53 protein-coding genes, 5 pseudogenes and 1 other annotated feature (2 of these 59 running past the window's edge) are annotated in these 57,671 nt (G+C 37.9%); of the genes and pseudogenes, 33 read left to right on the top strand and 25 right to left on the bottom strand.

What is annotated here, in order from left to right; genetic code table 11:
* From ADM90_RS17065 to ADM90_RS17045, 5 genes are all read right to left on the bottom strand, one after another.
* Positions 1 to 438: the 5' portion of a helix-turn-helix transcriptional regulator gene (locus ADM90_RS17065; protein WP_053996126.1), read on the bottom strand. The gene continues 12 nt to the left of window position 1, outside the view; 438 of the gene's 450 nt are visible here — the first part of the coding sequence; its start codon is at positions 436 to 438; the stop codon falls past the left edge of the window.
* Positions 439 to 573: 135 nt separating this feature from the next.
* Complete coding sequence (locus ADM90_RS17060) at positions 574 to 978, bottom strand: hypothetical protein (RefSeq protein WP_053996125.1); 405 nt, start codon at positions 976 to 978, stop codon at positions 574 to 576.
* Between the two features lie 115 nt (positions 979 to 1,093).
* Entirely contained in the window at positions 1,094 to 2,428 is a 1,335-nt protein-coding gene (locus tag ADM90_RS17055) for a hemolysin family protein (protein WP_053996124.1), read from the bottom strand.
* A 32-nt stretch (positions 2,429 to 2,460) separates the two neighbouring features.
* Complete coding sequence (locus ADM90_RS17050) at positions 2,461 to 2,802, bottom strand: MerR family transcriptional regulator (protein WP_235473719.1); 342 nt, start codon at positions 2,800 to 2,802, stop codon at positions 2,461 to 2,463.
* 208 nt (positions 2,803 to 3,010) lie between these two features.
* Entirely contained in the window at positions 3,011 to 3,496 is a 486-nt protein-coding gene (locus ADM90_RS17045) for a hypothetical protein (protein ID WP_235473716.1), read from the bottom strand.
* A gap of 197 nt (positions 3,497 to 3,693) precedes the next feature.
* Here ADM90_RS17045 and ADM90_RS25395 point away from each other — a divergent pair, with 197 nt between their 5' ends.
* From ADM90_RS25395 to ADM90_RS17035, 3 genes are all read left to right on the top strand, one after another.
* On the top strand, positions 3,694 to 3,822 hold the full coding sequence (locus tag ADM90_RS25395; protein ID WP_268766643.1) for a hypothetical protein: 129 nt from the start codon (positions 3,694 to 3,696) through the stop codon (positions 3,820 to 3,822).
* Between the two features lie 155 nt (positions 3,823 to 3,977).
* On the top strand, positions 3,978 to 6,065 hold the full coding sequence (locus ADM90_RS17040; protein ID WP_053996121.1) for a methyl-accepting chemotaxis protein: 2,088 nt from the start codon (positions 3,978 to 3,980) through the stop codon (positions 6,063 to 6,065).
* 122 nt (positions 6,066 to 6,187) lie between these two features.
* On the top strand, positions 6,188 to 8,275 hold the full coding sequence (locus ADM90_RS17035; protein ID WP_053996120.1) for a methyl-accepting chemotaxis protein: 2,088 nt from the start codon (positions 6,188 to 6,190) through the stop codon (positions 8,273 to 8,275).
* Between the two features lie 127 nt (positions 8,276 to 8,402).
* Here the strand turns inward: ADM90_RS17035 and ADM90_RS17030 are convergent, their stop codons facing one another.
* From ADM90_RS17030 to ADM90_RS17015, 4 genes are all read right to left on the bottom strand, one after another.
* Positions 8,403 to 8,975 carry a 5' nucleotidase, NT5C type gene (locus ADM90_RS17030; protein WP_053996119.1) on the bottom strand — a complete coding sequence of 191 codons (573 nt, stop codon included), beginning with the start codon at positions 8,973 to 8,975 and terminating at the stop codon, positions 8,403 to 8,405.
* A gap of 13 nt (positions 8,976 to 8,988) precedes the next feature.
* A complete protein-coding gene (ispG, locus tag ADM90_RS17025; RefSeq protein WP_053996118.1) occupies positions 8,989 to 10,104 on the bottom strand; it encodes a flavodoxin-dependent (E)-4-hydroxy-3-methylbut-2-enyl-diphosphate synthase in 1,116 nt (371 codons plus the stop codon).
* A gap of 96 nt (positions 10,105 to 10,200) precedes the next feature.
* Positions 10,201 to 10,542 (bottom strand): hypothetical protein, encoded by a 342-nt coding sequence (locus tag ADM90_RS17020; RefSeq protein ID WP_053996117.1) that lies wholly within the window; start codon positions 10,540 to 10,542, stop codon positions 10,201 to 10,203.
* A 52-nt stretch (positions 10,543 to 10,594) separates the two neighbouring features.
* Entirely contained in the window at positions 10,595 to 11,113 is a 519-nt protein-coding gene (locus ADM90_RS17015; RefSeq protein WP_053996116.1) for a DUF1189 family protein, read from the bottom strand.
* Between the two features lie 173 nt (positions 11,114 to 11,286).
* Here ADM90_RS17015 and ADM90_RS17010 point away from each other — a divergent pair, with 173 nt between their 5' ends.
* The 4 genes from ADM90_RS17010 (at position 11,287) to ADM90_RS16995 (ending at position 17,144) form a co-directional block, all read left to right on the top strand.
* The gene (locus ADM90_RS17010; RefSeq protein WP_053996716.1) at positions 11,287 to 12,918 is read left to right on the top strand and encodes a Na/Pi cotransporter family protein; all 1,632 of its coding nucleotides are present in this window, start codon (positions 11,287 to 11,289) and stop codon (positions 12,916 to 12,918) included.
* Between the two features lie 69 nt (positions 12,919 to 12,987).
* On the top strand, positions 12,988 to 13,467 hold the full coding sequence (locus ADM90_RS17005) for a DUF456 domain-containing protein (protein WP_053996115.1): 480 nt from the start codon (positions 12,988 to 12,990) through the stop codon (positions 13,465 to 13,467).
* Between the two features lie 161 nt (positions 13,468 to 13,628).
* Complete coding sequence (locus ADM90_RS17000) at positions 13,629 to 14,234, top strand: superoxide dismutase (protein ID WP_053996114.1); 606 nt, start codon at positions 13,629 to 13,631, stop codon at positions 14,232 to 14,234.
* Between the two features lie 705 nt (positions 14,235 to 14,939).
* Positions 14,940 to 17,144, top strand: coding sequence for a peptidoglycan D,D-transpeptidase FtsI family protein (locus ADM90_RS16995; RefSeq protein ID WP_053996113.1), 2,205 nt, complete (start codon positions 14,940 to 14,942; stop codon positions 17,142 to 17,144).
* 573 nt (positions 17,145 to 17,717) lie between these two features.
* Here ADM90_RS16995 and ADM90_RS25190 read toward each other — a convergent pair.
* Positions 17,718 to 18,571 (bottom strand): annotated as a pseudogene (locus tag ADM90_RS25190) (transposase); the annotation flags it as partial.
* 321 nt (positions 18,572 to 18,892) lie between these two features.
* Here ADM90_RS25190 and ADM90_RS16990 point away from each other — a divergent pair.
* The gene (locus ADM90_RS16990; RefSeq protein WP_152928041.1) at positions 18,893 to 19,219 is read left to right on the top strand and encodes a hypothetical protein; all 327 of its coding nucleotides are present in this window, start codon (positions 18,893 to 18,895) and stop codon (positions 19,217 to 19,219) included.
* A gap of 565 nt (positions 19,220 to 19,784) precedes the next feature.
* Here ADM90_RS16990 and ADM90_RS16985 read toward each other — a convergent pair.
* A pseudogene (locus ADM90_RS16985) lies at positions 19,785 to 20,719 on the bottom strand (IS4 family transposase).
* Positions 20,720 to 21,315: 596 nt separating this feature from the next.
* Between ADM90_RS16985 and ADM90_RS16980 the strand changes: the two are divergent.
* Positions 21,316 to 23,049 carry a methyl-accepting chemotaxis protein gene (locus ADM90_RS16980; RefSeq protein WP_053996111.1) on the top strand — a complete coding sequence of 578 codons (1,734 nt, stop codon included), beginning with the start codon at positions 21,316 to 21,318 and terminating at the stop codon, positions 23,047 to 23,049.
* Positions 23,050 to 23,133: 84 nt separating this feature from the next.
* Here ADM90_RS16980 and ADM90_RS16975 read toward each other — a convergent pair whose 3' ends face one another.
* On the bottom strand, positions 23,134 to 23,325 hold the full coding sequence (locus ADM90_RS16975) for a hypothetical protein (RefSeq protein WP_053996715.1): 192 nt from the start codon (positions 23,323 to 23,325) through the stop codon (positions 23,134 to 23,136).
* 232 nt (positions 23,326 to 23,557) lie between these two features.
* Here ADM90_RS16975 and ADM90_RS16970 point away from each other — a divergent pair, with 232 nt between their 5' ends.
* From ADM90_RS16970 to ADM90_RS16930, 9 genes are all read left to right on the top strand, one after another.
* Positions 23,558 to 24,532 (top strand): PstS family phosphate ABC transporter substrate-binding protein, encoded by a 975-nt coding sequence (locus ADM90_RS16970; protein WP_053996110.1) that lies wholly within the window; start codon positions 23,558 to 23,560, stop codon positions 24,530 to 24,532.
* A 64-nt stretch (positions 24,533 to 24,596) separates the two neighbouring features.
* On the top strand, positions 24,597 to 25,544 hold the full coding sequence (pstC, locus tag ADM90_RS16965) for a phosphate ABC transporter permease subunit PstC (protein WP_053996109.1): 948 nt from the start codon (positions 24,597 to 24,599) through the stop codon (positions 25,542 to 25,544).
* Position 25,545: 1 nt separating this feature from the next.
* On the top strand, positions 25,546 to 26,424 hold the full coding sequence (gene pstA, locus ADM90_RS16960) for a phosphate ABC transporter permease PstA (protein ID WP_053996108.1): 879 nt from the start codon (positions 25,546 to 25,548) through the stop codon (positions 26,422 to 26,424).
* 12 nt (positions 26,425 to 26,436) lie between these two features.
* Positions 26,437 to 27,270, top strand: a complete 834-nt coding sequence (gene pstB / locus ADM90_RS16955; protein WP_053996107.1) for a phosphate ABC transporter ATP-binding protein PstB — start codon at positions 26,437 to 26,439, stop codon at positions 27,268 to 27,270.
* A 14-nt stretch (positions 27,271 to 27,284) separates the two neighbouring features.
* Positions 27,285 to 27,944: a phosphate signaling complex protein PhoU gene (gene phoU, locus ADM90_RS16950; protein WP_053996106.1), complete on the top strand. Its 660-nt coding sequence runs from the start codon at positions 27,285 to 27,287 to the stop codon at positions 27,942 to 27,944.
* A gap of 181 nt (positions 27,945 to 28,125) precedes the next feature.
* The gene (locus tag ADM90_RS16945) at positions 28,126 to 28,998 is read left to right on the top strand and encodes a vWA domain-containing protein (RefSeq protein ID WP_053996105.1); all 873 of its coding nucleotides are present in this window, start codon (positions 28,126 to 28,128) and stop codon (positions 28,996 to 28,998) included.
* Positions 28,999 to 29,073: 75 nt separating this feature from the next.
* The gene (locus ADM90_RS16940) at positions 29,074 to 30,144 is read left to right on the top strand and encodes a mechanosensitive ion channel family protein (protein ID WP_053996104.1); all 1,071 of its coding nucleotides are present in this window, start codon (positions 29,074 to 29,076) and stop codon (positions 30,142 to 30,144) included.
* Positions 30,145 to 30,183: 39 nt separating this feature from the next.
* Positions 30,184 to 30,394 (top strand) — a binding site (T-box leader).
* A gap of 64 nt (positions 30,395 to 30,458) precedes the next feature.
* Positions 30,459 to 31,844 (top strand): anthranilate synthase component I, encoded by a 1,386-nt coding sequence (gene trpE, locus ADM90_RS16935; RefSeq protein ID WP_053996103.1) that lies wholly within the window; start codon positions 30,459 to 30,461, stop codon positions 31,842 to 31,844.
* Positions 31,841 to 32,413, top strand: coding sequence for an anthranilate synthase component II (locus ADM90_RS16930; protein WP_053996102.1), 573 nt, complete (start codon positions 31,841 to 31,843; stop codon positions 32,411 to 32,413). The genes trpE and ADM90_RS16930 overlap by 4 nt, the downstream gene beginning before the upstream one ends.
* A gap of 119 nt (positions 32,414 to 32,532) precedes the next feature.
* On the opposite strand, the gene ADM90_RS16925 is transcribed toward ADM90_RS16930, so the two are convergent.
* Both ADM90_RS16925 and ADM90_RS16920 read right to left on the bottom strand, forming a co-directional pair.
* Complete coding sequence (locus ADM90_RS16925; protein WP_053996714.1) at positions 32,533 to 33,009, bottom strand: hypothetical protein; 477 nt, start codon at positions 33,007 to 33,009, stop codon at positions 32,533 to 32,535.
* Positions 33,010 to 33,012: 3 nt separating this feature from the next.
* Positions 33,013 to 33,456, bottom strand: coding sequence for a hypothetical protein (locus ADM90_RS16920; RefSeq protein WP_053996101.1), 444 nt, complete (start codon positions 33,454 to 33,456; stop codon positions 33,013 to 33,015).
* 224 nt (positions 33,457 to 33,680) lie between these two features.
* On the opposite strand from ADM90_RS16920, the gene ADM90_RS16915 reads away from it, so the two are divergent.
* The 7 genes from ADM90_RS16915 to splB all read left to right on the top strand — a co-directional run bounded on the left by ADM90_RS16915 (position 33,681) and on the right by splB (position 39,693).
* Positions 33,681 to 34,877: an IS256 family transposase gene (locus ADM90_RS16915; protein ID WP_053993757.1), complete on the top strand. Its 1,197-nt coding sequence runs from the start codon at positions 33,681 to 33,683 to the stop codon at positions 34,875 to 34,877.
* A 249-nt stretch (positions 34,878 to 35,126) separates the two neighbouring features.
* Positions 35,127 to 36,434, top strand: a complete 1,308-nt coding sequence (locus ADM90_RS16910; RefSeq protein ID WP_053996100.1) for a GHKL domain-containing protein — start codon at positions 35,127 to 35,129, stop codon at positions 36,432 to 36,434.
* Positions 36,435 to 36,562: 128 nt separating this feature from the next.
* Positions 36,563 to 36,787 carry a DUF2829 domain-containing protein gene (locus tag ADM90_RS16905; protein WP_053996099.1) on the top strand — a complete coding sequence of 75 codons (225 nt, stop codon included), beginning with the start codon at positions 36,563 to 36,565 and terminating at the stop codon, positions 36,785 to 36,787.
* 53 nt (positions 36,788 to 36,840) lie between these two features.
* The gene (locus tag ADM90_RS16900) at positions 36,841 to 37,596 is read left to right on the top strand and encodes a 3-oxoacyl-ACP reductase (RefSeq protein WP_053996098.1); all 756 of its coding nucleotides are present in this window, start codon (positions 36,841 to 36,843) and stop codon (positions 37,594 to 37,596) included.
* Positions 37,597 to 37,747: 151 nt separating this feature from the next.
* Positions 37,748 to 38,257 (top strand): QueT transporter family protein, encoded by a 510-nt coding sequence (locus ADM90_RS16895; protein ID WP_053996097.1) that lies wholly within the window; start codon positions 37,748 to 37,750, stop codon positions 38,255 to 38,257.
* A gap of 170 nt (positions 38,258 to 38,427) precedes the next feature.
* Entirely contained in the window at positions 38,428 to 38,652 is a 225-nt protein-coding gene (locus ADM90_RS16890; RefSeq protein ID WP_004232790.1) for a transcriptional regulator SplA domain-containing protein, read from the top strand.
* A gap of 12 nt (positions 38,653 to 38,664) precedes the next feature.
* A complete protein-coding gene (gene splB, locus ADM90_RS16885; RefSeq protein ID WP_053996096.1) occupies positions 38,665 to 39,693 on the top strand; it encodes a spore photoproduct lyase in 1,029 nt (342 codons plus the stop codon).
* A 179-nt stretch (positions 39,694 to 39,872) separates the two neighbouring features.
* Here the strand turns inward: splB and ADM90_RS25450 are convergent.
* A pseudogene (locus tag ADM90_RS25450) lies at positions 39,873 to 39,995 on the bottom strand (hypothetical protein); the annotation flags it as partial.
* 191 nt (positions 39,996 to 40,186) lie between these two features.
* Here ADM90_RS25450 and ADM90_RS16880 point away from each other — a divergent pair.
* Both ADM90_RS16880 and ADM90_RS16875 read left to right on the top strand, forming a co-directional pair.
* The gene (locus ADM90_RS16880) at positions 40,187 to 41,122 is read left to right on the top strand and encodes an arginine deiminase family protein (protein ID WP_053996095.1); all 936 of its coding nucleotides are present in this window, start codon (positions 40,187 to 40,189) and stop codon (positions 41,120 to 41,122) included.
* A 17-nt stretch (positions 41,123 to 41,139) separates the two neighbouring features.
* Positions 41,140 to 42,456: an amino acid permease gene (locus ADM90_RS16875; protein ID WP_053996094.1), complete on the top strand. Its 1,317-nt coding sequence runs from the start codon at positions 41,140 to 41,142 to the stop codon at positions 42,454 to 42,456.
* Here ADM90_RS16875 and ADM90_RS16870 read toward each other — a convergent pair.
* Together ADM90_RS16870 and ADM90_RS16865 are read right to left on the bottom strand one after the other, a co-directional pair.
* Positions 42,400 to 43,206, bottom strand: coding sequence for a YqcI/YcgG family protein (locus tag ADM90_RS16870; RefSeq protein WP_053996093.1), 807 nt, complete (start codon positions 43,204 to 43,206; stop codon positions 42,400 to 42,402). The genes ADM90_RS16875 and ADM90_RS16870 overlap by 57 nt on opposite strands.
* Before the next feature lie 340 nt (positions 43,207 to 43,546).
* The gene (locus tag ADM90_RS16865) at positions 43,547 to 43,984 is read right to left on the bottom strand and encodes a MarR family winged helix-turn-helix transcriptional regulator (RefSeq protein ID WP_053996092.1); all 438 of its coding nucleotides are present in this window, start codon (positions 43,982 to 43,984) and stop codon (positions 43,547 to 43,549) included.
* A 121-nt stretch (positions 43,985 to 44,105) separates the two neighbouring features.
* Between ADM90_RS16865 and ADM90_RS16860 the strand changes: the two genes are divergently transcribed.
* Entirely contained in the window at positions 44,106 to 44,693 is a 588-nt protein-coding gene (locus tag ADM90_RS16860; RefSeq protein WP_053996091.1) for an NAD(P)H-dependent oxidoreductase, read from the top strand.
* A gap of 24 nt (positions 44,694 to 44,717) precedes the next feature.
* Here ADM90_RS16860 and ADM90_RS16855 read toward each other — a convergent pair whose 3' ends face one another.
* From ADM90_RS16855 to ADM90_RS16845, 3 genes are read right to left on the bottom strand one after another with little or no spacing between them, the layout of a single operon-like run.
* Positions 44,718 to 45,791 carry a sensor histidine kinase gene (locus ADM90_RS16855; protein ID WP_235473641.1) on the bottom strand — a complete coding sequence of 358 codons (1,074 nt, stop codon included), beginning with the start codon at positions 45,789 to 45,791 and terminating at the stop codon, positions 44,718 to 44,720.
* Positions 45,788 to 46,465 (bottom strand): response regulator transcription factor, encoded by a 678-nt coding sequence (locus ADM90_RS16850; RefSeq protein WP_053996089.1) that lies wholly within the window; start codon positions 46,463 to 46,465, stop codon positions 45,788 to 45,790. Before ADM90_RS16850 ends, ADM90_RS16855 begins: the two co-directional genes overlap by 4 nt.
* A 14-nt stretch (positions 46,466 to 46,479) precedes the next feature.
* Entirely contained in the window at positions 46,480 to 48,237 is a 1,758-nt protein-coding gene (locus ADM90_RS16845) for an ABC transporter ATP-binding protein (protein ID WP_053996088.1), read from the bottom strand.
* A 250-nt stretch (positions 48,238 to 48,487) separates the two neighbouring features.
* Here ADM90_RS16845 and ADM90_RS23985 point away from each other — a divergent pair.
* Positions 48,488 to 49,776: pseudogene (locus ADM90_RS23985) on the top strand (IS3 family transposase); the annotation flags it as partial.
* A 146-nt stretch (positions 49,777 to 49,922) separates the two neighbouring features.
* Here the strand turns inward: ADM90_RS23985 and ADM90_RS16830 are convergent.
* The 4 genes from ADM90_RS16830 to ADM90_RS25580 form a co-directional block, all read right to left on the bottom strand.
* The gene (locus ADM90_RS16830) at positions 49,923 to 50,447 is read right to left on the bottom strand and encodes a hypothetical protein (protein ID WP_053996086.1); all 525 of its coding nucleotides are present in this window, start codon (positions 50,445 to 50,447) and stop codon (positions 49,923 to 49,925) included.
* A 187-nt stretch (positions 50,448 to 50,634) separates the two neighbouring features.
* On the bottom strand, positions 50,635 to 50,757 hold the full coding sequence (locus tag ADM90_RS25585) for a helix-turn-helix domain-containing protein (RefSeq protein WP_083448593.1): 123 nt from the start codon (positions 50,755 to 50,757) through the stop codon (positions 50,635 to 50,637).
* A gap of 19 nt (positions 50,758 to 50,776) precedes the next feature.
* The gene (locus tag ADM90_RS16825; RefSeq protein WP_053996085.1) at positions 50,777 to 51,892 is read right to left on the bottom strand and encodes an IS4 family transposase; all 1,116 of its coding nucleotides are present in this window, start codon (positions 51,890 to 51,892) and stop codon (positions 50,777 to 50,779) included.
* Between the two features lie 371 nt (positions 51,893 to 52,263).
* A complete protein-coding gene (locus tag ADM90_RS25580) occupies positions 52,264 to 52,446 on the bottom strand; it encodes a recombinase family protein (protein ID WP_083448634.1) in 183 nt (60 codons plus the stop codon).
* 326 nt (positions 52,447 to 52,772) lie between these two features.
* Here ADM90_RS25580 and ADM90_RS16815 point away from each other — a divergent pair, with 326 nt between their 5' ends.
* From ADM90_RS16815 to ADM90_RS24330, 3 genes and pseudogenes are all read left to right on the top strand, one after another.
* On the top strand, positions 52,773 to 53,345 hold the full coding sequence (locus ADM90_RS16815; protein WP_053996083.1) for a hypothetical protein: 573 nt from the start codon (positions 52,773 to 52,775) through the stop codon (positions 53,343 to 53,345).
* Between the two features lie 465 nt (positions 53,346 to 53,810).
* Positions 53,811 to 54,935, top strand: a complete 1,125-nt coding sequence (locus tag ADM90_RS16810; protein ID WP_053994015.1) for an IS4 family transposase — start codon at positions 53,811 to 53,813, stop codon at positions 54,933 to 54,935.
* A 211-nt stretch (positions 54,936 to 55,146) separates the two neighbouring features.
* A pseudogene (locus ADM90_RS24330) lies at positions 55,147 to 55,554 on the top strand (IS3 family transposase); the annotation flags it as partial.
* A 58-nt stretch (positions 55,555 to 55,612) separates the two neighbouring features.
* Here the strand turns inward: ADM90_RS24330 and ADM90_RS16805 are convergent.
* Positions 55,613 to 57,361, bottom strand: a complete 1,749-nt coding sequence (locus tag ADM90_RS16805; protein ID WP_412176995.1) for a multicopper oxidase family protein — start codon at positions 57,359 to 57,361, stop codon at positions 55,613 to 55,615.
* 270 nt (positions 57,362 to 57,631) lie between these two features.
* On the opposite strand from ADM90_RS16805, the gene ADM90_RS16800 reads away from it, so the two are divergent.
* Positions 57,632 to 57,671, top strand: the 5' portion of a protein-coding gene (locus ADM90_RS16800) for a tetratricopeptide repeat-containing diguanylate cyclase (protein ID WP_235473639.1). The gene runs 1,388 nt beyond the window's last position; the window shows 40 of its 1,428 coding nt (coding positions 1–40); its start codon is at positions 57,632 to 57,634; its stop codon lies off the right edge, out of view.

Here is a 57,671-nt window from a genome sequence, read left to right as displayed (position 1 = left end):
TTTTTCCCAAGCTTGCTTAGCTATTTGTTCATCAAATGTTGAAACAAGGCGAAAATGGTGTTGATCTAAAATGCGATAATGCTGGCTAATCATATTTTGCTGAAGTCGAAAACCTTTATACTCACTAATATTCTTCCACCATATGTATCCACCCATTGTTCTTTCCTTTGGTTGCAATGTACCATGATTTGCAATTAAATCAACAACTTCGAGAGGGTCACCACCAAGCTCATGCTGTAAAATTGTGCTATCTCGACACAACGTACAAACAGCAACAGTGGTTGTCCAGCCAGCTAAAATACGACCTTTTTCAATTTGGACAAGTGTTTTTTTAGATAGTCCTAGAAGATCACTCATTTGATCTTGTGTAAAAGCTTTTTCTGTACGGATTAATTTCAGTTTTTCTGAAATGAGTGTGATTAATTGTTCACGATTCATCCTAACACCCCTTATTTTCAGATTGTTAAGTTCCATTATACATGAAAGTAAAAGATCCATGTTTTTTGTTTCGGCAGAGAGGAAGGATAAGAAAAGATAAAACAGACTGCCTACAAGAGAACAGTCTGTTGGATATTAAATTTCATATTTATTTGTATCGGAGATAACACGGAAATGAATGCCTGTAATTTGCGCACTTACTTTATGGCGGAGTGTATCAATATCCACGAGTTCTTCTCTATTTTTCACACACTCACCAATTTCCTGTAAAAGCTTTGTAAAGGCATCCTTAAACAAAGCACGCATATTATCGAAATCTAAGCTGCGAAAACTACCATCAATATCAAAGGCTTCCACGGAATTTAATTGCTTAGAAGCACCTGCAAAACGATCATCATATACAGTGTAGTTTTCATCAGTAACCACAATAATATATAATACTTCCCCCGTAATGGTTTTTAGTTCAATATTTGTTTTATGTTTTTTCACATCGGTAATAATATGAATGCCATCTGAATGGTAGAGTTTAAACAAAGTCATTTGTATAGCCCCCTGAAACTATAATAGTATTGTTAATATTTATTATATCCTAAAATGGCTAATAATGGAACAGGGGAGTAGGAATAGCTCTGCTCGAAGATTAGTCAAAAATTGGTTATGTTTGTGCTTCTGTGACGATGGCAGCACTTTTTCGTAAAGGTCTCACCTCAATATAATGAATTTGATGTCCTTGTTGTTCATAAATACTAAAAACATATGTGTCAAGTTCAATATTTTTTGATGCTCTAATCCCATTATTTACAGTTAAGAACCAGCCACCTAATGTTTCCACTTCTTCAGCATCCAATGTAATATTTAATAGTTTTTCTACATCTTCCACAAGCATTTTGGCATTTAATATATAATGCTGATCTGTAATTTTGCGAATATCTGCAATTTCATCGTCATCGAATTCATCGCGAATTTCACCAACAATTTCCTCTAAAATATCTTCAACGGTGACAAGACCAGATGTACCACCATATTCATCCATTAAAATCGCCATATGAATACGCTCTTTTTGCATCCGTACAAGCAACTCCTTAATAGGAATTGTTTCAATGACACGAATAACGGGATTGATAAAATTCTCCAATACTAACGTATCATCTGTGAGCTGTTCAAGTAAGCCATGGGTGAATAATTCTTTGGCATTAATAAAGCCTAAAATATTATCACGGTCTCCATCGTAAATAGGGTAGCGCGTATATTGTTCAGCAGCAATATGCTGAATAATATTCGTAAAGGATTCGTTTTGTTCAATCCCGATGATTTCTGTACGAGGAACCATAATTTCACGGGCAATACGTTCGTCAAATTCAAAGACATTATTGACATATTTAAGCTCAGATTTATTGATTTCACCACTTTTAAAGCTTTCGGATAACAGTAATCGCAATTCTTCCTCTGTATGTGAAAGCTCATGTTCACTTGCAGGCTTCATGCCGAATAGTCCTACCAACACGCGGGCAGAGCCGTTCAAGAACCAAATAAATGGATACATTACTTTATAGAAAAATATTATTGGTTTAGCAAAAAGCAGTGTAATCGTTTCTGCCTTTTGAATAGCGGCAGTTTTAGGCGCTAATTCACCTACAACTACATGTAAAAATGTTGCAATGGCAAAGGCTGAGCCAATCGTAAAGATCGTCATATACTTATCTGAAATGCCAATGATCTCAAATAATGGATGAAGCATAAACTCAAAGGTTTTTTCACCAACCATCCCGATGCCAAGCGCTGTTACCGTAATCCCTAATTGGCAGGCAGATAAATATTCGTCTAAATGATCGACAACATGCTTAGCAGCAAGTGCTTTTTTATTTCCTTCGACAACTAGTTGATCAAGCCTTGACGAACGTACTTTGACAATGGCAAATTCAGTGGCTACGAAAAAGCCTGTTAATGCTAATAGGATAATAAAAATGGTTAAGTTGATAATGGTCTCCAAATAGTCGTTCTGTAAAAACAGAACGTCACCTCCTAATGATGAATAAGTAAAAGTAAGGACTGCATTAATGCAATACTTGAGGGCGAAACGTTTTTCTTAATTATTTCAATTTTTTGATCGTCTTGATCGTTCATTTGTTCTAGCAACGAAGCTACATCCTGCTCTAGGTCTTGCATTTTTAAACGAAGCGTATGGACATCGATTTCTTCATAGGGTGTGATATTTAATTCCTGTTGAATTTCTATAAGTGAACGCCCTTGTTGTTTACGTTGCTCTATGAATTGAAGTCGCTTAATCATCGCTGGATCATAATAACGATAGTTTGTGGCAGAACGTTCTGCATCCAACAAGCCCATATTTGTATAATAATCAATTGTTCGTTTTGTAATGCCTGTTTGTTCTGCAAGTTCCCCAATTTTTAATTTCTCTGTCCCAAAGCGAACACCTCCAAACCATCACGTGATACTTTTATTATAACGTGATGGTTTTTGTTTATTCAAATATTAGGCATTGGTGTTTCATTATTAGTCGATTAAAAAAATAACGATTCTGCTATGGTTTTTAGCAGAATCGCAGCAACATTTACGGATGTAAGAAAGTATCATATAGCTGATAAAGAGCTTCCTCGCCACTTTGTTCTAAAATAATTTCATCCTTATAGCTTAGTGTAATGGTAGTGTGTGGGGGATCGAGCGTATCATCAGTAATTTTACAAATAACATTGACAATTCCAGCCTCAGCAAGCTTTTTTGTCATCTCCTGATCCCACGCTTGATCAGAAAATATCGGGGGTTGCCATGTGCCTCTCACATGTAGCTCATCTTTTTCGAGGTCATAATCCCAGCGGATGTCACGTAAAATAGTTTTAAATAGGTCATTAACTGTAAAAGTTGTGTCTCCATAGTTAATGGCCATAGCGCGTATAGCATGAACGTCGCGACTAACTGCACTGGCTGCGGAGTCTGCTGCTGCATTGATGCCGGAAGCTGCATCTTTAATTTCAGCGAAGCGCTCACCACAGCCTGACAGTAGTGCACACATACATGTTATCCAAGCTAACTTTGTCATCCATTTCACAAGTAGTCCCTCCAGTCTAGCAAGTTGTTACTACTATCTTAGCGAAAAGAAAAATACGAAGAAAGGGCATGAAAGCGGTAGATTGTGACGGTTTTGCAACGATACGACCTCCACTCGAATGTTCGATATTTGGGTAATATTAAAAACTGAAAATTTAGTAAAAAACAATGAGAAAGGGTGCGGTTGGTGTGAAAATTAATGATGAAATTCTTGAACGATTGGGAACATATTTTGTTTATCATGCTGTTTATGAAAATTATGGGATTACCTTTGAAAATTTTGTAGAACGATGGCTAAGAGGAATACTAGAAGTCTAGCTATTTTGGTCTTTAAATCTTTTTATAAAAGGATTAATTATCTACAAAAAAGTCATATATCCCCCTCTACTAGATGCTATTTTTACCATAGATAATGTTATAATCAACTTAATTCGTTATTTGGTTATTGCTTTAGATCTAGGGGGGACATACATATGAAGTTATTAGGGAAAATTCTCACAACTGTTATTGGCACAGTGTTTGTTGTATTTGCTGTGATAACCACTGTAAATATTTATCAAACGAACGACTTAACAAATGAGACAGCGCAAAAAATGGCTCAGGCAGAAGCCTCTGATAATGCCTATCAAATTCAAATTCAACTTGATTATGCGATGGATACAGCGCGCACGTTAGCAGCCAATTTAACGACAATGGTAGAGGAGCAAAAAGCTGATCGTGCTTTAACGGATGCTATGTTCCAGCGCATTTTGGTGGATAATGAGCAGTTTATGGGCGTTTGGTCTGTATGGGAGCCGAATGCCTTTGATGGACAAGATGAAAATTACATAAATACAGAGAGACATGATCCAACAGGGCGCTACCTGCCATTTTGGACGCGTGACGGCAATCGTATTGTTCATTCTCCTATTATGGATTATGATAGTTCTGATTTTTATTTACTGCCTAAACAAAAAGGACAAGAAATGATTTTGGAACCATTCGTTTATCCTGTTGCTGGCAAGGATGTCTTATTAACTTCCATCATTGTACCTGTTACGATTGATAATGATTTTAAAGGTATCGTTGCTGTGGACCTAAGCTTAGAAACATTAGCCGAATTAAGCCAACAAGTAAAACTATTTGATAGTGGCTTTGGCTCCCTTATCTCAAATGCAGGTATGCTAGTGACACATCCCAACAATGACTACGTGACAACGCCGTTAGCTGAGCATGAGGATTATACCTATATGAAGGATATACAGGCTGCCATTCAACAGGGACAAGCTTCTATCGTCCAAGATTTTTCTAGCTATTTACAGGAGGAAAGCTATATTGTCACTGCGCCCATTCATATTGGGAAAGCGGAAACACCTTGGTCATTACTTGTGACAGTGCCAACCAAAGAAGTGTTAGCACAAACAACAAAACTAACATGGACAATGATCATCATAGGTAGCGCCGGTATGATTTATCTTTTAATTGTGTTAACATGGCTTATTCGTCGTATTGTGCGGCCTATTACACTGACAGTGACACAGGTGCAGGCGATTGCAGATGGCAACTTAGCCGTAGAGCCATTAGCAGAGAAAAGCAAGGACGAGCTTGGTCAATTAGCACGAGCTGTCAATATTATGACAAGTAATACACGTACATTGATTCAAGAAGCAACGCAAATTTCCGATCAAGCTAGAGAATATAGTGATCGACTTATGTCCTCCACTAGTAATATGAGTGTTAGTATCGACCAAGTGCTCACAACAACAGGCGAGCTGGCAACGGGAGCCACTGTACAAGCAGAGCAAGCAGCCTCTACATTGGAAGTGACACAAGAGGTGGAGCAAAAATTACAAGCCATCCAAACAGCGATTAAGGAAATGACGCATCGCTCTCAGCAGACGACAGAGGCGTCTAAGCAAGGGTTGGTTCATGCAGAGCAATCTATTCAAGGCATGGAGGCCATGTCTGAGCAAGTGACATTAACAGCTAGTGTGGTTCAACAGCTTAGTGATCAGTCGACAGAAATTAATCGGATTTTACAAGTTATTGATGCCATAGCAGGTCAAACTGATTTGCTAGCACTGAATGCAGCAATTGAGGCGGCTCGTGCAGGTGAGCATGGGAAAGGCTTTTCTGTTGTAGCAGAGGAGGTACGCAAACTTGCTGAGGAATCCGCTAAATCGACGAGTCAAATTGCAGCAATTATTGATACAGTAGTGAAGGAGGCTGTGAAAGCAAGCGATGCCATGCAGCATGTCGTGGCGGCTGTCCAAACCAACACACACTATATTGATGCCAATAAACAAGCACTCGATGATATTTTACAACATATCGTTGATACGGTAGCGCAAATTGATGAGGTGACAACTGCCTCTCATTTAATTCAAAAGGAAACAGTAGAGGTAGTACGAGCAGTGGAAAATATGACAGCTGTTAGTGAGCAATCCTCAGCAGGAACGGAGGAGCTCTTAGCAACAATGGAGCAGCAAAATATAGCTGTACATGAGCTACAAGACATGGCAGAAAGCTTAACCACTATGACAAACTCCTTACAACAAACATTAGCAAAATTCCATTATTAATAAAAATAGTAACCGCATGTCATCTTGTACTGTATAAGATGATATGCGGCTTTATAAAAGAAAAATATCTGAAAATTCAGTCTCTGTAGTATGATGGTTCTATAGACAAGGAGTTGATGCGTATGAAATTATTACACAAAATTTTACTGGCAACATTATCAACAATGATCATTGTTTTCGTCATTATTTTAAGTGTCAATATTGTGAAAACCAATACATTAGCAGTGGATGATGCACGACAGCTGGCACAGTCACGCGCGTCTGAAAGTGCATACAAAATGCAGATTGAGCTCGATTATGCGATGGATACCGCAAGAACGTTAGCCTCTAATCTCGAAACGATGGTAGCTAAGCAGAAGGGCGATCGTGACTTAGCAAACGATATGTTCCGACAATTATTGGAACAAAATAATACATTTCTTGGCGTTTGGACTGTTTGGGAGCCGAATGCCTTCGATGGACAAGATGAACACTTTGTCAATCAGCAGGGGCATGATGCAACAGGTCGCTTTCTTCCTTATTGGGCACGTAGTAGTAACGGAGTAACAGTTACCCCGCTTGAAGACTATGATACAAGCGATTACTATGTATTGCCTAAAACGCAAAAGCAAGAGGTTATTTTAGAGCCACTTACTTACCCAATTGATGGACAAGAGGTACTGATGACTTCAACAGCTATTCCGATTCAAGTAGATGGGCAGGTCGTTGGCGTTGTGGGCATTGATATCAGTTTAGAAACGTTAGTTGCGATTAACAGTGAAATTGTATTATATGATACAGGCTATAGTGCAATTGTGTCACATACTGGGATGTTTGTGGCTCATCCATCTTCCGATTATGTTAATAAATCACTAGATGAAATGACAAAATATAAACAATTAGATAAAATTTTAGCTGCTATTGAACAAGGGAAGCCCTATATAGTAGAGGATTATTCATCTTATTTACAGGAATCTTCCTTTATTGCTATTTCTCCAATTCAAATTGGCCAAACAGCTACTCCATGGGCATTGCAGGTTATCATCCCAGCCGATGAAGTTAAAGCAGGGGCAAATGAAGCGATGTGGCTATCCATTATATTAGCAATTATTGGTATTATTGTGTTAGTAGTAGTCATTATTTGGATTGCTCGACGTATTGTTAGGCCTGTGATTCAGACGGTGGAGCAGGTCAAAACGATTGCCGCTGGAAACTTAGCCGTGGAACCATTGCAGGTGCATACAAAGGATGAGATTGGTGAGCTTGCAGAGGCCATGAATCATATGACCGACAATATGCGTGAGCTGATTCAAGCAGCTACGCGTATTTCTAGCCAGGTACATGTATATAGTGATGAACTCCAATCTTCTACGAATGATATGAGCATTAGTATTGACCAAGTCTTAACGACAACTAGCGAGCTGGCGACAGGTGCTACCATCCAAGCGGAGCAAGCCACAACAACATTGGAGGTTACACAGGAGGTTGAGCAAAAGTTACAAACGATTCAAACGGCAATTGAGGAAATGTTAGCATATTCTCAGCAAACAACCGAGTCCTCCAAGCAAGGATTGGTTCATGCAGAACAGTCCATTCAAGGGATGGGGGAGATGTCAGAGCAGGTGACATTAACAGCTGAGGTGGTACAGCATCTTAGTGAACAGTCAACAGAAATTAATCGGATTTTGCATGTTATTCATGCGATTGCCAGTCAAACTGATTTACTAGCACTGAATGCAGCCATTGAAGCAGCTCGTGCGGGTGAGCATGGCAAGGGCTTTTCAATTGTGGCAGAGGAAGTACGCAAGCTTGCCGAAGAATCTGCCAAATCCACCAATCAAATTGCAGCGATTATTGATATGGTGGTAAAGGAAGCAGCAAAGGCGAGCGAGGCGATGCAAAGCGTTGTACTTGCTGTCCAAACCAACACACACTATATTGATGCCAATAAACAGGCACTTGATGCAATTTTACAGCATATTGTGGATACAGTGGCACAAATTAATCATGTAACAGCCGCTTCTGGTACCATTCAAAAGGAAACACAAGAGGTTGTGCGCGCAGTCGAAAATATGACAGCCGTGAGTCAACAGTCCTCAGCGGGTACAGAGGAGCTACTGGCAACGATGGAACAACAGAATTTAGCGGTTCATGCGATTAATAGTAAGGCACAGCAATTGGCATCTACGGCTGATTCTTTGCATCTAGCCCTTGCTAAATTTCAATATTAAACATACTGACAAAGGGCTGTGCAAAAAGATTTTCACTTTCTGCACAGCCCTTCTTCTATAGAGGAATTCGCCAAAGAAGTGGTCACATTTAGGGGTTCAGTTCACCCGTTGCTAACCGTTCTTTTCTTTATTTAAAATAATTTGTAATAAATTGATTGGCTTCCTGCCAGTTATAGACACGTACAACATTATCAGGCACAGTAAGACGATTATAAGGCGTATCAAATAACACAACAGGTATTTGGAGCTCCTCAGCTAGCATAACGGCATTGTCATGTTTATCTTCAAAGAAAGCCTCAATGTCATATTTTTTTGCAGCAGCTAGTTTATCATGACTGCCTAGCAGCTCGATATGATCATAGGGAATCGCTTGTGTTTGAAACCAATCCACCGTAATATCGGCTACATTTTCGCCTCGTGCGGAAATATAGTAAAGCTCAAAATTATTTTTCCAAGCTGTTAAAATAGTTTTGGCATCCTTTGCCACCTCAGATACTTTATACATATAAGGCTCATTTTCCTTAAACCATGTATTAAATGCACTACGATCGACAGGATGTGGGAACGCAGATAAAAAATCATATTCACACACATCATCAAGTGTAATATTAACATTATATTGTTTATTAATATGTGGAATCAGTGTACTTGGACATGTGACAGTTCCATCAATATCAATCCCAAAGCGGGGCTTTTGCATACTTAGCACCTCCTTAGGCATTTGCCTGTTGTGCCTCTTCAGCTGCTCGTTTTTCTTCCATTTCTGCTGCTAATTTATCAATTTCTTTTTTTAGCTCTTCCACCATTGTTTCTTCTGGTACTTTACGGACTGTTTTCCCCTTCATGAATAACAAGCCTTCGCCACGAGCACCAGCGATACCGATATCGGCTTCTCGTGCTTCTCCAGGACCGTTTACGGCACAGCCAAGCACAGCTACTTTTAACGGCACATTTAACGTCGAAATATATTCCTCTACTTCATTTGCAATCGAAATTAAGTCAATTTCAATACGTCCACATGTTGGGCAGGAAATGAGTGTTGCCATATTAGAAGCTAGACCAAAAGATTTTAACAGCTCACGCGCTACTTTTACCTCTTCTACAGGGTCAGCCGAAAGAGAGATACGCAATGTATTCCCAATACCTTTTGATAGGATAGCTCCAAGTCCTGCTGCTGATTTTACGGTACCAGCAAATAGCGTACCTGATTCAGTAATACCTAAATGTAGCGGGTAATTAAAGGCCTTAGAAGCTTTTTCATAGGCTTCAATAGCAAGATTTACGTCAGATGCTTTCATCGATACGATAATATCGTGGAAGTCCAAGTCTTCCAAAATTTTAATATGGTGAAGAGCCGACTCAACCATACCATCTGCTGTAGGATAGCCGTATTTTTCTAAAATATGACGCTCTAATGAACCAGCATTTACACCAATACGGATTGGTATACCTTTTGCTTTGGCTGCATTGACAACCGCTTCTACTTTTTCTTTACGACCAATATTACCTGGGTTAATACGTACTTTATCAATACCATTTTCAATGGCTTTTAATGCTAATCTATAGTCAAAATGAATATCAGCTACTAATGGAATATGGATACGTTTTTTAATTTCAGCAATCGCATCTGCTGCACGTTCATCTGGTACAGCAACACGAACAATCTGACAGCCTGCTTCCTCAAGACGAAGAATTTCCGCAACTGTTGCTTCTACATCATGTGTTTTGGTTGTACACATACTTTGAATGAATAATTCATTACTACCACCAATTGTTAAGTTACCGACACGTACAGGACGTGTATTTGAACGGTGACAAATTTCACTCATTAACTTTCTCTCCTTTTCGGGCCTCTATTTTCAGCCGTCACTGTCATTTATTTTAGCAGTGTAAGAAAATAAGAACAAGGAAGAAACGCTAACTTTTCATTTTCCGCAGTTATTAGCCAATTCAAACGAGAGAGGAAGCTTAATATGTTCACCAGGACTGATTTCCTGTAATTGTAAATGTGGATTTAATTGATAAAAAAGCTGTAAACGCTCAGGGAAGGTCATGGGTACTTTTGCGGGATGTAGGGCAAATAAGCTATGGATCGTGTCGCCTTCAATCGTTTGTACCGTAATATAATGTGGCTCTTTTTCACAAAGTGATGTTGTTGCTGTATTTTTTGTTTGTAAGGCTGTTAGTGGTATGGACCCTTCTGTTAAATCTACTTTTACTACAAAGGCAATCACAATAATAATGGCTGTTAAGATAAGCGCTCGCAAAAAATCCCCTCCTTTTCTACACTATATTGAGCAGAGAGGGGATTCATGCACATTATTTTGCGATTGGTTGTTTTGGATATTTTGTAAAGGCTACAATTAATAGAATAATTGTTAAAAATAAAGAAATCACAGAGATAATGGCATTATGAATGGGTAAATAGTCAGCTAGCATGGACAATAAAGTTGCCCATGTTATGGCAAAGGTTGTTGTTCGCCATATATGACGATATTCGCCGCGACGCTTCATGATTTTTAAGATAAATAAACCTGCTAGCGCATAGATCGCAATTTGTGCAAAAATAAGCAGCGTTGTCACAACAAAAAGCATAAGGAAGGTAAATGGATATAAGAGCCACTTAATGCCTTCTATGTATTCAGTTAAGCCATTGAAACTGCTCATATCAAAAGTATCCACAGACATTCCTGCCGCAAACCGGCCTAAAGAAAATACGGTTACAATGGTAATGAGTAGAAAGGTATATTGAATAACTTTTCCAATAGGTAGTAAACGATAGGCTGCTAGTTTTTTAGGATGAATAAGACTATCAATAAAAAGCTGTGAGTGTTTCATACTATATCTCCTCCAATCGATATTTTAACATGTTCAAGGGGGACAAGGTATGAAAGAAAGATATTCATGATAAAATGTTAACATTATGTAAAGAAATAAGGAGATTTCTTTACTTTTTGTTTGTCATCCTTTAATGATTACAAATAGAGATGTAGGAATTGGAGCGAAAACAATTGATAATAGATTGGCAAAGTTTATTTTTTCAGTTTTTAGGCGGGCTAGGAGTCTTTTTATTTTCCATTAAATTTATGGGGGATGGACTGCAAAAGTCAGCAGATGATCGCTTACGTGAATGGTTAAATCGCTTTACAACTAATCCGTTTATGGGCGTTTTAGTTGGCATATTTGTGACGGTTTGTATTCAATCAAGCTCTGCTACAACGGTTATTACAGTAGGCTTGGTTAGTGCAGGCTTTTTAACATTGCGTCAAGCAATCGGTGTTATAATGGGCGCCAATATCGGTACAACAATTACAGCCTTTATTATCGGCATTGATATTGGCATTTATTTTTATCCTTTATTAGCAATTGGGGCAGGCTGTTTATTCTTCTTCAAAAAAGCTGCTTATCAACATATGGGACAAATCGTATTTGGCTTTGGGGGCTTATTTTTAGGATTAGAGTTGATGAGTACGAGTATGCAATCCCTTCATAAGCTTGCCAATTTTACGTCACTAACACTTCATTTAAGTGAACAACCAATAATTGGTATATTTTTAGGAACATTATTGACATTGCTTGTGCAAAGCTCTACCGCAACAGTAGGAGTACTGCAAGGTTTATATGCCGAGCATCTAATTGACTTAGATAGTGCATTACCGATTTTATTTGGTGAAAATATTGGCACGACTGTGACAGCTGTTTTAGCGTCACTTGGTGCTTCCATCTATGCAAAACGAGCAGCCGCGGTACATGTTCTGTTTAATGTGATTGGGACGATCATTTTTATGATACTTTTCACACCTTTTCTCCACTATGTCCAGTGGGTTAGTGAATTGTTCCATTTAGAGCCTCGCATGCAAATTGCGATGGCACACGGCTCATTTAATGTATTTAACATGATGATACAGCTTCCCTTTATCACGGGACTGGCCGCCTTGGTCACGAAATTGCTGCCAGGACATGATGGCAATATTAATGTGACCACAAAGCATTTAGACCCCGCCTTTATTGATTCATCTCCAGCGATTGCACTTGGTCAAGCAAAAGAGGAAGTGTTACGCATGGGTGAGCATGCCCTACGTGGGTTAGAAGAAACCTTTCTCTATATGAAGACAGGAGAAGCGGAGCATATTCCAAATGTTGTCCAATTAGAGGCAGGCTTAAATCATTTAGACGATGAAATTACAAACTATTTAGTGATGGTGTCTAAACAGCCGCTTTCTCGTGCAGACTCAGTAAGGCATCATACATTATTAACGAATGTCCGAGACTTTGAACGAATTGGGGATCATTTTGAAAATATTTTAGAGCTATTACAATACAAGGCACATCACGAGGTCAGCTTAAGCAAATCAGCACGACAGGATTTAATTGGTATGTTTAGCTTAGCTATTGAGGCTGTCCGAAAAAGTGTGGAGGCATTGGATACTGCAAGCTTAAGCTTAGCACAAGAGGTAACGGAGCTGGAAAGCTTGATTGATGATATGGAGGATAAATTGCGCCAAAAGCATATTGCTAGGTTAAATACCAATGAATGCAGTGGAGCGGCAGGAATGGTTTATATGGATATTGTTAGCAATTTGGAGCGTATTGGGGATCATGCGGTAAATATTGCAGATTCTATTTTGGGCATTCGTCATTAGCAGGTTGAAACTTTTGGCTTTATGATTGCGTATAAAAGACAATACACAATCAAAAGGGAGAGAATCTTGATGGAAGTGATTGGCTGGATTTTAGTAATTGCCTGCTTTATGATTTCGTTTATTGGCTTAGTATATCCCATTATTCCAGGTGTACTGTTTTTACTTGGTGGATTTTTAGTATATGGCTTATTTTTCTCATTTGCTGAGCTAAGCTGGTGGTTCTGGGTAATTGAAATTCTATTTGTGGTGCTATTATTTGGCGCTGATACGGTGGCAAATGCATTTGGTATTAAAAAATTTGGCGGCTCCAATGCAGGTATGTGGGGCAGCACCATTGGTTTATTAATCGGTCCTTTTGTGATCCCCGTGGCAGGGATTTTAATCGGTCCCTTTTTAGGGGCAGTCATTGCAGAACTGATTGTGGAGAAACGCACATTTAGTGAGGCTGTTAAAAGTGGTGTGGGCTCCTTAATTGGGTTTTTAACATCCACAGTTGCGAAGGCAGTTATTCAAATTGTAATGATTATTCTATTTTTTATTGTGATTTAAGGTTTTGTGAAAAAGCAAAAAGGGTAGAATAGTAAACGTATCGGTTTTTCAGTCAAAAGGCTGAAATCGACAAATTGAAGGTTTTTTCGTTGAATGGTTTGACCAATTTTGATAATCTAAGAATGTACTAATTATTTCTTATTTTAGGGAGGAACTTAACAATGGCTTATGAATTACCACAATTAACTTACGCTTATGACGCATTAGAACCACATATCGATGCAAAAACAATGGAAATCCACCACACAAAACACCACCAAACGTATATCACAAACGTGAATGCTGCACTAGAAGGTACAGAATTTGCAGATAAAGATGTAAATGAATTAATTGCAAACCTTGATGCACTTCCAGCCGACAAACAAACAGCAGTACGTAACAATGGTGGCGGACATGCTAACCATACATTATTCTGGGAAGTAATCGCACCAGGTGGTTCAAATACACCAGTTGGTGAAGTAGCAAAAGCAATCGATGCTAAATTCGGTTCTTTCGATGCTTTCAAAGAAGAATTTGCAAAAGCTGCTACAACTCGCTTTGGTTCAGGTTGGGCTTGGTTAATCGTTGATGGTGACTCAGTTGCTGTTACGTCTACTCCAAACCAAGACTCTCCAGTAATGGAAGGCAAAACACCAATTTTAGGCTTAGATGTTTGGGAGCATGCTTACTACTTAAACTACCAAAACCGTCGTCCAGACTATATCGGTGCATTCTGGAATGTGGTAAATTGGGATGTAGTAGAAGAGAAATTCCAAGCAGCAAAATAATGATTATCTTCCTGTAACTAAGTCTTTCCCCATCTTCTAAAGTTGGTTCCTGCTGATACTAAGTTGGTACCCGAAGTAAGGGTAAGAGGTTAGATTGGAAGATGATTGAGGACCGCGCTCGTACAATTTTTGTACGTGGTGCGGTTCTTTTTTTATTGGCTAAATACAGTCATATCAAGGGTTTGGCAAGATTTGTAACGTTGGCTATCGTGCATTTCCCCTCGCTTAAATCTACTCTCTTATCCATACTTCAGGGAAGAACTTAATATCATTTTTGCGCCTAAAAATGACCGCGCTAAGCTCTAAAATCTGCAATCTTAAGCCTATTTCGGGGAAGAACTTAATTACAGATTATTTTTAAGGGAAATAGCGATAAAGCCAGTAGTGGTAAGGGTTTGGTGGGATTTTGGGGGAGGGAAGAACTTAATTACAGGAATACAAATAATGATCAAGCAATGGACTATGCCAACAGTTTTGGCATAGTCTTTTTTTGTTGTGGTGGATAAAAAGGCAAAAATGACAGATCGAATAAAGAATCAGACGAATAGAGAAACAAAAGTGATGCATAGCATCCAAAAAGGCACTAGAAGAGCAACCTTTCGTGATGAAGTACCGTCAAATAAATGATGTTTTCAATCTTTGCCTACGAATGATATACTAGGTGTCGTGTATTGAAATGATTACAAGATAAGGAGGGGAATACATATGCGCAAAGCACCAGGAAAAAATCGCGCGGCGAGTGTTAAAGCAAAACATCATTCTAATTTAACATTTCGTATGAATATCCTTTTCTTTGCAATATTTATTGTATTTTCAATGTTAATTTTTAGACTCGGTTATATGCAAATCGTGAAAGGGGAAGAGTACGTACGGTTTTTAGAGAGTAAAGAGGAAGTTCCTGTAAATACAAGTGTGCCAAGGGGCCGTATGTACGATCGTTACGGGCGTATTTTAGTCGATAATCACCCTGAAAATGCCGTTACCTATACGAAAATGCAAACAACGACAACAGAGGAAATGCTGAAAATCGCTGAGAAGCTAGCCCAATTAATGGAGCAGCCGACAAACCGTGTGACGTTGCGTGATAAACAGGATTTCTGGATACTTAAAAACCATGATGCTGCCTACGAAAAAGTGACAAAGGCTGAAGAAGACAAGATTCGACAAAAAGAAGATATAACAACAAGTCAAATCAATGCAGAGATTGATAAACTTGTACGTGAGCGTATTACAAATGAAGAGCTTTTACAATTGACAGCGGAAGATTTAGAAGTATTAGCTATCTATCGAGAGATGGCATCTGGTTATAATTTATCACCTCAAATTATTAAAAGTGAAAATGTGTCGGCAGATGAATTTGCCCGTGTATCAGAGCGTTTAACAGAGCTACCAGGCGTCAACACAACAACAGATTGGAAGCGTGTAAAATTATCGTCCTTATCTATTCTTGGCCGTACAACTGTCCCAACAAAGGGGATACCAAAAGAAAGGCTTGATTATTATTTAGCACGTGGCTATTCACGGAATGACCGTGTTGGGGAAAGTTATATTGAAGCGCAATACGAGGAATTATTACAAGGTCAAAAAACAGTTGTAAAAAATATTACGAATAAGAAGGGACAGGTAGTTGATACGGTTACAACTTATGAAGGGGAGCCTGGTAAAGATTTAGTTTTAGCATTGGATAGTGAGCTACAAGCAGAAACCGATAAAATTGTGGAAGAAGAACTGCTTAAATTAAAATCACAAGGGGCCTCGTCTTTACTTGATCGTGCCTTTTTAGTAATGATGGACCCAAATACAGGCGATATTTTATCAATGGTTGGTAAAAAAATAGAAAAAAATCCCGAAACAGGAAATAATGAAGTTGTTGATTATTCGTATGGCACCTTTACAACAGCTTATGAGGCAGGTTCTGCAGTTAAGGCAGCAACATTATTAACTGGTTACAGTCAAGGGGTCATTACACCAAATACTGTATTAGGAGATGAACCGATCTGGTTGAAGGGTACTGATGCCAAAAAATCAATTTTTAATCACAATAGCTATATTTCAATGGATGGTTTAAGAGCCTTGGAGCAATCTTCAAACGTTTATATGTTTAAAACAGCTCTACTTATTAATGGAACACCATATAGTTATATGATGCCACTTCTTTTAAATGAAAATACATTCCCGAAAATGCGTAATTCTTACGCAAGATTTGGGTTAGGTGTAAATACAGGAATTGATTTACCAAATGAGTTTAGTGGTGTAAGAGGTTCTTCCGGCCCAACCGATGGTGGGAAAATACTTGACTTAGCGATCGGACAATATGATACGTACACACCATTACAATTAGCACAGTATATTTCGACAGTAGCAAATGGTGGTTATCGTATTCAGCCACATGTTGTCAAAGAAGTGCGTAAACCATCAAAAGATGGACAAACGTTAGGTCAATTAGTAACAGAAGTTGGACCAAGGATTTTAAATCAAATTGATAACCCTAAAGAAGAAATTGATTATGTAAAACAAGGGCTTCGTCGTGTCTATACAGGTGCAAGGGGTACAGCTAAAAGACAATTTGAAAATGCACCATATACAGCGGCAGGGAAAACAGGAACAGCTGAAGTAATATACTATGGGGATTTACGACAATATTGGGGTACGTATTCACTTACTTATACTCATGTTGGCTTTGCTCCGTATGAAAACCCTGAAATTGCCTATGCCGTAGTTATTCCTTGGGCATCAACAAATCCTAATCAACCATTTTCAGCTAATAGTGACATTGCGAGAAAAGCTCTGGATAAATATTTCGAGTTAAAAGCAAAATATCAAGCTGAAAAAGTGACGGCTAGTGATGTTAAACAACCGATTTTACCAACTATTACAACAGACAAAATTGGTGAAGATGCGGAAGAATAAGAGAAACCGCTAGCGTCTTCTGATGCTAGCGGTTTTTAGGTTGCAGAGTATTACTAACAGAAGGTCTATGAATATTATTAACTCTAAATGAGTAAAAAAGCTTCAAATAATTTCGAACAAACAAAATGAAAAGACAGAATATACTCTTTGGTTAAAATGAAAGTTCTCCCACAACCATCCATCTAAGGAGTGTATCTGTCTGTTGAATAGATTAACATATCACCAACAAATCAACAAAGCTTGTTTTACGGTATTTGCCCCATTTTATCGATGGAATCTGGAGCATTGAGTTCACAGGTAAATTAACAGAAATCCATGCCTTTAGTCACCATCCAAAGGATCGTACAACCCTTGAGTACTTTCTGAAGAATAATCCATGGAATGAAACCTATCTTCTACAACAAAACCCAGCAATATGTGCAGCAAAAGATCGCTATAAATGAGCAAGGATGCTGAAAAACGTACAGTTTTTTTATTGTGGAAAGAGTTTAACTTTAAAAAAGACAACTTCTTGATTCATACCGAACAGAAAGTTGTCTTTTTCTATTCTCCATTAACTATTTTTTCTTTTAAAAATGTAATAATTCGTTTCAAATTCACGGTGAAAATGGCTGTTGCACCTTGACTTTTCTTTCCTGTCCGTGCTTTGTGAATGGCCGTGTACCCAGCTTTACACACATACCATATTAGCATCTTTATTAAACTCAAATCCATCTTCTTTTTTTCGTTCACCTTGTGTGATTTGTGGATTTAGTTTAGATATAAGTGGGACTTCTTCTTTTTACATACTGGATATTGTTTTTTCAGAATAATCTGTATCATTAGTCATGCCTGTTTTTTTACTTTTTTCAACTAATTTTTGAAGGTCTTTTTCATCACTCTTCTCGGCAGTAGTTACTACCGCAGCTGTTATTATTCATTCGTCACAATATGTGTTTTAAAATCAAAGAAAGAAGAATCTGCAATTGGTTCTGTCGAATAACTTAACTGCCCTCATAATCTTGTACCACTTCTTTTAGAACATTTAGTTTTTCTTTTACAGCTGGAATCATCTCAATTTGAGGTTGAGATTCAACTACCTCGATGACTTGACGGCAGTAATACACTTTATTATTTATTTCGTTAGAATTTGTCTTTGATGAGAAACTTTCTTTCATCGATTTGATAAACAGCTTTTCTTACATTTTTTGATTTCTCTTGTAAAAATTCTATAGCTGATTTTTGATTATAGCGTGCTTTTGTATGGGTGGCATCCACGATTATTATTTTATTTTTAATGACTTCTTTCTCTATAACAATCTCTATAATTTTGCAATGAGCATATCTAATAAGCTCATATCTTGGAAACGGAACTTACGGAATTTTGTCAGTGAACTTGGATTAATGACATAGTCTTCTGATGTCATACTTAAGAAATATTTAAACGCACTAGGTCGCATTAAAATAATACAATACTTCTATCAAATCTAAATTTTTCGTAATTTAATCTAGGTGTAAAAAATCCTTTATAATGGTTAGGTGGTAGTAACCCATCCAAATTCAATGCATCTATTGTACTAGTTATTATTACGAGCGCCGCCAAAAAATGGCGGTATATATGGCGTGAATTGGCGTGAATTGATTATTGAATTGGTTATATTATCCATGGTAAAATTAAGTTAACTCGAGGGTGAATTAATATGCTTAAGCAGAATTATATTTATTTTAAAATAACTAAAAACTATATTGGTATAAAGGGAGTACATGTTATGAAAATATCTAAAGTATTTACAGGTTTAGTTGTTTGTGGAGTCCTAATGTTTCCAGGAGCATTGACATCGACATCCTCAGCTAAAGAACTTAATTCTTCAATCTCATCTGAAACAATTAATTTTTCATCAGGAAATGAAGAAAAACAATTAGTTAATACTACAGCTCCATCAGCATTTATACATGGTGTAAATTTAAAATATTATGAAGGAGAAACATATTATTATACCATGACGAAAAATGGTAAAAGATATAGTGGAACTTTATATTACCAATCTAAAAATAGTAGTGGATATTGGTATACTGGATGGATGGCTGAAAGATAAACCAATAAAAGCTCATAACTAAAAAGTAAGGTAATTTGAATATACGAGTCGAGTCTTAAAGTATGATGGTTTTGACACTTATATAATATTAAACTCGTCCCCAGAATAGTAGATAATTTAAAAGTGATATGTCCCTATTTAGATAAACAGATTTTGTTTTTAATCTGTCTACCTAATAGGGGTATATTATTGTTAGGTAGTATCTAACAATTAAGTACAGTTCTGTATCTTAATTTGATTGTAGTAAATGCCATCATAAGTTGCTTAATTTAAGGCTAGACCTTTGTCAATTTATTGCGCTCAACTAACAATTATTCTTTTTTTTTTAGTTTTAGAGCGGATGCATCTATTTTAAAATTGTTTAATTGTGATGTAATATTTATTTTAGAGCACTATGTTGCATAAAAATTAACTGGATTTTCTGTTTTTTATTTTACTTGTAAGAAGAAAAACGAAGACATCTAAACAGAGGTAGTAATCATCCATTTTTTTACTATACCCTTTGGCGCGTATGTTAGAGACAGACAACCCTTTATGGGACAGCTTTCCCTGCAATTTTTCGAATCTAGTTATGTGCTGGTTTCCACGGTGCCGCTTTTAAGTATCGACTGATTTGTAAGTACGTTCGTGCGCTATTGGTATGAAGTTGAGCCAGTATATGTAAGCAGTAGACAATCATGGCGATGTACACTTGATTATGCACAGCTTGTTTAGCTCCTGCCGTAGAATTTTTTGATATTCAAGTGGTTACTTCATCCATTTGAAAAACAACTCGATGGCCTAGCGTGATTTGTACAGTTCAGCGATTTCGTCTGTACGTAAGTCAAAGCTATTGATGATCAAAGGGAGCTCGTTTCCTTCTGAGTCTAGGATATTGATGCGACGAAAGAGATGTTCAGCGCGGTTTTGAGATGTCCCAATGACTATTATTTCATCTGTTAATACAGTTGAATCTTCAGGTAGTTCAAACGTACCTAGTACACGTGTGACGGCGTTTTTCTGTAAACGCGACACAAAAAAATAGCCGTCATCTGTCATATGGTCAAACCCCTCATAGCCCAAGTAGCCACGGTCAAAGACATACATGCATTCTTTATCATCTATCAACACTTCTAATTGAACATGATCATGTTTTTTGCGTTTGTCTGGATGGGAACAGTTTTTTCTACATAAACAAGGCGTAATTGCAGCTTGATGCCTGACTTCGTTTTACGGAATTCAATCCATCGATGGTTGTTCAGACTCAATGGCAACGTACTAGAGTTAATGATTTGAATTCGTTGCTTTTTGTAGGTCATCTGAAAACAGCGTATCACTGACCACATGCAGACTTTCGATTTCATTCAGTTGTGCAAATAACAATAATTTCAGAAATGAAGCCATGAGCAGCTTCTTTGTATAATGATTTAATTGGTGGATTTTAATCAGTTTCTCCATTGGTGTAGTCGAAATAGGGAAAAGCCATTGTTCAAATGATGTTTTTCGCGCAAGCTTACCCATGTGATTGTCCTTTATTTTGGATTTAGATAGTCTTACCATCATCCAACCATTATAAAGGTTTTTTTATGCATAAATCATATTATAGAAAATTCAGTTTTACTTATGGCGTTGAACTATTTTAATACCACGCTAGTGATTAAATATAAAATCTGTTTTTCACGATATTTAATGCTAAGTAGGAAATAGCAATTCGAATAAATTTAAAGTCTTGTTACTTTCGGGCTCTAATCAAGCTGTTAGAGGGGAATATGTTAAAATATAGAAAAAGTTGATGTTAATTAGTACTAGAAAGCTTTTATGATTTAGGTTGAATTTTATCTAGGATAGTCAATTTTACCAGCCATTACAGAAGAAAAAATTGGTGAAGATGAGCAGGAATAAACCTTATATGAAAGTGGATTTGGAAAATAAACTTTTCCGAATCCACTTTTATTTTTTTATGCTTTTCAAGACTAGTTATAAAATTTATTTGGTGTTACGCTTTAAAATGGAATGTTTAGTAGTAGATAACAATGTCGTATAATTTATTAAATAAATTGTCATAAATAGACTTTGGGGCATTCGTAGGGTATTTAGAAATAACAGGGGGAATGAGGATGTGGGGGAGTATTCAGAAAAAGATGACACTCTATTTTTCAATTGTAGTGTTCATTACGTCTGTGTTGATTGCATGGTCTACCTACCATTCTTCAATTCGACTAATTGAAGAATCGTTAAGCAATGTAGCGGGCACGATCGCTATGCAGTCACTCAATAAGATTGATATAGAGAGATATGAGCAAGAGATTACATTACAAGCAGCGGATCATGATCTAGCATACTATTCTGAGTTGCGCGAAACGCTAAATGAATATCGCGAGTCAACAGGTCTTGTCTATTTATATACAATGGGGCGTGCACAAACAGACAAAGGCTATGATTATTTTTATTTGGTAGATGGATTACCAGTCGGGGATGAGGATGAATCCCTTTTGGGCGAAAAAGAAGATAGCCCTGAGATTCTTCCGAGAATCGAAAAAACCTTTCAAACAGGCAAGATGCAAATTGAAATGACAAATGAAGAGTCGTATGGGGCACTAGTTTCAGCATATATTCCCATCAAAGCAAGCTCAGGAGCAGTAATCGGAGTGATTGGCGCTGATTTAGACGCGACAGCCATTTATACAGATATGGCAAAACAAAAAAGAAATTTAATGCTCTTTATCGGGGGGGCATTTTTAGTCAGCATGATTGTGGTTTATAGCTTAAGCTACTATCTTGTAGCACCATTAAAAAAGCTTGCCCAACAGGTTCACAAAATGGGAGAAGGTGATTTATCAATAGCGATTCACACAGATAGATCCGATGAAATTGGTACGTTAACAACCGCCTTTCAAAAAATGACCCATCATTTGAAGCAGGTGATTCAAGGCATTCATCAGCATTCCTCGAACCTTTCTGCCATGTCTAGCCATCAATTTGGGCAGATGGAAGAAATCAAGCGGGGTAATGATATTGTAGAGAAAACAATGACAGACTTGGCTTTAGGCTCAGAGGAGCAGGCTGCAACAACGGTTGACCTTTCTGAAATGATGAAGGATTTTACAACGCAAATAGATGATGCCAATCAAAAGGGGACTATGCTACATACAGAGTCTGTAGATGTGCTTGCATTAACAGAACAAGGCTTTACACATATCATAGAGGCAGAAAAGCAGATTACGATTCTTTATAAAAGTGTTGAGGAGTCGGTGGAACAAGTGAAGACGTTGGATCATCAATCAAAGGATATTTCTAGCTTGGTGCAGGTGATTGAAGGGATTGCAGAACAAACAAATTTATTGGCATTAAATGCTGCGATTGAAGCGGCTCGTGCAGGTCAGCATGGGAAAGGATTTGCCATTGTAGCGGATGAGGTACGAAAGCTAGCAGAAGAGGTAAAAAGCTCTATTGGCGATATTACTGCTATTGTTTCGGGTATTCAAGAGAAGTCCAGCGAGGTGGTTAAGACACTTGAGCTAGGTTACGAGCAGGCAGATAAAGGGACGAATACGTTAAAGGAAACAGGTGAAACCTTCCAGCGAATTTATAAAGCGGTGGAGCAAATGCAGCAGCAAATTCAAGGAATTGCTTATGATGTACGAAGTATTTCAGAGCGCGGTAGTCATATGAATGATGCCATTGAAAATGTGGCTGCGGTGACAGAAGAGGCACAGGCAGGGGTGGAAAATACCTCCGCATTGATGCAAAAATCCAATATAGCCATGGCTGATATTGTGCATAATTCGGAGGAGCTTGTAAAAATTGCTGATGAGCTTAATCAATCTGTCGCGAAATTTAAATTACAATAGAAGTAAAGAGGGCGTTTGCTAAAGCTTTAGCAAACGCCTTTTATCATAATGAAGAAGTACAACGATTTAGTGTATAAACAAGCTTTACGCAGATAGTTGCTGAATGGCTAATTCAAATTGCTCCTTTGGCTTTACTCCATAAAGCTCTATATTATGATAGAAATAAGACGCCATCATAAAATTAATAGCCTCCTGTAACGTGAGCTCTCGACGCTCCATTACGAGTGATAAATATGTTTTAAAATAATCGGCATTTTGTACATTTGCATGTTTCATCACAAAGTTCAAACTCCTCATAAAATATTTCTGACACAATTGCTTATTATAACATCTTTCCTATAGGAAGCAAGCTTCTTACATTGTAAATATGTCTTTACAATCGTTTACAAAGCATTACATGCCTTTACACTTCTTTTACAAACCCTTTATACGACTTCAACAATTAGTCATTATAGTAAAGACTGTAAGATAAATAACTATAAAACAGTTAGTGACGGAGGCAAATGAAATGAAAAAGTGGAAGTACTTAACAATGACAGCGGTAATGGGTTCTGCATTAATGCTTGGTGCATGTGGTGGCGAGTCTGCCCAAAATGGTAATGGCACAGAAACAAATGCATCAACAGACGCAGGGCAAGAGGCATCTGATGAAAAGCTACAAGGCTCTGTGGCTGGAGATGGTTCTTCAACAGTAGCACCAATTATTGAAGCAGTCGTTGAAGAGTATGCAGGTACACAACCAGATGTCAAGGTATCAGTAGGGGTTTCTGGTACTGGTGGTGGTTTTGAAAAATTCATCGCAGGTGAGACAGACTTTTCAAATGCATCTCGTAATATAAAGGATGAAGAGAAAGCTAAATTAGAAGAGGCAGGCATTGATTTTACAGAGCTAGCTTTAGCATATGATGGTTTATCGGTTGTAGTGAACCCAGAAAACGATTGGGCACAAGATTTAACAGTCGAGCAACTACAAAAAATTTGGATTGAAGATGGCACAGAGAAAAAATGGTCTGATATTGATCCATCTTGGCCAGATGAAAAAATCGTTTTCTATTCACCAGGTACGGATTCAGGCACATATGATTACTTTGATGAAGTGATATTAGATGGTGCTGATCTTGTAAGTGCAGCGACATTATCAGAGGATGATAATATGCTTGTCCAAGGTGTTGCAGGTGATAAAAACGCAATCGGCTTCTTTGGTTATGCTTACTACCTTGAAAATAAAGATAAATTACAAATCGTGAAAATCAATGGCGTAGAGCCAACAAATGAAACAATTGAAGCAGGTGAATATACACCACTTTCACGTCCATTATTCACATATGTAAAAAATAGTGCCATGAAAGATAATGAGGCGGCATATGATTTCATTCAATTTACACTAGAAAATGCAGGCGATATGGCTGAGGCAGTTGGTTATGTTCGTTTACCTGAAGAGCAATATACAGAAGGCTTAAAAACTTTAGAAGGCTTAAAATAAGAAGACATGCATAGAGGGAAAGAGGTGTATGCTCTTTCCCTCTCTTATTTGAAAGGAGTTCCCAATGGTTTCTCAAAAGGAAAATAAGACATCATCTGTACAGCAATTAATTGCAAATTCGCGCAACCATAAAACAAAGAAAATAGTGGAAAAAGCAATGCCAACTCTATTATTTTCTGCAGCTATACTTTCAATTTTAACGACATTTGGTATTGTTTTCACCCTTATTTTTGAAACGTTTGAATTTTTCAGACGTGTGTCGATTACAGATTTTCTTTTTGGTACACAATGGCTTCCGTTTTCAGGGAATGAACCACTATTTGGGATTTTACCATTGATCGCTGGGACATTGAAAGTCACGCTGATTGCCATTATAGTAGCTGTCCCATTTGGTATTGGTTCAGCAATTTATTTAAGTGAATATGCAAGTGAAAAAACAAGACGGACAGTAAAGCCTATCTTAGAGGTATTAGCAGGTGTACCAACAATTGTGTATGGTTTCTTCGCTTTAACATTTGTTACACCATTATTACAAGGAATTCTCCCTGAACTTAAATTATTTAATGCACTTAGTCCAGGAATTGTTGTAGGAATTATGATTTTACCAATGATTACCTCTCTGTCAGAGGATGCCATGTCATCTGTACCAAACAGTATGCGTGAAGGGGCTTTAGCGCTAGGAGCAACAAAATTTGAAGTGGCTATCAAAGTTGTATTACCAGCTGCCTTATCTGGTATTGTAGCCTCAGTTGTACTAGCTATTTCCCGGGCAATTGGTGAAACAATGATTGTATCACTTGCGGGTGGTTCTACACCGAAATTTGATTTGAATGTTACAGATTCTATTCAAACAATGACAGCATACATTGTCCAAGTATCAACAGGTGATGCGGGCTATGGTACAACAATCTATTACTCTATTTATTCTGTTGGATTCACACTATTTATCTTTACATTAGCAATGAATTTACTTGCTCACTATATTTCGAAACGCTTCAGGGAGGTTTACTAGCATGCGCTATATAGATGATTCAGTCGTGATGAAACGAATGACCAAGCGTATTACGTTCAATAAAGTTTGGAAAACGTTATTTTTCCTCGCAACGACCTTTGCGCTTGTGACATTAGCAATTTTACTGTATCGCATTATTACACAGGGAATTGATTACTTAAATATCGATTTCTTAACAAACTTTGCATCACGATTTGCCGATAAAGCAGGAATTAAGGCAGCACTAGTAGGCTCGCTTTGGTTAATGACAGTTGTTGCGCCTGTCTCTATTATTTTAGGCGTAGGCACAGCGATTTATTTAGAGGAATATGCCAAGAAAAATAAAATCAACGACTTTATTCGCATGAATATCTCTAATTTAGCAGGTGTCCCTTCCATCGTTTTTGGTTTACTTGGATTAACAATTTTTGTACGTATGTTAGGGCTAGGTAAAAGTGTGCTCGCTGCTGGCTTTACAATGAGTTTATTAATTCTACCAGTTATTATTGTGGCTGCACAGGAGGCTATTCGTGCAGTGCCAAATGAGCAGCGTGAAGCCTCATATGGCATGGGCGCAACAAAATGGCAAACGATTTTACGTGTTGTGCTACCAGCCGCAATTCCAGGGATTTTAACAGGCAGTATTTTAGCACTCTCTCGTGCCATTGGTGAAACAGCACCACTTGTTGTTTTAGGAATTCCAGTTATTTTACAATTTTTACCGAATAGCTTTTTAAGCCAATTTACAGCATTACCAATGCAAATCTATGATTGGGCAAAACGACCACAGGAAGCCTTTCAGTATGTGGCAGCAGCAGGTATTTTAGTGCTAATGACCGTGCTTTTATTAATGAACTCCATTGCTATCTTTATTCGTAATAAATTCCAAAAACGTTATTAATGAGGTGACCTTATGGTACTTGAGGTAAAAAAGGAAACAACAAATATTCAATCCATTCATAAGACAACAAAATCTTCTGTGGCTGTGGCAAAAAATATTGTCTATGATACACGCAACTTAAATTTATGGTATGGTGATCATCACGGTTTAAAGGACATTAATTTAAGCATCTATGAAAATGAAGTAACGGCAATTATTGGACCTTCTGGCTGTGGCAAATCGACCTATTTAAAAACATTAAATAGAATGGTAGAGCTTGTACCGAGCGTTCGAACATCAGGTGAAATTGTCTATCGTGAGCGTAATATTTTAGATAAGAGCTATACAGTGGAGGAACTAAGAACACGTGTAGGCATGGTGTTCCAAAAGCCAAATCCATTCCCAAAATCAATTTATGATAATATTGCCTATGGACCAAGAATTCATGGTATTAAAAATAAAAAGATTTTGGATGAAATTGTTGAGAAATCACTACGAGGTGCAGCAATTTGGGATGAAGTAAAGGATCGTTTAAATCAAAATGCTTATGGTTTATCAGGTGGGCAGCAGCAACGTATTTGTATTGCACGTTGTCTAGCGATTGAGCCAGATGTTATTTTAATGGATGAGCCAACATCTGCCTTAGATCCTATTTCTACTTTAAAGGTAGAGGAGCTTGTGCAGGAGCTAAAGAAAGATTATTCGATTATTATCGTGACACATAATATGCAGCAAGCCGCACGTATTTCTGATCGCACAGCCTTTTTCCTCAGTGGAGAGGTTGTGGAATATGATAAAACAGATATTATCTTCCAAACCCCAGCAGATCAGCGTACAGAAGACTATATTTCGGGACGTTTCGGCTAAGGAGGAGTGAATAGATGATCGTGCGTGAGCGTTTTGAGCAGGAATTAAAAGATGTACAGGCGCAGTTTATTACGATTGCGAATCGAAGTATTGATGCATTAAAAACAGCTTTTACAGCATTAATTGAGCAGGATTTAGAAAAAGCCTTAAAAATTCTCGAGGATGATTTAGATATTAATCGCCTTGAGGAGGAAATCAATGATCAAGTGATTTTAATGATTGCAAAGCAGCAGCCAGTTGCTACGGATTTACGTCGTCTTATGGTGCTTGTAAAGGCGGCATCGGATATGGAACGCGTAGGTGACTATGCGGTTAATATTGCCAAGGAAGCGATACGGATTGGTAAAGAACCGATTGTTTTCCCTCTAACCAATTTACAAACGATGTGTGATAAAACAGTGGAAATGTTAGAAAACATTATTAAGGCCTTTACAGAGGAAAATACAGTACGAGCGAAAGAAATTGCTGAGCTTGATGACTATGTCGATGATTTATATGGGGCAACCATTGTACTGTTGCTACGCGCAGGCATTGACAATCCAGCACACATTTCACAAATTACGCATTTAACCTTTATTTGCCGTTATTTAGAGCGTTCGGCTGATCATGCTACAAATATCGCTGAACATCTATTTTACCTAATAAAAGGCAAACATTATGAATTAAATAATTAATTGGAGAAGAGCTGATAGAGCAGCTCTTCTTTTTCTATGGCTAAATATAAAATTTTCTGGAACAGGCAACATTGTCTGTTAGATGACGTCAATATAGCGAGTAAATTTGTATTGTCAAAAAAATTTTTTGGTTATACTATAGACATTATTCAAAACTGTAGTACTTAGGAGGTGCTAGTGTATGCAAGACGTGATACAAGCACTGATCGGAAAATTAGATGGTGACATGACGCTTGAACAACGTCACTATTTACGCTTTCTATATGATCATTTGCATCTCGAAGAATTAAACAATCGAGAACAACAATATTTTATTAACTATTTTTTCGAAAGTGAGTCATTGCAAAATATGGCAGCCTTTGCGCTTGAATTGGCAGAAAGTATACAGGAAATGCAAGAAAATATCCCTGCGATTGAGCAAGCAGAGCGACTAGCAAACAGCCACGAGCAACGTCTATATTATGAACGAAAATGCTCTGAGCAAAGACGTCAGCAGCTCAAGCAGCAAACAACCAAGCAGGATAATGTGTTATATGTGCCATTTCAGCACACTAAAAAAGAGTGTGGTCCTATGATTATTTGCTTAGAGCAAACGGCAGGGATGGCGGCTTATTCCGAGCTTTGTAAAAGTATGATTTTACCATTATTTATGCATGCACATCAGGAGGGGCGTGATTTGTATATTGTCCCTTATAATCATCAAATACATGTGCACTATCGCTTTGAAAATGGTCATGTGAATATAGCGGATTTTCAAAGCTTTATCAACTATAAGGCAAGTGGAGAAGCAGCTATGCTACCTGTTTTACAATTTGTTCATGCCTTGCTACAGGAAAATCAACAAGATGCTGAGGCAGATGTTATTGTATTTACAGAAGGCACACCAATTGATGGGCAACAGCTTATGAGCGAACAGGCAACAGCGATGCTAGAGGATATGACACAAAAATATCATGCTGAATTTTCAGTGGTTGCCATGCAGGAAGAGCATTTTAATCCGCAGCAATTTTGGTTTGCTCATAAGGCTTTTTTTGCGGATCATGCGATACAATAACAACAAGAGGGGTGACGATTATAAAGGTCAGCTCCTTTTTGTTGGCGATACATAGGTACTTTAAAGGAGAAAGACATGGAGTCATTAAAATGGTTTTTACCTAAGTTTACAGTTCCAACTTGGCTAGATGTTGTCATTGCTATTGCACTTTGCCTTGTTGGCTGGCTTATTCAACGATTTGTTATTCAGAAAATTATTAAGCATATTGTACTGTTTTTAAAAAATCGACACCGTCATTTCCAAGCAAATGTGCTTGCCCAATTTAGCAAAGCAATTGGCTATGCCTTTTTAACAGCAGTGATTGTGTTAAGTCTTTCCTATTTAATAGATGTTCCTTTATTCACACATCCATCAACAAAAAACTTTGCATTATCCATTATGGTGTTTTTTGCTTTTAAAGGTGTCTATGATGTTTTACATTTTTATACAAAACAGCCATTTCAATTATCAGATGAAGAGGATCAAAATGTCTTATTGCCGTTTTTTCTACGAATCGGTAAAGTACTGATTATGATTTTTGCCATGTTCACCATTGCTTCGTTTTGGAATTTTAATCTCAATGGCTTTTTAACAGGAATTGGCTTAACAGGTGTAGCAATTGCCTTTGGGATTCGTGATACATTAGGTCATCTCTTTGGTGGTATGTCCGTTGCGTTAGATAACCCATTTCAAATTGGAGATTGGATAGCGACGGAGGACCAAAAGATTGAAGGGACGATTGAGGATATCAACCTTCGAAGTACTTTAATTCAAACAGGAGATAAAGGTCTTGTGTATGTGCCGAACGCCTATTTAGTAAATCGTCCGATCTATAATTTATCACGTCGCGAAAAACGAAAATGCGAACAATTTTTATATGTCGCTATCGACAATAGTGAGGAAACATTGCGTAGCGCGCTCACGGCTATTCATAAGGAAATTTATTTACACGACCAAACGGAGAAAGAAATGATTCATGTTTATATTGATGAGCTGCATCATGATTATTATCGTGTACTTGTCCGTTTCTTTGTTGCCACAAATGATACCGCTGTTATGCTGGAAGTACGGCAAGATATTTTATTTGCTATTCGACAAATAATGGATGATTTTGCGATGACATTGGTGAGTTCAGTGGAGGATGAACAATCGCGTTATAAAAAATAAATTGAATTGTAAGATAATTTGCTTTACAATAGTATCAAGCAATCAGCTTTGATGAAGAGTAGTAGCTATTATTATTTGTGATAGAGAGCTAGTGGTTGGTGGAAACTAGTACAAATGAATGGCGAATGGACTTCGGAGCTCTAATCCAGAATAACAGAGTATGGATTAGCGTATGCCTACGTTATAAGGCTTAGAGTGGGTCTTGCGATAAGACCAATAAAGGTGGCACCACGGCTTTTCCGTCCTTTTGTGATGGAAAGGCCTTTTTCTATGGTGTAAAAAGACGAGCAGAGTTTAGAGAAGGAGAGAAATGTATGACAGTTGAGCTTAGCAAGTATGCGATGAAAGTGTTACAGGGGGATATGATGACCCCGATCTCGGTGTATCAAGCATTAACAGGGCAATATAAAATGTTATTCGAATCGTCAGCCAAGCATGAGGAAAGCGGACGATATTCGTTTATCGCTGTGAACCCCGTTGCTGAATTAACAGGAAATCAGGAAGAATATACATTTTCTAAAGAGGAAGAACAAGAGAAAACAAGCGGAAATGTACTTGATAAATTAAAGCAGGTTATGCCTTTTCATCAAGCCTCCTATCCATTTGCCTTTTTTGGGGGCGCGATTGGCTTCTTCGGTTATGAGACAGCTTTTTATACGGAAAAAATTGGCGAATATTTGCAGGATGATTTAGCCATGCCAGATGTCCATGTTTTTTTCTATGATACATTTATTGTTTTTGATCATTTAAAGCAGGAAATTACACTAGCCTCTATTGATTTATTTCAGGAAGGGCGTACGTTAGAGGAGATGGAGACAGCTGTTTTGGCGATGGAGCAACAGCTTTATGCAGGGGCAACATTTGATGCTGCAAAGGTAAATACACTGGCATTTAAGCCAATGATTTCCAAGGAGCAATTTGTAGCATTGGTGGAGCGTGCCAAGCAGCATATTTTAAAGGGAGATATCTTCCAAATTGTGCTGTCACAACGCTTTTCAGCACCATTTACAGGCTCACCCTTTGCATTGTATCGACAATTGCGTACAACAAACCCTTCGCCCTATATGTTTTATATGGATTATGGCGCCTATGTTATTTTAGGAACCTCTCCTGAAAGTCTTGTAAAAGTAAAAAATCGACAGGTAACAACAAATCCCATTGCGGGTACAAAGCCTCGCGGTGCAACAGCCGAGCAGGATGAGGAAATTGCGAATGCTTTACTACAGGATGAAAAAGAAATCGCTGAGCATCGTATGTTGGTGGATTTAGGTCGCAATGATCTTGGTCGCATTGCTAAAGTTGGTTCTGTTCAGCTAATGAAATATATGACGATTGAGCGTTATAAATATGTGATGCATATTGTATCAGAGGTGATTGCAGACTTACGAGATGACCTTCATGTGCTAGATGTACTTCGAGCTTGTTTACCTGCTGGTACGGTATCAGGTGCGCCCAAAATTCGTGCTATGCAGCTAATTAATGAATTAGAGCCAGTGAAGCGTGGTGTTTATGCTGGGGCAGTCGGCTATATTTCAACGACAGGTGATATGGATTTAGCACTTGCGATTCGCACAATGATTATTAAGGATCAGCAAGCCCATGTGCAGGCAGGGGCCGGTATTGTCTACGATTCTGTACCATTATCTGAATATGAGGAAACGCTCAATAAAGCTCGTGCGCTATTGGAGGTAAAAAAATGATTTTATTAATTGATAACTATGATTCCTTTACCTATAATCTTTTTCAACAAATTAGTATGCTAGGGAAAAACGTGGAAGTGGTGCGGAATGACGCCATTACAATAGAAGAAATTCAAGCTATGTCACCAGAGGCTATTATTTTATCACCTGGACCAGGAACGCCGACAGAAGCAGGCATTACGGTAGAGGTTATTCGAGAGCTGTATCAAGAGTTTCCGATATTAGGTATTTGTCTGGGACATCAATCTATTGGGCAGGCTTTTGGGGCAAATATTGTGCAGGCGCAACAGATTATGCATGGGAAGCTATCGTCCTTACAATATAAAAAAACAGGCCTATTTGCACAATTAGCTGGTGAAATTCAAGTGATGCGCTACCATTCCTTGATTATTGAACAGCCTACATTACACAAGGATTTTAACATTATTGCTACATCCTGTGATGATGGAGAGATTATGGCGATTCAGCATAAGGAATATCCTCTTTTTGGTCTACAATTTCATCCTGAGTCCATTGGCACAAAAGAAGGCAGCTTGATGATGCAAGCCTTCTTAGAAAGCATTGCCTAGTAATCTAAAAAGCTGTCACCTAATTTGAGTAGGTAACAGCTTTTTGTTTATCCCGTATTAACAATCTTTTCGTAGCATCAGGTACAGGCCGTAAGGTTCTCACTCATTGAAAATTCACTTTATTGTTTTTTGCCTGTAATTAAGTTAGCAATTTCCTCTAAGGACATGGAAGAATTAATTTCATAGGAGCCAATTTGCAGGCTACGTGCATATTTAGCATTGGCGAGTAATAGCTCCATTTCCACACTATTTGTAATAATCCCACCGTCTTCAAGCTTTTGGGCAACAATATAAGGCGTAATGCCGCTATAAATTTGGAGTGTCATGGTTGTCGCCTCTCTAGTTGGCTTGTCAGCTTGCTCAGCCGTCTCTGTAGCCGGTGTTTCAGCTGGCTGTTCCTTTTTTAGCTGTTCTTTTAATGATGCAATTTCTTCATTGGCTTGATGTAGCTTAGTTTGTAATTCCTTCGCATCCTGCTTTGTAGAGGAAGCCACTGTTGGAAGCCCGATATTTAGGTCAAAGCGATCAGCAAGCGCGAGCAATGCGCCGATAAGAAAAATAGCAATACCAAAGGCACGGATGGCAGATTGATTCATCAATTATCGACCTCCGTTTGCAATTACTTGACGAACTTGTTCCTCTGTTAAATTAGAACGAATACTAATATCTGCAACAGAAAGACCTTGCCTGTTTAATTCAAGCACCTGACTAATAATAATTTGATGAATCGGTTTTGTCTGTGCGGTTGTTTGAGTAGTCTTTGCTGTTTGAGCCGCTTGTTGTACAGCCTGCATCATTTGCTGTACCTTAGGGTTGTGAGCTGTATGATGAGAAGTTGATTTCGATTTTACTTGGAATTCAGGCTCTAATAACAGTTCTTCCTCCACAACTTTTAGGCGACGTTTTAATTGATTTGTTTCTTGGAAAATGGAGATGGATAATTCTTCGACATCTTTTTCGACTTTTTTCGCGCTATTTTTGAAAAAGAAGGAGACAATGATCAGAAAAATTCCAATGCTCATTAATAGGATCGATAAATCCACTAGCTTCACCTCATTATAGTATGTAATTATAAGGTATTTTACCATATGCAAAGTTAATATGAAATGAAGGTAGATTTTTTTTCAGTTTATGTTATAATAGGTTAGTCGTATAAAAAAGAGAGTATAAAATATTTTGTGTAAATAGAAAATTCCATAGAAAAAGGAAGACCCTTTCTTGGTAGAATTAAGTCACCACAACCAATCCTAGAAAAGAGGTCTTCCCTATGAATCAGTTTACAACAGAAATTGTCGATGCACTAGTCAAAAAACAAGATATTACCGAGGTTTTTCGTTCGCACTTGGAAATGGCGATCAACTCGCTACTGGCGACAGAGCTGACGGAATTTTTGGATTACGAAAAATACGATCGTATCGGGTTCAACTCAGGCAATTCTCGCAATGGGTCTTATTCGCGTACACTTCACACGGAGTACGGCGATTTAACGCTTCAAATCCCGCGGGATCGCAACGGTGAGTTTAAACAACAGACAGTGGTACCATATAAGCGCTCGAACGATACGCTGGAAGAAACGGTCATTCACTTGTTCAAAAAAGGCATTACGATGGCGGAAATTGCGCAATTAATTGAGAAAATGTATGGGCATCACTATACGCCGCAAACGATTTCGAATATGACAAAGGCTGTTTCAGAAACGGTAGAAGCCTTTAATAACCGTCCTTTGCACAATCGTTACGTATGCGTGTATTTAGACGCGACGTATATTGCCGTGCGTCGTGATACGGTGTCAAAAGAGGCCGTCTATATTGCAGTTGGTATTCGTGAAGACGGCTCTAAAGAAGTGCTTGGCTATACGATTGCCCCAACAGAATCGGCCTACAACTGGCAGGAGCTACTACAAGAGCTCAAAGACCGTGGTGTAGAAGACGTACTTTTATTCGTATCAGACGGCTTAAAAGGCATGGCAGACGCTGTGTTTAATGTGTTTCCAAAGGCAAAATATCAGGTGTGCCTTGTCCATGTGGCACGCAATATCATGCATAAAGTCCGAGTAGAAGATCGCAAGGAAGTGTGCGAGGATTTTAAAACGATTCACCAGGCAAAGAACGCTGAAGCAGCGAAAAAAGCGCTCGAGACGTTCTGCGAAAAATGGGGCAAATCGTATAAAAAAGTCGCACAAGGCTTACTCGAAAACCCGTATTTACTGACGTTTTACGGCTTTCCCAAGGCGATTTGGCGAAGCATCTACTCGACGAATTTAATCGAGTCGTTCAATAAGCAAATCAAAAAATATACAAAGCGCAAGGAACAGTTCCCGAACGAAGAATCGTTGGAGCGCTTTTTAGTGACGCAGTTCGAAGACTATAATCAACGTTTCGCCACACGCTGCCACATCGGCTTCAATCAGGCCCGTGCAAAGCTAGAAGAAATGTTTGAGCAGCTGCACGAACCGGCAAACTAGACCGGGACGCGCCAGCGCGAAATTTGAGTGTGTAGGAAAGGGCTAGCCCTTTCCTACACACTCAAATCAACACTTCGAACAAGTACAATTGAATACACAGGTGATGAGTTCCCTTGAACGGGTGAATCGTCATTTACACAAAAATATTGACAGTACCTAGACAAGCGATGTTTGCTTACAAGTGAAGAATAAAGTTAATGATCTTTAAAATTGGAATTAATCTCTATAGATGAGGAAGTCTCGTTTTTTATGAAAAATCGTAAAATAAAACTAATTTTAATACTAGCAGTGATTTTATTATGTGTGTTTACAAGTTTAAATATTATTACATCTTATGTGAAAATTAAAAAGACGGTAGAGGAGTCCATTGCCAATCAAAGTTTAGAGGCTGCCATTTCTATTGCTTCTGCTATAGATACAGATACATATAAAAAATTTTTAGAAGATCCCCAAAAAAATGATTATTATTGGGAAATAAGAAATTACTTAAATGATGCAAGAGTAAAGACAGGCGCTTTATTTGTTTATACCATATTGGTGGATAATCCAGAGGTATCAAGTGCTATGATTATGGGATTACCGAAAGAGCATGCCATGAGCTTTGATATTGGAGAAACTTGTACAGTGCCTGCAAACGAAGTATACAAGGCTTATAATGGAGAAACCTATGTAACAGAGGTTATTGATGATGTTCTACACGGTTCTTACGTCTCAGTCGGTGCTCCAATCAAAGATGAGGCAGGCGAAATTGTTGGTTATCTTGGCATTGATATTAGTGCAGATATGCTAAATGGTATTAAGGGAAAAGTGATTAAAGACAATATCTTTATGTTTATTTTTAATGGTGTACTGATTTTAGTGGTGATTGCTTCCTTTTTATTGCTCCAAAGATGGTATCAAAAGGAGGTAGCAAAGGAGGTTGGTGCTACAGAGGATACCTATCAAGCAGAAATTAAAACATTAATTGCTTCGGTATCGTCACTACGTCATGATTTTACGAATCATATCCAAGTTTTACATGGACTATTGCAATTAGAAAAAACAGAACAAGCTAAGCAATATTTGTGTTCATTATCGAAAGAGGTACAAGCCATTCAATCACTTCGAGTAAACATTGATCATCCAGGCTTGTCTATTTTATTGCAAACGAAGAAATTAACAGCTCAAAATCATAATATTGATATGGACTTTACCATTTCCCAAAATGCCTTTTATAAAATTAAAACAACTGATTTAATTAAGATTTTATCCAATTTAATTGATAATGCTATTGAGGCTGCTATTGAATTGCCAGAGGGCCAACGTAAAATTACAATTTGCTGTAAAGCAGATGAGACACAATATGACTTTAGTGTAACAAATACAGGCCCTAATATTGAAGATACAACCTATATATTTAAACGAGGGTTTTCTACAAAAAAAGCAGGGAATGGAAAAATTAGAGGTCAGGGCTTATTTATTGTGAAAGAAATTGTCCAAAAATATAATGGGCATATTGCCTTTGACTCTTCCAACTATCAAGAAACAACGGCTATTGTTAAAATTCCAATCAAATAATTAAAATTAGATAATATTGTAGTTTTTCATAAGAATGATTGTACAGATAGTATCCTGAGGAAGGTTGTCAATATGGAAAAAATCCCGTATACTAATGCGATAAAGAATGGATATAAAGGATGGAATATATGACTTTTGAAGAAATATTACCGCGCTTAAAAGTAGGACAAAAGGTGATTCGCGAGGGCTGGAGCGGTGCTGAGCTCTATGTGAAGCTAGTTGACCAAAGCGAGCATGCCGGCGAAACATTGAATCCTTATTTTTTAATTAATGTGCGAGGTGAGGGCTATACTATGTTCACACCCACTGTATGTGATTTATTAGCAGAAGATTGGGTAATTGTAGAATCGTAATAAGAGAAGTCATCTCAAGTTGTGGGATGACTTCTTTCTGTGAGGAGAAACTTATGAAGTTTGAAGAATATATGAATAAAACGGTATTTATTACAGGTGCAGCCTCAGGTATTGGCTATGCTCAAGCTGTTGCATTTTTAGAAAATGGGGCGAATGTATTCGCTTTTGATTTAGAGGAGCAAGGATTTGTTCATTTACAGCAGCAATACTCTGATCATTTTGCCTATAAGGTTGGCACGGTGTGTAGTCAAAATGATGTGGAGCAGTCATATTTGGAAGCAATCTCGAAATTTAAGCAAATTGATATTTTATGTAATACGGCAGGTATTTTAGATGGTTTTGCGAAAACACTGGATACTGACGAAGCGTTGTGGGATAAAATTATGAACACGAATGTAAAGGGAACATTCTTTGTAACGAATACAATTTTACCGCATATGGTGGAACGTGGCTCTGGCACAATTATTAATATGGCATCGATTGCAGGACTTGTTGCGGGTGGTGGCGGTGCAGCCTACACAGCTTCTAAACATGCCATTATTGGCTATACAAAGCAGCTAGACTTAGATTATTGCCGCCTGGGAATTCGGGCGAATGCGATAGCACCGGGGGCCATTCAAACACCGATGAATAAGGCAGATTTTGAAGGTGACGGAGAAATGGCAAAATGGGTAGCCCATGAAACGCCAGCAGGTCGCTGGGCACAGCCTCATGAAGTTGCAAATTTAACACTATTTTTAGCAAGCTCGGCTGCTGATTATATCCATGGGGCAGTGCTACCAATTGATGGTGGCTGGCTGACAAAATAGGATTGTTCAATAAGATATTCTTCTGCTATAATACGCAGGTAAGCAAAAATTTGCTTGCACTACGGCACTTCAGATAGGGCGTGTAGCTCTCTTCCTTTGGTCGTAGTTATTACTAAAATAGCGACTCGCTATTTTACAAAGGAGAATAAAATTGAATACATCTATTGCAAAAGATTCAAGCCGTGTTTCTGTAAGTGAGCTTACAAAAACGGCACTTGTTGCAGCTCTTTATGTGGCTGTAACGGTTGCATTATCAGTCATTAGCTTTGGCGCTGTCCAGCTACGGTTGTCAGAAATGTTTAATTATCTGGCATTATACAATAGGCGCTATGTTGTGGCGGTGACTTTAGGCGTAATACTAGCTAATTTTATGTCACCAACGTGGATACTGGATGTGCCAATCGGAGGAATTGCAACCTTCCTTGTCTTACTACTATGTAGACGCATTACAAAACATATGACAAATGACATTGCCAAAATGGTTGTTACTGCATTAATTTTTGCTGTCTCCATGTTTACGGTTGCTGGACAATTAACGATCCTGTATGACCTTCCTTTTTGGGCAACATGGTTTACAGTGGGCGTTGGAGAATTATTGTCGATGACTGTTGGTGGATTGACGATTTACTTACTAAATAAAAAAATAGATTTATCTAAATAAAATGAGCGAGCGTCCGATGAAGGGAGGCTCGCTTTTTTATGTTTTTCAACTATTACGAATAACTCCTCTCTTAGTAATGATGAAGTATTATGCCAATATCCAAAATTTTTTATGACATATTTTTTGAACAATTTCACCAAACTAATGGAAAGGCAGAGGAAGGTGAAGAGATGCAACAACCATTTGATGTGGGTGATATTGTTTATATTTTTTACCGCAATCCACATATTCAAGATGTAACGAATATACAGGAAGCGGCAGTCGTTTATCATCCAGAAAAACCAGAGGAGCTAGCTCTATTTTTATTTGAAACCTATTATCCAATCACGAATGACATGGTAATTTTTGCAAGCGAGATGGCGGCTGAACAGGCCTATCACCAGTATTTTCATTAAGGGAGGACGCACATGATAAAGCCATTTACCCCTCAGCTTGTTTATTTTGAGCCAGATGCCCTCCAGTATCCATTAGGTCAGGAGCTAAAAGAGAAGTTTGAGCAGATGGGAATTGAAATTCGCTATACAACTTCCCATAATCAAGTGAGAAACCTTCCTGGAGACAATGATTTTCAAAAGTATCGGGTGGCAAAATCGACCTTAGTAGTGGGTATTCGAAAAACATTAAAGTTTGATACATCTAAGCCCTCAGCGGAATATGCCATCCCATTTGCGACTGGCTGTATGGGACATTGTCATTATTGCTATTTACAAACAACTATGGGCAGCAAACCTTATATTCGGACGTATGTCAATGTCGATGAAATCCTAGAACAGGCCGATCACTATATGGCTGAACGAGCACCTGATATCACTCGCTTTGAGGCATCCTGTACTTCTGATATTGTAGGAATTGATCATCTTACACATACCTTAAAGCGAGCCATTGAGCATTTTGGACAAAGTGAGCTAGGTCAGTTACGATTTGTAACGAAATTCCATCATGTGGATCATTTATTAGATGCCAAGCATAATGGTCGTACAAGGTTTCGTTTTAGTGTCAATGCTGATTATGTGATTAAACACTTTGAGCCAGGTACATCATCATTGGAAAAGCGCATTGAGGCAGCGGGGAAAGTGGCAAGAGCTGGATACCCACTCGGATTTATTGTTGCGCCAATCTATCTTCATGATGGCTGGCAGGAGGGCTATTATCATATGTTTGAGCGATTGGACGCTGAATTGCCCAAGGATGTGCGCGATGACATCACCTTTGAATTTATTCAACATCGCTTTACAAAGCCTGCAAAACGAGTGATTGAAAAAAATTATCCAATGACAAAGCTAGAGCTCGACGAGACGGTAAGACGATATAAATGGGGCAAATATGGCATTGGTAAATATATTTATCAAAAAGAGGAAGAGGAAGACATTAAGGAACATTTGTATGGCTATATGCAGAAATTTTTCCCTCAAGCAAAATTAGAATATTTTACATGATAATTAGAGAGAGAACGGCTTGTTTTCTCTCTAAATTAATCTTTTAAATCGTTTAGTAAATGGAGAAACGAGAAATATTGCATTGTCTCTGATACATTGTATCAATCACTAAATTACCAAGCCCATTTCTTGTATAGAAGAATGCGGTAACGATGTATACTTCGACTTTAAGGTAACAATCAGTACGTGAAAAACCACCTAGTAACTATAAATCCGTAATGGCTAGTCCTGTTTTCTTCTTGCACCTCTCTTTTAGCAGTATCCTTTAAGCTCTCGCCTAATTTCATCAAACTACCAGGAAGTCCCCATCCGTCCTCCTATCTTTTTCGCAATAATAGTTCGCTATTAAGAATGACGACCACCAAACCAGGTAAAACGATTGGTTGATACCTACATATAATTGGAGAATTTTTCTTGATTATGGTCCTTGTATAATCTGAAAGTCCATGGTAACGCTAACAGAGATTGTTGTGAAGAAGGAGAGAATACTTGAATGGATTCATTTCAACTAAATTGTTGGTCAGAACATGGAGAACTGAAAGTAGTGATGCTTTGTGCACCATCAATCGTAGATGTAACGGATTTAACAATAGCAGAGCAGGTTGGTTGGAGTGATACGGTCAACCATCAGAAGGCAATGGATAATTTCATGGCATTAAAGACAACATTCGAAAACGCAGGGGTACATGTACTTGATTATGCAAACGAACTAACCCCAGATCAGCAGCTATTAAGTGAGCAGCTGCTGAATCGTTATTTTGTGCGTGACCTAGCCTGTGTCATTGGTAATCGACTTTTACTTGGAAACGCAGGAAGCTCGCTTAGAAGACCAGAATATCCTCTTGCCCATTCACTTTTAGCGAAATGGTTTCCACAACAATGGAAAGCTAATTCGCAACCGCTTCATTCCTTCGAATGCGGAGATTTGTTAATTTTAAATAAAGATGCTGTGCTTATTAATCTTGGGATGAGAACAACAATAGAAGCTATCGAAAGCTTAAAGGAAAGCATTTTTCAAGAGGGGTTTTCTGAAATTGCCGTAATTGATTTACCTAAAAGCAATGATACGTTGCATTTAGATATGAATTGTAATGTTGTGAACGCGAATCTGGTAGTTGCTAAAAGCTTTGCACGCCATTTTCCTGTTCAGGTGTTAACAGCTCAAAGCTGTCGTTTTGATATGGTAGAGTCATTTTTAAAGCGTCATGGTTTGGATGTTTACTGGCTGAACTCGTATAAGACCATTCCAGACATCAACTTTATTAACCTGAATCCAGAAACACTGTTGATAAGCAAGCAGGCAACACAACAACAATTATTGGCGCATCCACTGCTGAAGAATAAAAACTTGCTTGAAGTTGATGTCACTGAGCTTGAAAAAGGCGGTGGTGGCATTCGATGTATGACATTGCCATTAGTAAGAACGTAACGAAGGGTTGAGAACAAATGACTTCAAAATCAGCTAAAGGAAGTATGGCCTGGTGGCAGCTTTCGCTTCTTGGTATCGGTTGTACTTTGGGAACGGGCTTTTTTCTTGGGACAAGTATGGCCATTCATAAAAGTGGGCCTGCGGTATTAATTCCTTTTTTATTAGCGGCCATTTGTACGTATATTGTGTATGATGCACTTGTTAAAATGTCTGTGGAAAACCCAGATAAAGGCTCTTTTCGTACCTATGCCAAGCAAGCCTTTGGACGCTGGGCAGGCTTTAGCAATGGCTGGTTGTACTTGATTTCTGAGCTATTAATCATGGGAAGCCAACTGATGGCGCTCGGCATTTTTACGAAATTTTGGTTTCCGGCACTGCCCCTGTGGATTGCTGCATCGATTTATGCTGCTATCGGTTTAGTCGTAATTCTCACAGGCATGAAGGGCTTTGAAAATTTCCAAAATATCTTCGGTGCCTTAAAGGCAGCGGCCATGATTATGTTCATTATTGTAGCAGTGGTCATCATCATGAGGGGCACATCATCTGCTACGATGGCTTCACTTCAGGCTAATTATGAAGCATTTTTCTCACAAGGAATAAAAGGTATTTGGCTCGGATTACTTTATGCCTTTTATGCCTACGGAGGAATTGAAGTGATGGGTTTAATGGTCATCGATTTGAAAAATCCAAAAGAGGCGCCAAAAGCAGGGAGAATTATGCTGAGCGTGATTACCATTATTTTCATCATGGCCATTGCCCTTGCATTGGCACTCGTTGCGTGGAAAGACTTTTCGATTGATGAAAGTCCTTTTATTACGGCGCTTCAAGGATACCATATACCTTTTGTGGCAGATATTTTTAATGGTGTGCTAATCATTGCTGGTTTTTCAACAATGGTTGCCTCGCTATACGCGGTCATTACCATTCTCACTACACTTGCTGAAGACCATGATGCACCGGCAATACTCGCAAAGAAAGGAAAAATGAAAGTTCCTTTTCCCGCCTTTTTGTTTTTAACGAGTGGTTTAGTGATCACGATTGTGATTGGTTTTTTGATGCCAGAAAAAATCTTTGAATATTTGATCACGGCTGCGGGTTTAATGTTGATCTATAATTGGCTCTTTATTTTGGTGACCTACTGGAAGCTCATGGAGTTAACGAAGTGGGGGCATGTAAAGAATGGTATAGGGATGTTGCTCATTGCTGTGACGGTGTCTGGCACTTTAGGTGAAAAAACAAGCAGACTCGGTTTTTACGTGAGCCTGCTCTTTATAGTCTTAATCAGTGTGGCGACCTGGATTGTTGTGAAAAGGCAAAGAAACATTACGGAATGAACCGTTTTCCTGAGACATCCTTAAAAAAGGACATTTGGATGGACTATGGTTATCATCACTTAAAAAATACTGCTTCCATTCATAACTATCCTCTTGCCCGTACCATTTTAAATCTGGATGTCCTGGAATTGTGTCATAGTCTGCAATTCGCTGACGAATGAGCTTTTTGATTTTTCGTCCAAAGGCCGTTGAGTTGTTTATATCATCGAATATCCAACGTGGCTGAATGGCCATTAATAAGGTGGAAAAATGGCGACTCTTTCGCAATTTATGGGCTGGTGTTGCACAAGAGATAAAATAGGGCTCTCCATGAAAGCAAAACTCCCATTCATGGTGAGTAGGCTCCATTGGTATACTCTTAGGCCATTCCATCTCATCCATATTGGTTAAATTATTTAAGATAGACCAAAATAATTGCTGATAATCTGCCACCTCAAAGCGATCTCGCATATCGTGAGGGGTATGAAAGAACACAGTGAGTGTTGTATACTTCCCGAAAGTTCGTGAGGCTTTTGTATAGTCCTTTAAGCATTGTGCTAACATCCTAATCGATTGCTCCTCGCGTGGATCCCCGACAAAACTATAGCGCAAATGGTTTGATAAAAAGCCCATTCTTGCTGGTATACACGGAAACGTATTCGCTTCATCTGCAATCGTGGCAGCAAAATCAGTATAGGCTGACTGTTGCCATAATGGAAGTGTTTCAAACTGTTCCTCAATCCACTCCCGATCAAACACTACTACTTCCACTTAAGACTCCTCCTTCTACTCACCTTTATACTATTAAAGAAAAGACAAAGTGGTTACGAATCTCGGGTGAGTGACACGGGTATGCTGATAAAGATTTTTTAATAATTCATTTCAAGTTATGACTAACCTTTTTGCATGAAAGACGAATAATTCCAAGAAGAATGAGCAACTTTTGGTTCAGAAGTTTGAAGTAAAAGAGAGCGCTTCAAGCCAAGGAAAGAACGGCTTTGAATCAGAAGCGAGCACTTCAAACCTAAGAAAGCGCAATTTCAGTCAAAAAAGATCTCGCCCCCTGCTTCTCCAATAGTAGCGATCACCACACCCCAAAAGCAGCATGGTCTTAGCCATTTTGGCGTAAAACCTTTTCCTCTAAAATGGCTAGAGCATGCTGGATGTCCTTTAGATCATCCTGTGTTGCGTGTTGGATAAGCTGTAGAAAGCGTTCTTCGATACAGGCAAATGCCTCCTCCATCATTTTTTCACCTTCTTTGGACAAACGGACATACTGCTTTCTGCGGTCGGCTGTGTCGCTAAATTTTTGGATTAGCTGCCGTTCCTGCAATTTCCGTAGTTCACGGCTTGTATTGGGTAAGGACATATGCTGACATTCACTGATTTCGGTTGGTGTGACGGGTTGGCTTACTTTAATATATTCAAGAATTTTATATTGTAGCGGTGTGATATTCGCAGCGGTAATATTTTGTGTGAGATCATGTGTCACTTGATGGATTGTAGCTGTAAATGCTACAAACTGATGAAATAAAGCGCTTTTATTCAATGGGATCACCTCTTACTGTCAAGATAACAAATAACTTGTCCTAAAACAATTATCATTTGACAACTAAAATGAAGTGAACTATTATTTTGTTATCAAATGATAAGTAATGAGGAGGCACACATTGAAAACGTTAATTGTTTATACATATCCCAACCATAAAAGTTTAAATTATGCTTTTTTACAAGAAGTGATAAAGGGGTGTCGAGAAAATCCTGCCATCGAGGAGATTCAGATACTAGATTTATATGAAGAACAGTTCGATCCACGCTTAATTTTCCATGAACATAAACGACGTCGTGATATGTATCGGGATCCGAAAATGGAAAAATACCGTCAACAGCTCTCTTGGGCAGATCAACTTGTATTTGTTTATCCAATCTGGTGGGGGAGACCGCCAGCCATGCTGTTAGGGTATATTGACCAATTATTTGCGGCAAACTTTGCTTATCGAGATACAAAGGGGTTATTTCCAGAGGGTCTTTTAAAAGGGAAGTCTGTAGTCTGTGTATCCACGATGAAGGGACCAACCAATTATCCATTTTTATGGTTGAACAATGCACATAAAATTTTGATGAAGAGAGCGTTGTTTAAGTTTGTTGGGATGAAAAAAGTGAAGTTTTTTGAGTTTGGTAACATGGAAAGCAAAAGAGGGAAGCAAAAGCAAAAACTAAATAAAGTATATCGATACTTTAGCAAAGTAGCTTACTAGAAAAAATAACTCGTGCAGACGGTTTTAGTCGTTTGCACGAGTTGGCGTACTGTCGATGGGTACAGTAATCAAAAATTTTGTATATTCAGCTATTTTGCTCTCTACAGCAATGGTTCCTTGATGCATATCAATTATTTTTTTGACAATGGCCAGCCCTAATCCGCTACCGCCATTTCCAGCAGTTCGCGATTGATCGGCCTTATAAAATCTTTCAAAAATATGCTTTTGTTGTTCTTCGGTTAAGCCAATGCCAGTATCTTGAACCATCACGGTTATCGTGTCGAATTGCTTTTTCATAGATAATGTGATGGTTCCATTGGTAGGTGTAAACTTAATACTGTTTGTCAGCAAATTCATCCAGACTTGATTTAGCAAATCCTCATCTGCAGTGATGCTCAGGTTATCAAGATCGAGATCGAAGTCAATTTGTTTGGCTAACCAATTCGGTTCAAGTGCCAGCACCACATTGCGTAATTGTTTATTGAGTCGATAATTTGTAGGCTCAAATGGATGATGCTGCGATTCTAAGGAAGTGAGCTTGAGTAAGTTGTCGCTAATTTTTGATAATCGATTACTTTCTAATTCAATTATGTCTAAATAATGCTGTCGCTTTTCTTCAGGTAGATTAATATTCTTCAGTGCCTTTGCAAAGCCATTAATAGATGTTAAAGGTGATTGAATTTCATGGGAGACGTTGGAAATGAACTCCTGACGCATTCTTTCCAGTTCACCTAACTCAACGGCCATATGATTAATACCATGAATCAATTGCCCAAATTGATCCTCCTCATCTGCCCTCAGATCCAACTGAACATCAAAATCACCTTTTGCCATGCGGCTTAATGCATCTACAATCGTATCCCAATAGTTGCGTTGTCGATTTAGTCCGATTAAAAAGATAATGGCAGCTGAACAGGCAAAAAGTGCAAACACACCAATCACTGTACCTAGTTGTAGCCAAAATCCATGAGGCTCAGTCCCTAACCGTCCATACAGCCATGAAGTTACATGATAGGAAATAAAAGCGAAAACGGTGTTTGCAATCAGAAACAGGCAAAAGACCATCGCTAATCTTAACATGAATCTTCGTTTTCTCATGTGCTTAGTTCCAAGCGGTAACCAAGACCACGAATGGTGCGAATGACAAAGCCGCTTGTCTCCTGTGGAAAGCGTTCTCGTATTCTTTTGATATGGACATCAACTGTTCGTTCATCTCCCTCATAGTCGTAGCCCCAGATTTCTTCGATCAACTGTTCACGGGAAAAGGTTTTGCCGACATAGCTTGCAAGTGTAAATAATAGCTCGAACTCCTTCAAACGAAGCAGAATCGTCTCGCCGTTCATTGCCACTTCGTGTGTAAGGCGATTTAGTTTAACATTACCGGCCTCTACAACTTGAGAAAGGGAAATACGATATCTTTTTAAGATCGACTTAACACGCACAATTAGCTCGGCAGGCTCAAATGGCTTCACAAGGTAATCATCTGTCCCTAAATGAAAGCCTTTGATTTTTTGAGAGGTTTCGCCTTTAGCTGTTAGCATAAGGATCGGTAAATTTGTATTGAATGAACGTATCTCCTCACACAATGCCCAGCCATCCATGTTAGGCATCATAATATCCATCACGACCATATCGACTTTTTCAGTGTCTAATTTGGACAGTGCATCAACACCATCGATAGCCTCTATCACCTCTAAGCCCTCATTTTGCAGAAACACTTTTACCAATTCTCGAATATGTGCATCATCATCCACCACTAATAGTTTTGTCATTTCAACAAACCCCTTTATTCAACGTCTTTAATGCGTAATTGCTGCATGGCAAACTCACGATACATAGCATGTGTTTCAAAGAGTGTTTCGTGTGTGCCACAGCCAGTAATATGCCCTTTCTCAATAAATAATATTTGATCGGCATCTACCACTGTCGATAAACGGTGCGCAATGACTAATGTTGTGCGCCCTTGCATTAAGTTGTCTAATGCTTTTTGTACATAAATTTCTGATTTACTATCTAAGCTCGATGTGGCTTCATCCAGCATTAATATTTGCGGATTACGTAACAGCGCCCTTGCAATAGAGATACGCTGACGTTGTCCACCTGAAAGCTTGATGCCTCGTTCTCCAACTTCTGTGTCAAACTTGTCTGGAAGCTCATTAATAAATTGATCTGCATAGGCCATTTTAGCCACTTTTTCTAGTTCATCATCTTGCACTTTACGGTCTATACCATAGCAAATATTTTCTCGAATCGTACCTGATAGCAGGGCACTTTCCTGCGCCACATAGCCGATTTGACTGCGCCAAGAGTGGAGTGAGAAAGTTTCGATTGGTGTATCTCCTAGTGTGATACTGCCGTTCGTAGGCTGATAGTATCGTTCTAGCAAAGAAAATGTGGTTGTTTTACCGCCACCACTTGGTCCTACGATGGCTGTTACTTTGCCTGGCTCAATTGTGAAGTTAATATCGGATAAAATAGGCTCTTCACCATAAGAAAAGTCAACATTTTTAACATAAATGGGTTGGTCTACTTTTTCTACAGTTAAGCCTTCTTCAATATGTTCTTCCTCGTATTCAAGTAATGCACTAATTCGTTCTGTAGCCCCCATTGCTTTTTGGAGTTGGGTAAAGAACATCGTCAATTGTGTCATCGGCATAATGATTTGGATTAAATATAAAATAAATGCTACCATATCGCCAGCCGTCAGCTCTCCAGAGGAAACACGGACACCACCATAGCCAATAATAGCTACAAGCACAGACATCAGAACGAATGAAATCAGCGGGGAAATCAGTGCATGAATTTTTGCTTCTTTTAAGCCAAATGTAAAGAGATTCGTAATGCCCTTTTTTCCATGCTCATATTCAATTTGCTCAGCATTTGAAGCCTTGACTAGGCGCGTTTCAGGTAAAACTTGATTTAATACAGACGTAAATTTTGCTGTTTCATCTTGCATTCCTTTTGAAATCACAAACATGCGTCGCCCTAACAACATTAAGATCACCATAGCCAGTGGTACGGCAATCAGCATGACTAATGTCATTTTCCAATCTAAAAATAGAAGAATGATAATAGAACCTATTATGGAGATAACGCCAGATAAACAGTTTGCTAAATGCTCTGTTATAAGCTCTTTCACAACGGCCGTGTCATTCGTAACACGGCTCAATGTTTCACCAGTATCATGTTCATCATAATAGGGGATTGGTAAATGCAACAGCTTTCGCCATAGCTGGTCACGTAATTTTGCCACAACATGATGTCCAACTCGATTTAAATAGTAAATAGATAAGCCACTAGCTATAGCCTGTGCAATAAAGGCAACACCAAGTATTACTATTTGCCAATAATTAAGGGATGCTAAGGAAAAGCCATCTACTAATTGTTTTGTAAATAACGGTACGATAAAGCCGACGCCCGTTGTTGCTAAACTCATCACTAAAGCAATGACGAGTAGCCAAATAGGTGGCTCCGCCTGTTTGACTAACTGGATAAAGCGTTGCCAATCCCGTTTTTTCGTTGTATCTTTTGCTATCTCTTGCAAAGAAATATGCCTCCTTTATGATCGTAAAACAATATGTTTTACTTCTATGGGTTTTACTATAGCATGACTTTATGAACTGAATATGAAATGGCAAACGATTAGTAAAAAAAGCTATTGAGAGAATGGTGATCATTGATATGCTTCCTATTAGGTAGACAGATTGAAAATTAAAATCTGTTTATTAAATGGGGAGTTTTTTATACCTAAAAAATCATTTTCACCAGATGTTAAAATCTTAGCACTTTAATATTTAGAGGAATGTCGTCATACACGTCAAGAAATCTGTAGGATTATTTCTGTTAATATGATAACCCTACAAATATGGCGTGCTCTTTATAAATACGGTGAAGTAGAAGCTTTAGTACGCCCTAAGAAAAATAAGGTGTACTCAGAAGAATTGAAGCAGCGTGCTGTGGAAGATTATTTAACATAGAAATATTCGATATCCTAGCTAAATATGGGATTAGTAGTTTATCAGTGTTCAAAAAGTGGTTGAAAATCTATGCTAGTCATAGTGAATTAAACGATTCAGGAAAAGGATTGAGTAAAAGGATGACTAAAGGAAGAAAAACAACCGTAGAAGAACGGAAACCCGAGGACGAACTGCGCTTAAAAATTCAACAGATGGAGCGCGAAAATGAACGATTATGTGCAGAGAATTTACTATTAAAAAAGTTAGGGGAACTCGAAAGGAGGCGTCGTTAAGTAAGATTCGAATTCAGAGCCGCTATATCACGATTCAAGAATTAGCGGAGAAGAAGAATTTCTCGATTGTATTATTGTGTGAAATTGCAGATGTATCACATGCATCTTACTATAAATGGCTTAAACGTCAGCCAGGAGCACGTGAAGTCGAAAACCAACAACTAACGGTATCCATTCAACATTTATATACGCAAGTGGGTGGCATCTACGGGTATCGCCATGACGATTAATCGCCAGCATGAAAAAGGAGGCTTGAAGAAAGTGAATAAGAAACGAATTTATCGCCTAATGCAAATTTGTGGTTTGGAGGCGGTTATTCGATGTAGACCAAAGCGTTATCGTAAGGTAAAGTCGGATTATGTAGAAGGGAATATTTTACAACGCGAATTCACAGCGGAAAAACCGAATCAAAAACGGTGTACAGACGTTACAGAATTTAAGTATGGGAACGTGAAAAAGGTCTATTTAAGTGCCATTATCGATCTGTACGATAAATCTATTGTAAGTTATGTATTAGGGCAATCCAATAATAACGACCTTGTCTTTAAGACAGTAAGATCGGCTATTCGAGCATTAAAAGAGGATGAATTCCCGCTTTTACATAGCGATCGTGGTTATCAATATACATCTAAAAAATTTAAGCGAATCCTGGAAAAAGCATACATAACACATCGTATGTCGAGAGTAGGTCGCTGTATCGATAATGGACCGATTGAAGCATTTTGGGGAACGTTAAAAGTAGAGAAGTATTATTTACATAAATATGAGTCATATGAATCGTTAAAGGACGCCATTGATAAATACATAGAGTTCTACCATAATGAACGTTACTAAGAAACATTAAACGGCTTGAGTCCCCTAGAATACAGGTCTCAAGCCGCTTAAAGCATTTTTATTATTTCCACTGTCTACTTGATAGGGATCAGTTCACTCTTCAAAGATTATAATATTATTATTTATAGTTCAAGCAGAAGTTATTACTAGTACATAAAAGCTACTCCGTTGCTATATGCTAAAGGACTTAGATAGTGTACTTTTAAAGAAGGGGATTCTACTGCTTCTCCTGTAAATCTTGCAAGGTAACTAACACCTTTTGTCAAAGAAACGCCATTTATATCAGCAAGACCAGATATGCTAAAACCAGTCCCCCCTCCTGAAAAATACATTGACCCTTTAAAAGCACCAGTAGACTGAGTATAAATATCAGCTCTACAAGTAAAAGATAAAAATTTTCCTGATGTACCGGGTATATTTAAAGACCAAGCGAAGGCTCTTGCAGTCGGCATATAATTAATTTCCGCTGTTCCACTGTTACCCCAAAAAGTAGCAAACGGTGTTATGATATTGTTGTCTTCTTCAGTGTTCTTTAATTCATACATTTCAAAAGTATTGTCTATATTGTCTGAAATTTGTTCTTCTGCTTGAGCATAGCCTATATTAAAATTGAAAATCCCTATAATAAAAATAACACTAAATGCTAACAAAACTTTAAAATATTTCCTCACTTTTAACCATCCCTTAAATTGAATTTTAATACTTATAAAGAATATTTTTAACTTGAACTAAGAGGTGAAAAACTAAAAATACTTGCCAATGCCCCTTTAATTAGATATATATAACATATTAGTTATTATATACCAATAAATCCAACGTGTAAATAGAATAGAATATAAAAGATAACAAGCTATATTATTAAATAGTTTGTTTTTTCTTTTTCATTTTATAGATAGTTGCCATTGAAACGCCAGTATAACGACTAATATCTTGTACAGATTCATTTTTATCTAGTCTTTCAATTATTTGATCGTAAATCACACGTGTTGATTAACCAAAATCAACCAGTATTTATTTGCGTCAGTTCCCCATGAAATGCGAGTATTTCTTTGATGCCAATACGCCATTCAATTGACAGAGTAGCGCAAAGAAGCTGGCGTGTAAAACCAGCGAAAGATAGGCGTTTACAGTTATTTTTCTTGTGTCCTTCTGTATGCAAAAACTTTAATAATACATAGGCAATTAAAGCCGCAAATAGCTGATTAAATACCGCATTTTTCGTCGTACCAAATAACACAGGCACATTTAAATTCTGTTTAATCCAGCGAAAAAAGGATTCAATTGCCCAACGTTCTTTATACATGCCAGCGATTTCTTCCGCCATTCCCTCACGAAGATTCGTGACAACCCGTACAATGGCGCCTTCATAATCCGTAAACTCAATAACACGGTGACGTTCCTTTGTTTGTTTTTGCGCCGAGCCAAGTGTACATGTGAAATCAGCAACGATATTGGACCCTTCAACAGTAGCCCTTTTTAACGATTTTTTGCGGTTTAACTGGATATTACCCTTTAAACGGATGACAAAACCTTGCTTTGTTTTCACATACCGATCGACTTTATCCATTGAAAAATAGGCCCGATCCGCTACTAAAATAAATCGCTTATTTTCGAGTTCAACACCGACAGGACCATCGTGTTTCAAACCTGTTGTTTCAACGATTTGAAGAGGCATCCCTGTGTTATTTGTAAAGCTGACGTGCAATTTAATACCTGAACGTTCGCCATGATACAGCGCCCATGGTAAACGATTTTTTCCGACCGTCATCGTTGTTGAATCAATTGCCAGTAGTTCTTTTTCAAGCTTAAGTGAACGTCTCGTTGATCGATTTAATCGGCCGATAATTCGTTCAACAATCAGATAATTTAGTTCGCCTAAACGTTTGGACAGCGTAGAATAGTCTACTGATTTCAAGCCTTTCTCCGTCGCCACATCTGAAGCGTAACGCAAGCTTTTCCATTCGAATATAGCAGCGCCAACCAAGTAGTTTAAAAGTGTTGGTACATCACATTTACGCGCCGTATCTTTAAACTGAAACTCAGCTAGAATCCCATTGATTTCTTCCTGTGAAATAAAGTTTTGAAGTAGTGTGAAAATCGCGGTATTCTTAACCATGAGAGATTCCTCCTTGTAAATGTTGGTGTGGTAACTTACATTTTACATGGAATCTCTCTTTTTTATTAGTTTTTGGTGGTAAAAATTAGTTAATCAACAGAGGTGATCGTAAATAACTTTATAAGCCCCTTTTGCATTAGGACTATATTTAATCGGTCTGTCTTTATATTTACCATTAGCTCTTGCAATACGTATCCCTTCTGTTTGTGCTTGTCGTATACGCTTTCGTTCTTCTTCAACCATCCAAGATAATAGAATAGATTAAGAACAATGTCATTCACAAGTTTCATTATATCTTCTAAATTTGAATAATTTCTTGTATTCAAAATAGGCATGTTTATTACTGCAATATCTTTCTCATTTTCTATAAACTATTCCCATTCCTTTTTTATCTCTTCTTTATTACGTCCGAATCGAGGTAAATCTTGAACAATAAATAAATCACCAAATCGCAGCTTTTCTTTTACGTCCTGATAAACTGGACGCTCGAAATTTTTTGCTGATTCTTTTTCTGTAAAAATTCGTTTACAACCGAAATCATTTAATTCTTTAATTTGTCTCTCTAAATTTTATTCTTTCAAACTCAAACGTGCATAACCAATAATCATAAAATCCCACTTTCCTATATTTTAAATTCTAACAACCTATAACATGTTGTTATCAATAGTTTGCATAACAAGTATACACTTTGTAAAAATCTTCTTTTCATACTTCTGCTTTTGTTAAAAAATTTAAAATAGCCACTATGATATTCAACAAATAGGTCAGATTGTGGAATAAAGTGGTTGTAAAAAATGTAGGGATTTGAAATACTTGTTATTAAGGATAGGAACACATTCTAATCCGTTAATATATTAATATTTATAGAGGGGGGACGATTATGGAGAAGTCATTGCTTATTCAATTAGATGCAACGTATGTATTAAATTTTATGATTTACCTTCAAAATCTTTACTTAAATGAAAAGTTGGACGATGACAATTTGAAATATCCTTTTATGCAAAGTGCATCACCTTTTATAGAAACATTTGAAGAAAAATTCCAAGATTTATGGAATGAACTTCTAGTAAGATTATGTGAAAAAGAGAGTAATGATGTGGAGATATTTTACAATGAAAAGCGGTTGTTTTATGAAACGTTGTTTGAGCGTGATACGTCAAAGCATTTCAACGAGATTTATAAAGCATTTTCAGTATGGTGGAGAAGCTTAGCAGGGCAATTTTCAGTGGAACGCTCTGTTGGCGATAAGGCACAAAACTTATACAATGATTTATCTAATGGACTTAAACAAAGCGGAAGAAAGCCTCAAAAATATCTACATATTACTTTGATTTTTGATGAATATGTAATAGGGAAATCTGTGAGTATCCCTTATTTTTTAACTGTATCAATACAAGATTTTTGGATAAATTATAAATCGTTAGTGCCAAAATTACAGGAAAGCATAAAGTAGTATATGGGGAGATTATGATCTATTCTCCTTTCGAAATTAAACGATATTATTATCTATGCTCAGATTATGTAATTTTATATGTTAGATTGGGAAGGAATGTACTTAAAGTAACTGATGCTTAACTTGAATAAGATTTAAACTATGATATTCAACAATCGGGCGCGTTTCTTTAAGAAATGCGGCTGTATTCATTTAAGGTCTATTTATTAACTATATTATAAATAGTTTTATATTAACTAGGGCGAACTGTATCACAAATAGATGGTAAAACAAAGGATTGATTTACTATAAATAGCCATTGGTTGTCGAAGATTGATTAAATGTAATCAATCACTAGCGTCGCATTAAAATAATTAAGCCTACTATTATAATTAGAATTTTCTGTAACTTATCAATCGCATAAAAAAAGCCTTTATAATGGTTTGGTGGTAGGTACCTATCCAAATCCAAAATAAAGGACATCGCATGGATAAGTTTACACGAAAAACATCATTTGAACAATGGTTTTCACCTATTTCGACTGACTTAGTTGAAGAACTGGTGAAAGCCTCCCGATTAAATTACTATACAAAGAAGCTTCATATGGCTTCATTTATGAGATTATTACTATTTGCACAACTCCACGAAACGGAGAGTTTGCGGGCATTAAGTGATTGTGTCTTTTCGGAAGAATTGCAGAACGCAACGAACCTCAATTCGATCAGTTTCTCTCAATTAGGTAGACGACTGAATCAAATTCCGACTGAGTTTTTTCAAACGATTTTTCTAGACTTAGTTGCACAAATTCATGAAAAGACAGATTTTCAAAATAGACGAAAAATGACGACTCCACCGAAAATCATTGATTCAAGCACTTTACCATTGAACCTGAATAATCATAGATGGGCAAAATTTCGTAAAACCAAATCTGGAATCAAACTTCATTTGCGCCTTGTCTTTATGGAAAAAGGTTGTTCCTATCCAGACAAAGCGGTGCTTACAAACGCGGTTGAACATGATCGCGGTCAGCTTGAAGTACTCGTTGATGACAAAGAATGCATGTATGTGTTTGACCGTGGCTATTTGGATTATGAACGGTTCGATCGCATGACAGATGAAGGCTACTTCTTCGTCTCTCGTTTGAGAAAAAATGCGGTTATACGCCTGATTGAACCATTTGAGTTAGCGGAAAATTCACCGGTTTTATCCGATGAAATGGTCGTCATCGGAACGACGCAAAATCGACCTGAGAATGTGTTTCGTTTGATAAAAGTACTGGATACAAAAGGAAACGAGTTACAATTACTCACGAATCGATTTGATTTAAGTGCAGATGAAATCGCTGAACTATACAAATCACGCTGGGCAATCGAATTGTTTTTCAAATGGATGAAACAACATTTGAATATCAAAAAGTTTTACGGGCAGAGCGAGCAAGCTGTGCATAACCAAGTTTACATCGCGATGATTGTATACTGTTTGAATGTACTGGCCCAGTTGAACACGAAAAGTAAGCGAACCTACTTACAAATTAGTCGGTATTTAAAAGCTGCTTTATGGAAATCCGCACACATTTGGTTACGCAAAATCCAAGAAAATAGCGTCCCATAAAGCTTTCTAGTCTCTGTTGCACTCGTCAAAGGTTATAGTAAAAAAATGGATGTTTACTACCTCGGTTTTAGTGTTTTCGATTTTTCATTAAAATCGGGAAAAACCAAAACTGAAAATTCAGACTTTGTTTATGCGACGCTAGTGGTAATCAATATATTTTCTAATCTATATTTTTAAATGAATTTGGCGAGAAACGAAAACTTTATTGCCAAGTTCTTTTAAAGATGCCGAAACGAACGAAATTCTAGCGTATGAAGTGTCCGATTCATTGTCATTGGATATCGCGCTCAATACGCTGAAGAAATGAAAAAAATATAAACATTTAGCAGCAAATGCCTTTATCCATTCAGATCAAAGATTCCATTATACAAGTCCAACTTAACAAGCATTCGTGAAGAAAATGGGATTAGGACAGTCCATGTCACGTCGAGGAAACTGTTGGGATAATGCGCCACAAGAATCATTCTTTAGGCATTTAAAAGATGAAACCACTATCAAAGATTGCGAAACACTAGAAGACGTAAAACGAGAAATTAAGAGTTATATGATGTACTACAATCATTATTGTGGGCAATGGAATTTGAAGAAGCTGCCGCCTGCAAAATACAGACAGCAGCTTCAACAAGTAACCTTGCTTTTTTTTCAAAATGTCCTTTACAAAGGGTACATTTTACATCTCAATAGCTTTTTTTATTATTTAAAACGTCTATTCTTGTTGCTTTAGGAGAAGAGGGCTGTGATGGTAGAAGAAGTGGAGGGATATTCAGTGCATTATTGCCGGTATGCATAACGCTAGAATCCTGTATCACTTCTTCTTTAACGGGCGGCTTATGGGCAACAGCTTCTTGTTGAGCTGGCTGCTGTGTGCTTGTTGCATGTGGCTGTTGAACGGCATGAACATCCTTTATTACAAGAATAGGGCGCATCATATCATGGTCTTCATGCTCTAGGAAATGGCAGTGCCACATATAATGACCGCTATGATCCTTCCAATGCATAATAATTTTTGTAACCTTACCAGCATCGGCTTTAACCGTATCTTTCCAGCCACGCTCATAGTCACGTGGTCCTTCTGGTGGTCCTGTAAATACCAGCTTTCCTTCATTTTCATAGAGTTCTACATCAAAGGGTCTTCGTTCTAAAATTTTAAATTGTACAAGATGTATATGCATCGGATGGATAAACGGTGTGGCATTGATAAAACTCCATATTTCAATACTGTCTAAGGCTGGTTTTTCCGTGACAGGATCATGGTACATGCGATTATCCAATAACAGCATGGGCCGCCCAAATTCATCGGTTGTTGCGGTTAATGGTAGCTGTCTTTCGATATGGGCATGATATGGGTGCAAATCCATCGTAACCGCTAGTCTCTCTGGAATTTCACTGGTATCTTCGCCTTTTAAAGGCACGATGACTCTAAACTGCATAATGACATTTGTATGTTCATCCATAAAATCTGTATCTGTATTGAGTAAGGTAATGTCCTGCCCCTCGCAATTTGAAAAATCAATAATTATATCAGTGCGTTCAGCAGGCAATAGCTCCACAGCCTGAATTTCTTGAGGTGCAGCTAAAAAACCACCATCTGTACCAATTTGAATCATTGGCTGACCATTTGAAAGGTTAAGAATATAGCCTCGGCGATTGGAGCCATTGAGAAAACGAAATCTATACTTACGTGGCTCTACGTTTAGATAGGGCCAGAGCTTGCCATTGACAACAATGGTATTGCCAACAAATCCAGGCGTAATGGATGGATGAACATCTACAGGGAAGGGTGGTTCATCAGGATAAAATAAGGAGCCATCTTCATGAAAAGATTTATCCTGAATGAGTATGGGATATTCGTAGTCGCCGCAGGGTAAATGGGAGCGTTCCTCAAGCGCGTCTCTTAATAGATAAAAGCCAGCCAAGCCTGCATATACATTTAAACGAGTTAATGCCATTGCATGGTCGTGATACCACATGGTAGTGGCAGGTTGGTGATTGGTATACTCATGTATTTCCTTGTTGAATTTTGGTCCAGTGTGCCGATAATCTCTCGTATACCAAGCCTCTGGATGCCCATCGCTTTCCCAATCCACCTTAGCGCCATGTAAATGCGTGACCGTTCTTACTTCTTGTGAATCATTAGCAGCATGCAACGAAAAATCGACTGGTAAGAAGTGGTGTAAAGGGAGTTGATTTTTATATTTTACATAAGTGGTTTGGTCCTTCGCGGCTTCAATAGTTGGCCCTGGATAAAGGCCATTGTAGCCCCAAATAACGGATAATGGAAAATGCTTATGAAAACGATGCTCACTCTCCATCATTACCAGTTCATAATAATTAGACCTTTTTGGCTTAGCGACAACAGGCTTAGGTAATTCATCCACAAATTTAGGAATTGTTGCTGGATCAGCAGGGTTAATGGGTGTACTCAACATAACACATCCTTACTTAAAGTAGCTAATTAACCCATCATATGGGTAAATGCAATAGATAACGGGGACAAAAATGGAGAAAGTCTTAAAAATTTGAGCAATTGCGAAATTTTTATTGAAAAGAGATCATTTAGCTAATAGATAAACCGATATAAGAATATAGACCTGTAACAAAAGTTATAGGTAATAGATGGGATATTGTGAAAAAGTCGGATAGGCTAGCAATATACTTAATAATTAAATGATATAGGGGTTTAGAGATGTGGTGAGATGGTGGAATTAACATTAGAGGAATTAACTAAAACAATTA

This window comes from Lysinibacillus macroides (assembly GCF_001281525.1).
Classification (GTDB): Bacteria; Bacillota; Bacilli; order Bacillales_A; family Planococcaceae; genus Lysinibacillus; species Lysinibacillus macroides.
This window is presented reverse-complemented; position numbering and strand designations above follow the sequence as displayed.

Bases quoted from the DNA above. Each gene is read 5' to 3' on its own strand.
- ADM90_RS17060 (WP_053996125.1), bottom strand. From the start codon at position 978: ATGACTTTGTTTAAACTCTACCATTCAGATGGCATTCATATTATTACC.
- ADM90_RS17045 (WP_235473716.1), bottom strand. From the start codon at position 3,496: ATGACAAAGTTAGCTTGGATAACATGTATGTGTGCACTACTGTCAGGC.
- ADM90_RS17040 (WP_053996121.1), top strand. From the start codon at position 3,978: ATGAAGTTATTAGGGAAAATTCTCACAACTGTTATTGGCACAGTGTTT.
- ADM90_RS17035 (WP_053996120.1), top strand. From the start codon at position 6,188: ATGAAATTATTACACAAAATTTTACTGGCAACATTATCAACAATGATC.
- ADM90_RS17030 (WP_053996119.1), bottom strand. From the start codon at position 8,975: ATGCAAAAGCCCCGCTTTGGGATTGATATTGATGGAACTGTCACATGT.
- ispG (WP_053996118.1), bottom strand. From the start codon at position 10,104: ATGAGTGAAATTTGTCACCGTTCAAATACACGTCCTGTACGTGTCGGT.
- ADM90_RS17015 (WP_053996116.1), bottom strand. From the start codon at position 11,113: ATGAAACACTCACAGCTTTTTATTGATAGTCTTATTCATCCTAAAAAA.
- ADM90_RS17005 (WP_053996115.1), top strand. From the start codon at position 12,988: ATGGAAGTGATTGGCTGGATTTTAGTAATTGCCTGCTTTATGATTTCG.
- ADM90_RS17000 (WP_053996114.1), top strand. From the start codon at position 13,629: ATGGCTTATGAATTACCACAATTAACTTACGCTTATGACGCATTAGAA.
- ADM90_RS16995 (WP_053996113.1), top strand. From the start codon at position 14,940: ATGCGCAAAGCACCAGGAAAAAATCGCGCGGCGAGTGTTAAAGCAAAA.
- ADM90_RS16990 (WP_152928041.1), top strand. From the start codon at position 18,893: ATGAAAATATCTAAAGTATTTACAGGTTTAGTTGTTTGTGGAGTCCTA.
- ADM90_RS16980 (WP_053996111.1), top strand. From the start codon at position 21,316: ATGTGGGGGAGTATTCAGAAAAAGATGACACTCTATTTTTCAATTGTA.
- ADM90_RS16975 (WP_053996715.1), bottom strand. From the start codon at position 23,325: ATGAAACATGCAAATGTACAAAATGCCGATTATTTTAAAACATATTTA.
- ADM90_RS16970 (WP_053996110.1), top strand. From the start codon at position 23,558: ATGAAAAAGTGGAAGTACTTAACAATGACAGCGGTAATGGGTTCTGCA.
- pstC (WP_053996109.1), top strand. From the start codon at position 24,597: ATGGTTTCTCAAAAGGAAAATAAGACATCATCTGTACAGCAATTAATT.
- pstA (WP_053996108.1), top strand. From the start codon at position 25,546: ATGCGCTATATAGATGATTCAGTCGTGATGAAACGAATGACCAAGCGT.
- pstB (WP_053996107.1), top strand. From the start codon at position 26,437: ATGGTACTTGAGGTAAAAAAGGAAACAACAAATATTCAATCCATTCAT.
- phoU (WP_053996106.1), top strand. From the start codon at position 27,285: ATGATCGTGCGTGAGCGTTTTGAGCAGGAATTAAAAGATGTACAGGCG.
- ADM90_RS16945 (WP_053996105.1), top strand. From the start codon at position 28,126: ATGCAAGACGTGATACAAGCACTGATCGGAAAATTAGATGGTGACATG.
- ADM90_RS16940 (WP_053996104.1), top strand. From the start codon at position 29,074: ATGGAGTCATTAAAATGGTTTTTACCTAAGTTTACAGTTCCAACTTGG.
- trpE (WP_053996103.1), top strand. From the start codon at position 30,459: ATGACAGTTGAGCTTAGCAAGTATGCGATGAAAGTGTTACAGGGGGAT.
- ADM90_RS16930 (WP_053996102.1), top strand. From the start codon at position 31,841: ATGATTTTATTAATTGATAACTATGATTCCTTTACCTATAATCTTTTT.
- ADM90_RS16925 (WP_053996714.1), bottom strand. From the start codon at position 33,009: ATGAATCAATCTGCCATCCGTGCCTTTGGTATTGCTATTTTTCTTATC.
- ADM90_RS16915 (WP_053993757.1), top strand. From the start codon at position 33,681: ATGAATCAGTTTACAACAGAAATTGTCGATGCACTAGTCAAAAAACAA.
- ADM90_RS16910 (WP_053996100.1), top strand. From the start codon at position 35,127: ATGAAAAATCGTAAAATAAAACTAATTTTAATACTAGCAGTGATTTTA.
- ADM90_RS16905 (WP_053996099.1), top strand. From the start codon at position 36,563: ATGACTTTTGAAGAAATATTACCGCGCTTAAAAGTAGGACAAAAGGTG.
- ADM90_RS16900 (WP_053996098.1), top strand. From the start codon at position 36,841: ATGAAGTTTGAAGAATATATGAATAAAACGGTATTTATTACAGGTGCA.
- ADM90_RS16890 (WP_004232790.1), top strand. From the start codon at position 38,428: ATGCAACAACCATTTGATGTGGGTGATATTGTTTATATTTTTTACCGC.
- splB (WP_053996096.1), top strand. From the start codon at position 38,665: ATGATAAAGCCATTTACCCCTCAGCTTGTTTATTTTGAGCCAGATGCC.
- ADM90_RS16880 (WP_053996095.1), top strand. From the start codon at position 40,187: ATGGATTCATTTCAACTAAATTGTTGGTCAGAACATGGAGAACTGAAA.
- ADM90_RS16875 (WP_053996094.1), top strand. From the start codon at position 41,140: ATGACTTCAAAATCAGCTAAAGGAAGTATGGCCTGGTGGCAGCTTTCG.
- ADM90_RS16855 (WP_235473641.1), bottom strand. From the start codon at position 45,791: ATGAGAAAACGAAGATTCATGTTAAGATTAGCGATGGTCTTTTGCCTG.
- ADM90_RS16850 (WP_053996089.1), bottom strand. From the start codon at position 46,465: ATGACAAAACTATTAGTGGTGGATGATGATGCACATATTCGAGAATTG.
- ADM90_RS16825 (WP_053996085.1), bottom strand. From the start codon at position 51,892: ATGGTTAAGAATACCGCGATTTTCACACTACTTCAAAACTTTATTTCA.
- ADM90_RS16815 (WP_053996083.1), top strand. From the start codon at position 52,773: ATGGAGAAGTCATTGCTTATTCAATTAGATGCAACGTATGTATTAAAT.
- ADM90_RS16810 (WP_053994015.1), top strand. From the start codon at position 53,811: ATGGATAAGTTTACACGAAAAACATCATTTGAACAATGGTTTTCACCT.